Source organism: Microbacterium sp. 10M-3C3, from assembly GCF_003931875.1.
Taxonomy (GTDB): domain Bacteria; phylum Actinomycetota; class Actinomycetes; order Actinomycetales; family Microbacteriaceae; genus Microbacterium.
Window position 1 is genome coordinate 3,281,032 of record NZ_CP034245.1, and the last position, 55,725, is coordinate 3,336,756.

The window sequence follows — 55,725 nt, forward strand, 5'->3', positions numbered from 1 at the left end:
CAATCCGCTCATCGCCGCCGGTGCGATGGCGCTCTCCTCCGTCCTTGTGGTCTACAACAGCCTCCGGTTGCAGAACTTCCGCCGCACCACCACCCCGCGGAGCGACCGTCGCTGACCCCCGCAAGTCCCCCCATATCTACAAGTTGTAGTAGTCTTTGGGTGTGATCGCTGCTCCGTGGAACATCATCCTGACCGTCGCCTTCGTGTTCACCGGTCTGGTCTGCCTGATCGACCTCACGCCCCGGTTGAGGAGGACGCGTCGGAACGGGAAGCCGTTCGACGGGGAGATCCTGATCGACATCAACCACATCCTGATGTCGGCGGCGATGATCTGGATGTCCTGGTCAATGGAGTCCGCGCTCGCGCTATGGGTGCAGGTCGGGGTGTTCGCGATGCTCACCATCGTCCTCGTGCCGTTGCTGGTCCGCGCCCGTGCCGCCACGGCGCGCGTCGACGTGGCGGGGCACCTCGTTCTGAACGCCGCGATGATCTGGATGCTCGCCGCGATGCCGCTGCTGATGGCCGACATGCCCATGGACATGGGTGACGGCTCCGAGATGGGTATGGACGGGCAGATGCCGATGGGCGATGCCGCCCCGATGATGATGGCAACTCCGATATGGGTTGACGTCGTCAACGTGGCCTTCATCGTGCTTAGCGCCGCGACCATGCTGTGGTGGCTCTCCCGGCTGATCCGCAGCGGCCACCATCGCCTGCATGCCGCCTGCCACGCCGTGATGGCCGCCGGCATGGGCGTGATGCTCGTCTTGATGAACGGCTGACACCGCCTCGGCGCCGTTTGCTCCGGAGGGATCGGAACCGAACGTTAGGGGCGGTGCGCATCGTCTCGCGGGATGGACCGCCCCGATGACGTCGAGCGACGGGCGGGCAGGTGGGTCATCGCCCGCTCGAGCGGTCCACGCCCGATCAGTAGCGCCCAGACGGTGCAGCCTGTAATGGTTGCGATGGTCAGAGGCCAGAACGGGGCCGTGTCACGGAACGCGCCGAGGTCGCCGGTGGTGCCAAGGCCGATGCTGGCGAGCACCGCCCACAGGAGGAGCTGTGTGACATAGGCGGTGAGCGGCATGCTGCCGGTGGCCCGCAGCGGCAGGGTGATCCAAATCAGTGGTGTGCGGCAGGCGAGCAGGCACACACTGATCGCGGCGATGGCGAACCCACCGGAGCCGATCACCTCGAGAAGCCCGCTGGAGTGTGGTTCGGCAGTCCACAGCACGTCCCAGAACGCCCCATCGTCGGGGACGTCCCGCGTGCCGGAGACGGCGTCGAGGCCGTACCCGAGGACCGCGAGGGCAATGCCAGCACCGAGCATCGCCAGCTGGGTGCGCAACCGGCGAATGTCGGTGCGGGCGAGTCCGAGGCCGGCGAGCACGAACGCGATCCAGACCGGGAACGGGTAGTGCCACCCGAGCAGCCACGCCGCCATGCGACCGCTGCCGGTCTCCCACCACGGGAGGGCGTCGACCCATGCCTGCAGGAAAGGGGCGAGAAGCCCGATCCCTCCCGCAACGATCAGCACCTGCCGCGGGCGGAGGGGCAAGAATGGCAGCGCGAGGAGGAACAGGATCGCGTAGGCGGGCAGGATGATGTAGACCGGGATACCGAGGCCGAGGAGGACGACGCCCAGTAGCCAGAGCAGCAGGGACCGGTAGACCAGTCGTGCCCGTAGCGCCGGCAGTTCCGCGGGGCTGGGCCGCCGGGCCCCGCCAGCCATCACCCCCAGGGAGACTCCGGCGAGTGTGGCGAACAGGATCGAGGAGCGGCCCTGCACGATGCCCGTCCAGGTTCCCGGGTCGCTCCAGACCAGCGGCGTAATCCACAGCAGGTGCGCGGCGAACATCCCCACCACGGCCATGCCTCGCGCGAGGTCGATGCCGGGGATGCGGTCTTCCGCGTGCAGGCGCGCCCAGTTCACAGCAAAGCGCTCGCGGAGCGGAGTCCGTGCGTCTTGGGAGCCGGGACTGCGCGGTCGGTCGGTGTGAGGCATAGGGGTCTCTTCGCAGGTCGAGCGGACGCAGGGTTTCCGGACTGGTGCGCGGGGGTGGGTCCTAGACCGTTCCGGTCCCCAGCAGGGTGCCGATTCCGTATGTCGCGGCTAGGGCGATGGTGCCGCCGACGACGACACGCACGGCCGCCCGTCCCGGTCGGGCGTTGCCGAGTCGGGCGCCGAGTGCGCCGGTGACGGCGAGGGCGAAGAGCACCAGCACGAAGGTGGCCGGGATGCGGATACCTGTGGGCAGCAGGAGGATCGCGAGGAAGGGCACGACGCCGCCGACGAGGAAGGCGATCGCGGACGCGGTCGCTGCACCCCATGCGCTGACGACCTCATCCTCGGCCAGGCGGTGCTCGATGTCGATGTGGGCGGCCAGCGCGTCGTGAGCGGAGAGCTCGTCGGCGACCCTCCGGGCCGTGGCTTCGGTGAGACCGCGAGCCTGATACGACGCGATCAGTTCCTGGAACTCGGCATCGGGGTCGGCGGCGAGGTGTCCGCGTTCCTCGTCGATCGCGGAGCGTTGGCTGTCACGCTGGCTGCTGACGGAGACGTATTCGCCCAGGGCCATCGAGATGGCGCCGCCGACGAGAGCGGCAACGCCAGCGGAGAGAAGGGCGGGTTCCCCTGCAGCGGCGCTGGCGACGCCGACGACGACAGTCGCGACGGACACGATCCCGTCGTTGGCGCCGAGGACTCCGGCACGCAGCCTGTTGAGACGCTGGACGCGGGCAGCGGAGGACGTGGGAGTGGTCATGGGTCCTTCTTCCAAATCGTATGCGTCGCTAGCGCGATCAAGTGGAGACCGCGTCGTCGACGGGCTGTGCAGAGACCGAGATCTGCGCAGCCCATCGACGGCGTGGGCGCTGTCGTGCATGCTGGCTAGTCGCGCCGCAATGGCTCAAGAGCAGTGTCCGGACCGGTCTTGATGCGGACGCTGAGCAGCTTGGTGGAGTTCAAGAACACGAGAATGTCGGGACCGAGGTGGATGATAGCGGCCTGGATCGGGCCGATCCAGCCCAACAGGGCAGCGGTGATGCCGAGCACATGCACGACGCCGACGCCGACGAACAAGTTCTCCTGGATCGTGCGGTAGGCCCGGCGGGCGATCGCGCGCACGCCGACGATCTTGCTGAGATCGTCGGTCATGAGGGCGACATCGGCGGCCTCGATCGCGGCCTGAGTGCCGCCTGCACCCATCGCGATCCCGGTCTCGGCGAGGGCAAGAGCGGGGGCATCGTTGATGCCGTCGCCGACCATCGCGACCCGCTCACCACGGGCTTGCATCTGTGAGATGACGTCGACCTTGTCCTCCGGGAGCAGATCGGCGTAGACCTCGTCGATGCCGAGGTTCTCTGCGACACGACCGGCGACGGCGGCATTGTCACCGGTGAGCATCGCGATCCGCTTGACACCGTTCACACGGAGCCCGGCGATGGCTTCTTTCGCGCCGGGCCGGATCTGGTCCTCGAGTTCGAAGCTGCCGATCAGACGTCCGTCCGCGGCAACGTGGATGACCGTCGTCGCCTCCGCAGTGGATGGCACGTCGATCCCCGCCTCGGCGAGCAGGGCAGCGTTGCCGACAAGCAGGGCACGTCCTTCGACCGTTCCGGTGACGCCTCGGCCGGGGACGACCTGGAAATCGGTCGGCTCGGGGATCTCTACGCCGGCCTCGCGCACATAGGTGACGATGGCTTCGGCGAGGGGGTGGCTGGAGCGGCGGTCCAGGCCCGCGGTGAGCCGGAGCAGCTCATCACGTTCGACGGAGGCGTCAGCGATGCGGACGGCGCTGACCTTCGGGCTACCGACGGTCAGGGTTCCGGTCTTGTCGAATACGACGGTGGTCGCCCGGGCGAGGCTTTCCAAGTAGATTCCGCCCTTGATCAGGATGCCGCTGCGTGCGGCGCGCGCGATGGCGGCGATGATCACCATCGGGGTCGCCAGCGCCAGTTCCGCGGGCGATGTGAAGATCATGAGTGTAACGATCATGCTCACATCCCGCGTGACGAGGAACACAACCACAAGGAACACGATGATCAACGGGATGAGCCAGGCAGCGACCTTGTCCGCGAGTTTTTGCACGGGGGCGCGGGAATCCTCAGCGTCCTCGACGAGGGCCACGATCCGCGCGAACGTGGTCTGCTCCCCGACCGCTTCGGTGCGCACGTCCAGTGCCCCGGACTTGAGGATCGTGCCGGCGAACACGCGCGAGCCAGCGGACTTGTCCTTCGGGACGCTTTCGCCCGTGACGGACGCCTCATCCGCCGCCCCATCTCCGGCGACGACCGTGCCGTCGACGGGGATGCTGTCACCCGCGCGGACCAGGACAACGTCATCGACGTGCAGCTCCGCGATCGGGACCACGCGCTCCTGCCCGTTGTCACGGACCCGCGCAATAGTAGGGACCGCGCCGATCAGTCCCTGGATGGACGCACGCGCGCGGTCGGTGTTGAGGTCGGCGATGAACTCAGCGATGAGGATGATCACCATGAGCACACTTCCCGCGACCTCTTCGCCTCCGACCAGCGCGAAAATCGTCGCGACGGTGACGAACAACTCGGTTCCGATCTTCCGTTCGGTGAACAGATCGATCAGGCCCGTCTTCACCAGCGGATACAGACCGACGGCGACGGCCACCCACAGCACGGGAACCGGGATGAGCTGCTGCCAGTATAGGAAGGCCACCAACCCGGTCAGAAGGATACGAGCGACCTCGATCCAGCGCTCGCGCGTCATCAAGGACATGAACGTTGTGCGGTTTCCCGCGGGGCGGGCCGCGGTGTCCGCGGCAATGGGGTCGGTCATGGGCGGGTTCCTATCTCTCAGCAGGATGATCGGAGGTCTATCGGGTCTGTGCGTGATGCGTCGGCCGATCCTCCAGATGCACCGCCGCGTAGTGCAGTGCGGTGTTGGCGAGGTCTGCGGCGTGTTCATCGACGAGGTGATAGAGCATGCGTTGACCATCTCGCCGACGGCGGACCATCCCGCTCCGCTGCAGCCGGTTCAGATGCTGGGAAACCGCCGGCGCGGGCCGACCCACTCGGCTCGCGAGCTGGCCAACTGAACTCTCGGGGTGTTGCGCGAGTGCAAGGATGATCCGGATCCGTGTCCCCTCGGCGAGAGTACGGAAAACATCCACGGCTCCCGCGATCGCGCGATCCTCACTTTCCGCCGTCATCTGAACCATCGACACGTCAGCCTTGCTGGATGTTCGTCCGGGAGTGGGCAAAGCGGGCCTCCAAGGCCGCGCCGTGCGCGGGGAGATCCTCCGCGGCGCTGAGCACGCGCACCGTCTCCCGCACGTGGCTGAGGGCAGCGGCCGGGTAGCGCACGGTCTGCACCGCCCGTAGGAACGTGTGCACCGTGAGTCCGGAGGAGAACGTGGCCGTGCCTCCGGTGGGCAGTACATGGTTGGAGCCGGCGCAGTAGTCCCCAAGACTCACCGGCGTGGACGCGCCGATGAAGATCGCGCCAGCGTTACGCACATGCCCGGCCACCCCGTCAGCGTCGTCGCAATGGATCTCGAGATGCTCAGGGGCGTATGCATCGCAGACCTCGATGCCGTGCTCGATGTCGTCGACGATCACGATCGCCGACTGCTGACCCGTCAGAGCAGCCCGCACCCGATCCGCATGGGGCGTGAAGGCGACCTGTCGATCCAGTTCCGTCTGCACGGCAAGGGCCAGGGAGGTGGAATCGGTGACCAAGACGGCGGCGGCGTACTCGTCGTGCTCGGCCTGGCAGATCATGTCGGCAGCAATCAGCATCGGGTCGGCGAGCGAGTCCGCCAGGATCATCACCTCTGTCGCGCCGGCCTCCATGTCCACCGCGACCGTGTCGCGGACCAGACGCTTCGCGGCCGCGACGTACACATTCCCAGGCCCCGTGATCAGATCCACCGGCTGGACGCGACGTTCTTGCGCCGGGTCCTCGATGCCGTACGCGAGAGCAGCGACCGCCTGGGCGCCCCCGATGGCATAGACCTCGTCGATGCCCAGCATCGCCGCCGTCGCGAGGATCGTCGGGTGTGGCAAACCGCCGTGTTCGACCTGCGGGGGGCTCGCCAACGCGATCGAGCGCACACCGGCGACTTGAGCGGGAACCACGTTCATCACCACGGACGACGGGTACACCGCCTTCCCTCCAGGAACGTATACACCAGCCCGCTCGATGGGGAACCAGTTCAACGACACTTGGGCGTCCCCTTCGAAGCCCACCACGACCGGGGCGGGTAACTGTGAGCTCGCGAACCGACGGGTCCGCTCGATCACCTCCTCCAACGCACCACGAAGCTCCGGCGCAAGCGCGGAGGATGCTTCCGCCAAAGCCTCCGCCGGCACCCGCAGCATCTGTTGCTCAACCCGATCGAATCGGGCAGCGAGCTCCGCAACTGCAGGAAACCCGTCGCGTCGCACGTCAGCAATGGTCGAAGACGCCGCAGGAATCGCCCCCGCCAAATCCACGACCGCGCGCGGCACGGCACGGCGCACCTCATCCCGGGTGGCAGAGCTTCCACGAAAACCGATCACGCGCACAGCAACACTTCCGAACGCGTGAGTCATCGCCCGATCCCCCGAGCCACAGGCCCTGCGGGGGCGACACGCAAAGTTGCAGAAGCCATGATCGGCTCGAAGGTGATGGAGATGATGGAGATGATCGTTCCTCTCATAACGAGAACCACGCCGATCCGGGCGAGGCAGTGCAGACCCGACGGCCTGTGGCATGTTCCTCGTCGAAGGAAGTGCCACACCTCATGGTAGCATGATACCTACGCAGTTACGCAGATAATGGGAGATGCGATCGGTTTCACGATCCTCTATCGCCGCACTCGTGATATCTCCGTTGACTGCGCCCCTTTGATTCATCGGAAGCGGAACATCGAGCATCCCCTCAGCCGGCTGAAGACGCGTCGCACGGCTGCTGTTCTCCGCCCGCTTCACAGTGAGCTTGGCCCGATTGGCCACTGGCAGTGATGATCGCCGACACGAGCTACTCCGTCGACGAAGAGCACACACACTGTTGGCACCAAGGGTGCGAGCGGGCGCGCTGCGCGCACCTTGCCGCTGAGGCGGCCCCCTCCTGAGACCGGCTCGGGAGGGGCGCGCCGTGGTGATGACGATCCGCGTGATGTCGTCCGGTCGCGGCTACGAGTATCTCCTCAAGTCGGTCGTCGCGGGCGACGGAGACCGCGACATGGGCACCGCCCTGACCCGCTATTACACCGAGACGGGTAGCCCGCCGGGCCTTTGGCTCGGCGCCGGGCTCACGAGTCTGGACACTGGACAGGGCCCAGCTCTCGCAGATGGTGATCAGGTGACCGAGGAACAGCTCGCACGCCTCCTGGGTGACGGCGTTCATCCGGTGACCGGCGCGCCGCTGGGGTTGCGGTATCCGCGGCTGCAACCCCCGCGCGAGCGCATCGCAACCCGGGTTGCGAAGCTCGACGCATCGCTCACTGGCGGGCACCGAGACGAAGCGATCGACCGCATCCGCGCGGAGGAGCTGGCGAAGAAGCCTCGCACCGCGGTTGCGGGGTTCGATCTGACGTTCTCGCCGCCGAAGTCGCTGAGCGCGATCTGGGGTGTCGCCGACGCGGGCACGCAGTCGCTGATCGCCCAGGCTCATCATGCCGCGATGCGCGACACGCTCGCGCATCTCGAGCAGCGGGTCGCCGCGACTCGGGTCGGGCATGGCGGGATCGCCCGCATGCCGGTGGTCGGCGTCATCGCGACGGCATTCGATCACTACGACTCCCGCGCCGCCGACCCACAGCTGCACACGCACCTGGTCGTGTCGAACAAGGTGCAGGGCGAGGACGGGCACTGGCGGTCGCTGGACTCCCGGACACTGCACCGAGCCACGGTGGCGCTGTCGGCGTCGTACAACGCGTTCCTCACCGATCACACCGCCCGGCTACTGGACGTGGTGTGGGTGCCGGTGGACCGCGGGAAGGACCGCAACACCGGCTGGGAGATCGAGGGCGTCCCGGCCGGGTTGCTCGCAGAGTTCTCCCGCCGCACAACCGGCGGCGGCGATGACGGCGCGGGGATCGCGGAGGCCACGCAACGGCTGATCGACGATTTCGTCGCCGAGTACGGGCGCACCCCGTCGCGCACGACGGTGGCGAAGCTGCGGCAGCAAGCGACGCTGGAGACACGGCCGGAGAAGGATCCGCACTCGCTCGCCGAGCTGACCGCGCAGTGGCGCGAGCGGGCGACCGCCGTGCTCGGCGAAGACGCCACCACCTGGGCTGCACATCTCCTCGCCCGCGGGGCCGGACAGGTGCGCCTGCGGGCCGATGATCTGAATGCTGGGCAGGTGGAGAGCATCGCGGCGGTAGTGCTCATGGAGGTCGCGAACCGGCGGGCGACCTGGGGACGCTGGAACCTGCACGCCGAAGCGATGCGGCAGCTGATGGGTCTGCGCTTCGTCTCTACCCGCGATCGGATCACCGCTCTCGACCAGATCGTGCAGCACGCCGAGGCGCATTCCCTGCGACTCACCCCCGACTACGACCGACCCGTGCCCGACACGTACATGCGCACGGACGGGACGAACCGGTTCCAGCCGGCCGATCAGATCGCGTACTCGAGTCAGGACATCCTCGACGCCGAGACACGGCTCCTCCAGCACGCTGAGGCCGAGGACGCGCCGCGGCTCACGGCGCGTCTCGTCTCCCGGCACGTGACCCGCAAGATCGGCGGAGTGGCCCTTGCCCCGGATCAGGCGGCGGCGATCACGGCGATCGCGGGCTCCGGTCTCACTCTCGATCTGCTCGTCGGACCGGCCGGCGCGGGGAAGACGACTGCGCTGCGCGCACTGCACAGGGCGTGGACGGCCGCGCACGGTAGGGACTCCGTGATCGGGCTGGCGCCTTCGGCCGCTGCTGCCGAGGTTCTCGGCGACAGCTTGGGGGTGCGGGCAGAGAACACGGCGAAGTTCCTCTGGGAGCACGGCATAGGCCGTTGGAGCCTTCAGGCCGGGCAGCTCGTGCTGATCGACGAGGCGTCCCTCGCGGGCACGCTGGCGCTGGATCGCATCACCGCGCACGCGGCAGAGGTCGGGGCGAAGGTCGTGCTGATCGGCGACTGGGCGCAGCTGTCAGCGATCGAGACCGGTGGCGCGTTCGGGATGCTCGTACGCCACCGCCACGGCGTGCCCGAGCTGACCGATGTGCGCCGTTTCACCAACGAGTGGGAGAAGACCGCCAGCCTCGCGCTGCGCCGTGGCGAGCCCGGCGTGCTGGACGTCTACGACGAGCAGGGCCGGCTGCACGGCGGCGGGCTCGACCAGATGCTCGACGTCCTCTACGCCGCGTGGCAGGAAGACCGCGCGGCGGGCCTGTCCACGCTGATGATCGCCGGGAACGGTGAAGCCGTCGCGGAACTGAACCAGCGCGCCCGCGCCGACCTCATAGACGCCGGTCACGTCGACGCCGAGGGAGTGCTCCTTCACGATGGGACGACAGCGGGAGTCGGGGATCTCGTCGTCACCCGCCTCAACGACCGCACTCTCTCTACAGGGCGGTCATGGGTGAAGAACGGCGACAGATGGCACGTCGCCCACCGCTACGACGATGGCTCATTGGCCGTCCGCCGCGTCGGGAAAGGCGATGGCCCCCACGGAAAAGCGCTCGTACTGCCGGCCGGGTACGTCGCCGACGAGGTGGAGCTCGGATACGCGGCGACCGCGCATCGGGCGCAGGGCTCCACCGTGGACACCGCGCACGCGCTCATCGACCCCGAGAAGGCATCCCGAGAACTGTTCTACGTCGCGATGACCCGCGGCCGAGCACGCAACGAGGCGTATGTGATCCAGCCCGACCCGCATGAGGTCGAGCCACACCTTGACCCGCCGGAGGAGAAGACCGTCACCGGACACCTCGCGCGGGTGCTGGCACGCAGCGACGCTGACCCGTCCGCCACCGAGACTCTCGCCCGCGAAGTCGACCGGCACGCATCCCTCGCGACGCTGCTGGACGAATTCGACCTCCTGGCCCGCGAAGCACGCGCCGAACGCTGGGCCGTGCTTCTCGATGTCGCGCCGTTCCCGGAGGACGTCGCTGACGACGTGTTCACCAGCCCCTACTACGAGCACCTTGAAGGGGCCCTTGCCCGGCATGAGGCCGCGGGCCACGATGTGAACGCCACCCTGACGTCCCTCGCACCGACGATCAGCCTCGGAGAAGAGCAAGCCGACCCGGCAGCACGCCTCGCCACAGCACTGGACTCAGCGACGATGAACCTCGCCGCAGGGCGAGGCAAGCGGCCCCGTCGCGTCGCCGGGCTCATCCCCATCCCCGATGCCCCGGCGCCGGACGATGTGCAGGCAGCGCTCGACGCGCGCCGCGTCCTCATCGAAATCGCCGCACGGCGAAGCGCGCAGCATGCGCTGCGCTCCGCCGAGGCGTGGACGAGCAAGCTCCGGCCGCCCAGCGATCAGCGTGCCCAGAACGCATGGCTCGAACGGGTCGCGACCGTGGCGCTCTACCGGAGCCGATACGAGATCGCCGGGTCCGCGCCATTGGGGAACCCGAAGGACATCACCAAGGCCCAACAGGCCGCCGAGTACCGGATCGCATACGCCGCGCTGCGCCGTGCACAGTCTCGCTCCGAACGCGCAACTCACACGATGCCGCACCGGCAGCAACCACAGGCCAGCCCATCGCGGAGCCTGTGATGATCCACTTCAACTGGAGCGTCAATGCAACTGGGGAGCGTGGCACACGGAACAACCCCACGCCGCGTTGCCTGCAGTCGGCTCTGGCTCTCGACCGCGCTGGTCTCTGCCATTCGCAGCCTGGTGCCGCGCGATGTGGTCTTCGAGTGCGCCTAACCCTCCCGCTGCACCGATCGCCGCAGGTTGACGTAGCGCCGCGGGCACAGGGCAAGATGGTCCCGAGCAGCCTGAGCAGTGTCGCTTGCGCTTGCTGACTCGACCTAAGTCTTCACACTGAGGAAAGAACCGAGGCACATCGATGGTGAAGAACGTCATACCCGCAGCTGATGATCACCATGGCGCCCGCTGGATTCGCGCAGCCCTCCAGGTGAACCCCTTCGGTTACGTCGGCAACCCATCCCCCTCCAAGACCTACGCGGATGAAGCAACGTACAACGCCGCCTTGATCGCCGAGTTTCAGGCGCAGAAGATTGAGTTGATAGCGGTCACCGATCACTGGAATGCCAGCAGCGCGTCCCAGCTGATTGCCGACGCGGAAGCTGCCGGCATCGCGGCGCTCCCGGGCTTCGAGGCAAACACGTCTGAGGGCATCCACCTGCTGGTTATGTTCGAGCGCGGCACCTCAACTGAGCAGGTCACTGCCGCGATCGGTGCATGCGGTTTGACGCCCGGAGCCGCGAAGGGCACGACGACGAAGTCGTACGGCGATATCCTGACCGACATGTGTGCCCGCGGCGCGTTGGTGATCCCGGCGCACGCCAACGTCGCCAACGCTGGACTGCTGAGTCGAGCGAAGGGTGACTCGCTCGCCGAGATGATCAAGCACCGCGAACTGCTGGCTATTGGCATCACGCCATCTGTCGCTGAACTGGGTGACCAGGCCAAGATCCTCAAAGGGACCAAGCCCTACGATCGCCGCCATCCGCTGGTGGCGATCCATGCCGACGACATCTGCGACCCGGCGACGCTCGCCTCTCCCGGTGCGAGCACCTGGTTCAAGATGAGTACCCCCAGCCTGTTGGGGCTCCGTCATGCAGTTAAGACGCCGGAGACCCGAGTGAGCACGACCGATCCATCATCGACTTCTCGTGTTCTGCTTCGCGAGATCGCTTGGGACGGCGGCTACCTCGACGGTCAGAAGCTCCACCTTGCGGAGGATCTCACGGCCCTCATCGGCGGACGTGGAACCGGAAAATCCACCGCTATCGAGAGTCTCCGGTACGTGCTGGAGATCCCGCCCATCGGCGAAGCATCCAGCAAAGACCACAAGGAGATGGTCAAGAACGTGCTTGGCGCGGGAACGGTCATCTCGCTCGTCGTCGACGTGGTGTCACCTAGCCCGGCGCGTTTTACTATCGAACGCACAACGAACAGCCCGGCGATCGTTCGTGACTCCAGCGGCACGCAGACGAACCAGCGCCCACGCGACATCGTCGGTAACCTCGAGATCTTCGGTCAGCACGAATTGGCCGAGCTCGCTCAGGACAAAGACCTGATGGCTGAGCTTGTCGCACGCGTCGCCGGCAGGCCAGCGTCGCCTGCCGAGCGAGACGACGTCCTAAAGGATCTGGCGGATAACCGTGATGCACTCGCCAAGCACGAACGAGACCGGGAGGCGCTTGAGACCGAACTCGCGGACATCCCCCGCCTCTCCGAAAGCATGGAAGCGTTCGACAAGACCGATCTTGCGGCGAAGCTTGACCAGAAGACTCGATTGGACAAGGATGGCGCCGTCCTGACTGATGCCTCCGAACGGGTGCAAACCGTTGAGAATCTGGTGAGCGAGTGGGGTATCGAAGCGGTTGTCGAGGAGCTTCGCGCCGAGCTGGCCGACGTCAAGGACTCCCCCCGCAAGACGACTCTGGAGCAACTCGCTCCGGTACTCGGGCAACTCGCCACTGCTCTTGAGCAGGCAACCTCATCCGTGCAGGCCGCCATTGCTGACACCAAGACGCAGATCGAGGCGACCAGGCAGTCGTGGGAGTCTACGACAAAGACCGTGAGCAACGGTGTCTCTGCGGTGCTGCGCGAACTGGTCGAGCAAGGACACAAGCCAGATGAGTACCTGACTCTGCAGGCCAACCTCAATCGGCTCACAAAACGTGCCGAGAAGCGAACCGTCTTCGAGAAGGCGTACAAGAAGCTGACCGGCGAGAGAACGAAGTTGCTTCGCTCGCTGGCTGACATTGACAAGCAGATCGCGAACCAACTCAAGGACGCCATCAAGGCATCCAACGCCGCTACGACGGGAGCTGTGATTGTTAAGCCGATCGCATCACCCGATCGCAGCCATATCAAGGCCGTGATCTCCCACCACTTCACAACCCAGCGCGGCCAGGTGTTCGCCGCCATCGATCGCGATGACTTCAATGTGGCGACGTTCGTAACTGCCGCGCGGTCGGGGTTGGACGCGCTAACGGGGCTGAGCATCACTGGCGCACAAGCGAAGGCCATCGTGGACACCGGAGAACCGTTGTTCAGAGAACTGGAAGAGCAGTCAGTCGGCCTCGCTGTCGAGGTGCAACTCAACGTTGCCTCCAAGGGTGCGCCGGTGGAGTGGCGCCGCCTTGAGGATCTCTCAAAAGGCCAGCGAGCGACTGCACTGTTGCTGCTCTTACTCGGCGCATCAATGAGTCCGCTTGTCATCGACCAACCAGAAGATGACCTCGACAACCGATTCGTATACGACGGCGTCGTTCAAAAGCTGCGATCCCTCAAAGGCACCCGACAGCTAATTGTGAGCACGCACAACGCGAACGTGCCCGTCCTGGGCGACGCCGAGTTGGTCGTAACTCTCGAAGCTGACGGTCAGCACGGCCGCACAGCGACCGACGGCGTCGGATCGCTCGACAACCCGAAGGTGCGAAAGTACGCCGAAGACCTGTTGGAAGGTGGACGCACGGCATTCGATGCCCGTAAGCGCCTGTACGACTTCTAGCTAGATCGCTGACATCTGAGTGGTAGACGAGCCCGGTGACGTCATGACCGATGGCGTGATCCTCGACGGTCGTGCACTTAGCTCCGCCTCTCCGATCGGTGAGCGCGGTCGCGCGAACTGCCTGTCGTTGGTCGTGGTTGCGAGAAAGTCGGGTCTGCTCAGGCGCATCGGCGCCGAGCGTCCGGACCTGATCCGGTGACCCCGGCCGTCGCCATCGCCGGAGACGTGACACCACCGCTAGACGCGACGGCAGTTATCGCTCCTGCGGTCAACGGAGAAACGACGGAGAAACGTACAAACCGACCCGATTCCGCCGCAGATCCGTGCAGATCGACGACGTTGTAGACTGACGGAAGCACCGCCGCAAAGCAGCGAAGTTGCCCGGAATTACGGGGCGGCAGAGCCGCAGAGCGAGGTGGCCTAGATCAGGAGCCTGTGGTGCATTTGGGAACTTCTGCTTCCCAAGCAGACAGCGCGGGTTCGATTCCCGTCAGCCCCTCCGATGGTCCGGAGTGCCGCCGAAGGCGGCGCGCCGGACCTTTCGCGTCGCCGCGGGAATCGAACAGCCGGCCCAGCCGGCGTCGTTGGTTGGGCCCCCGCGGAGGCTCCGCGCGGCGCGCAGCGACGCGTGGAGTGCGGGGACCGTCAGCCCCTCCACGAGTCATCGCCGGGGCACCATCGCGCCGTCCAGACAGCACGCTGCACGCGGGGCCGCGGTGGTGTTTCGGCGGGTGGATGGTGACTCGGCGCATGGCCGCGCCCACGTCGGCTACGCGAGCAGCTCGGACGACGGCACGACGCGCGCGTAGGCGCTGCCGAGCGCGGCGAGGAACGCGGCGTGCACGGATGCGCCGGGCACGCGCACGCCGCCGAACTCGAGGTCGGGGGCCGCGCAGGCGTCGGCGACCACCGTCACGTCGTACCCGAGGTCGGCCGCCGCGCGGACGGTCGCGTCCACGCACATGCTCGTCATCATCCCCGCCACGACGAGCCGCGTGCCGCCGACCGAGCGCAGCAGCTCGTCCAGCCCGGTGTCCACGAAGGCGTTCGGCGCGCGCTTGACGACGACCGCCTCGCCCTCGGAGGGCGCGACGCGCGCGTCGATCTCGGCGCCGGGCGTGCCCGCCTCGAGGAACCCGCGCTCGCTCTCGTGCCGCACGTGCACCACCGCGCCGCCGCGCTGCCGGTGCGCGGCGAGGACGGATGCAGCGGCGCCGGCCGCCGCATCCGGGTCCACGAGCGGATGGCGTCCCCCCGGGAAGTAGTCGCGCTGCAGGTCGATCAGCAGCAGCGTGGGCTCGCTCGTCGTCGGCTCGATCACGCCTCATTCTCGCTGGCCGCGGCCCCTCCCACGGCGGTGGCAGAATTGTCTGACAAACTGCCTGGCGGCGCGGAGAGGAGCGGCATGGACTGGTCGAGCCTGCGCCGCTCGACGGGGCTGTCGGTGCCCGATCGCCTCGCGCTCGACCTCGAGCGGGCGATCCTCGACGGGGAGCTCCGCCCCGGCGACCGCCTCCCGAACGAGCACGCCCTGTCGGCGGAGCTCGGCGTCTCCCGCGTCTCGGTGCGCCAGGCGCTCCACGAGCTCGAGCAGCGCGGGCTGCTCGATCGACGCCCCGGTCGCGGCACCGTCGTGCAGGATCCCGCCGGCCGTGCCGGCGACGCCGGCGCCTCGCTCTCCGCGCTCCTCGAGCCCACGCCGGACGGCGACCTCGCCCGCATCATGGAGCTGCGCGCGGTCGTCGAGCCTCCGATCGCCGCGCTGGCCGCCGTCCGTGTGCGTCCGCGCGACGTCGCGCAGCTCCGGGCGCTCGTCGCCGACATGGAGGCCGAGACCGACCTCGCGCGCTACGGCGAGCTCGACCGCGCGTTCCATCAGGCGATCGCGCAGTACACGCACAATCCGCTGCTCGCGCAGCTGACCGCGCTCATCGCCGACCACATCGCCCCCGCGCGCCGCAGCGACCTGCAGACACCCGAGCGGCGCCGCACCTCGACCGCAGCGCACCGGCTCATCGTCGACGCGGTCGCCGTGCACGACGGGCCCGCCGCCGAGGCCGCGGCGCGCGCGCACGTGCACACCGTCCGCGAACACGTGCTGCACGCCGCCGACACCCCTCACCGCCGCACCGACGGCGTCGCCCCCGACCAGGAGACCCGATGACCTCACCCACCCCGGATGCGCCGGCCCTGCCGCGCGCGTCGCTGCTCGCCCTGATCCTCCTCGGCCTGGTCGCGGGCTATCTGTCGGGGCTGTTCGGCGTCGGCGGCGGCATCATCGTCGTGCCCGCGCTCCTCATCCTCGGCTACGACCAGCGGCGGGCGGCCGGCACCTCGGTGGCGGCCATCCTGCCCACCTCGGTCGTCGGCACGATCAGCTACGCGCTGACCGGGCACATCGACTGGATCGCCGGCATCGCGCTCGCGGTCGGCGCCATCGCGGGCGCGCAGATCGGCACGTTCCTGCTCGCACGACTGTCGCGACGGGCGCTCTTCTGGTCGTTCCTCGTCTTCCTCGTGTTCTCGGCGGTGAGCCTGTGGTTCAGCGTCCCCGAGCGTGACGACACGATCGCGCTCACCGTGTGGACCGTGCTGGCGCTGGTCGGAGCAGGTATCGTCACGGGCATCCTCTCGGGCGTGCTCGGGGTCGGCGGCGGGATCATCGTCGTCCCCGCTCTCATGTTCTTCTTCGGCGCGAGCGACCTCGTCGCGAAGGGCACGTCGCTGTTCATGATGATCCCCGGCTCGATCTCGGCGACGATCGGCAACGCCCGGCGCGGCAACGTCGACCTGCGCGGGGGCCTCGCGATCGGCATCGCCGCGTGCTGCGCGTCGCCGCTCGGCCTCCTCACCGCCACCGCGATCACCCCGCTGTGGTCCAACATCGCGTTCTCGGTGCTCATCGCTGCGATCACGGTGCAGCTGGTGGTCCGGAACATCCGCCGGCGGGCCTGACTTCTGAGCGGGGGTCGCTCGGGGCCTGGCAGCCGGCGGCAACCGCGCGGAGAATCTCCGGGAGATCCACGGCTGTGACGAGGCGGGGCGCACGAGGAAGCGGGCAAGACATGAGCGTGTTCCGACAGGACGCACTGCACTCCCGAGTCGCCGTCGTCACGGGCGCTGCGCGCGGCATCGGCCGCGCGGCCGCGGCCGCCCTGGCGCATGCCGGAGCGGACGTCGTCGGCATCGACATCTGCGCCGTGGCCTCGGCGCGCAACACGTACCCTCCGGCCACGCGTGAGGATCTCGAGGAGACCGGACGGATGGTCGCCGCGGCCGGCGTGCGGTGGACGGGCATCGTCGCGGATCAGCGGGACATCGGGGCCCTTCGCGACGCGCGCGACACGATCCTCGAGCAATTCGGTCGGATCGACATCCTCTTCGCCAACGCCGGGATCCAGGCCTTCGTCCCCTTGCTCGAGATGGAGGACGCCGACTGGCACGACACGATCGATGTGAACCTCACGGGCACCGCGAACGCCCTGCGTGCGTTCGCGCCCGCCCTCGTCTCCGCCGGGGGCGGCAGCATCATCGTGACCTCGTCCACGCAGGGCCAGCATGGCACCCTCGACGGCTCCGCATACTCGGCGTCGAAGTGGGGGATCATCGGGCTGATGAAGTCCGCCGCGCTCGAGCTCGGACCGCACGGGGTGAGGGTCAACGCGCTCATCCCGGGGCTCATCGACACGGCGCTGACCCGCCACGAAGGCCGCTACGCGCAGGCGCTCCGCGTGGGCGGCACGGAGCCCACCGGCGACGAGGCGACCGACGAGCGGAGCGCTGAGAAGGCGCTGTCCGGCAAGCTCCCGCTTCGCCGGCCCTGGCTGGAGCCGGAGTCGGTGGCGCCCGCGGTGGTCTTCCTGGCGTCGGATGCCGCGGCCCTCGTCTCCGGCACGAGCTTCGCCGTCACCGGGGGCGACAGCGCGAACGTGACCGCCTGACGTGCTCGGCGTCGCGCGAACCGCGATCGGATGTCAGGTCGACGTGACCCCGGCGGATGCGGCGAGCGCATCGAGCACGTGCGCGGTGCGGGAGCCCGGCTCGGCGCCGTAGATCGTGACGGTGTAGCCGCTGAGATCGGGAAGGAAGAAGTTCTGGATGCGCAGGGTCAGGGTGCCGATCCCCGGCGCCTCCGCCGTGACCGCGCGGTCCATGAGCACCCGCACCTCGTGACGTGCCCAGATGCGGACGAAGTCGGGATCCGCGGACAGCTGCCGCACGACCTCCTGGTAGCGCGGTGACCTGTCGTCGCCGAGGTAGCGCAGCGCTCCCGCCGTCTCCCGCGCCATGTACTCCCAGTCGTCCAGCTGCGCGCGCGTCTCGGGCGTGAAGGCCAGCAGGGCGGCGTTCGCCCCGACATCGATCGCGCCGTGGGAGACGGCGGCCATCGACCGGTTCGCCGCGACGATGTCGAGGTTGGAGTCGGCGACGTACGCGGGCGTCGAGCCCCAGTGACCCAGCACCCCGTCGAGACGGCCGCGGTCCACGTCGGTCGGGACCGACCGCGTGCCGACGCCCGTCAGCCGGTACATGTAGTCGATGCCGACGCCGGTGAGGCGGAGTGCGCGGCCGAGGGCGTCGATGATCTGCGGCGAGGGCGTGCCCGCGCGGCCTTGCTCCAGACGCATGTAGTAGTCGACGCTCATGCCCGCCCGCTGCGCGACCTCGTCGCGCCGCAGTCCAGCGACGCGGCGTCCGGACGCGCATGCGATGCCGACGTCCTCCGGCCGGCAGTCCTCCCGCCGGGCGCGCAGGAACGCTCCGAGAGTCGAGCCGCGGGTGTTCATCTTCCTCCAGGACATGAACTCTATGTCGCCCGGAGCGGCGCTTCCGACACGGCCGGGCGCAGCGCGGAGCGGGGTCGCCATCCGCCGCTGCATCCGTGACGAAGATGGAGCATGCGCCGCCTCCCCCTCGCCTCGTCCCTCATCGGTCTCGTCGCGGTCGCCCTCGGGGTGACGGCGTGCGCGGCTCCCGCGGCCGCCCCCGGTCCGCCCACGGGCGGCGGCCCGGTTGTGGCGTTCTACGGCGACTCGTACACGCTCGGCACGGGCGCCTCGGCACCCGAGAAGCGCTGGTCGTCGATCATCTGCGCCGGGCGCGGCTGGCGCGAGTTCAATCCGAGCGTGAACGGGCTGGGATTCGTCAACAACCGCACGACCGTCGGCGACGGCGATCTGCCCGACCGGATCATCGCGGAGCGGCCCGACATCGTCTTCGTCACGATGGGCCTCAACGACAACTTCAGCTACGACCGTGCCGCGGGCCGCATCCGCACCGCGATCCACGACGACCTCGAGCGTCTGCGCGACGCGCTGCCCGACGCGCGCTTCGTCGTGGTCGAGCCGTTCTGGTACACCGCCCAGCGCCCCGCATCCGTGGCGGCGATCATCGGCTGGGTGCGCGAGGAGGCCGAGGCGATCGGCGCCGACTGGATCCCCGGTGCCAGCCGCTGGCTCGACGGGCACTACGCCGACGACGCCGACAGCTGGATGGCCGCCGACGGCCTGCACCCCGACGACACCGGCTATGCGCGCATGGCGGAGCGCATGGATGCGGCGCTGCGCGCGCTGGATCCGCCGCTCTGACGCGCGTGCGGCAGGTCAGCCGAGCGGCTCGGCCAGCGGCGGCTCCTCGCTCGCCGGGCCGGACCCGCCGGATTCTCCCGAGGAGGCGGATGCCGCGGGCCGCGCCCGCGCGGCGGTCAGCACCGCGCCGATCGAGGCGGCGATGACGAGCGCGATGCCGACGACCTCGAGCCACGACAGGTGCTGGCCGAGGAGGACGAACCCGGCTAGGGAAGCGGTCGCCGGGCCCAGGCTCATGAGGATCGCGAAGGCCGCCGCCGGCAGGCGCCGCAGCGCGATGAGCTCGAGCGCGTAGGGGATCGTCGAGGAGAGGACGGCCACGGCCGCGCCGACGGCCAGCAGGTCGACGCGCAGCAGCGCGCCGCCGGCCTGGACGATCCCGAAGGGCAGTGCGAGCAGCGCACCGAAGGCCATCGCGAGCGCGAGCCCGTCGAGCTTGGGGAACTCGGCGCCGACGCGCGCGGACGCGAGGATGTACAGCGCCCAGCTCGCCGCGGCGCCCAGCGCGAACACGACGCCCAGCGGGTCGAGTCGGTCCCATCCGCCACCGCCCAGCGCGGCGACGCCGACGAGTGCGAGCCCTGCCCACACGAGGGCCGACGCGCGTCGGCTCGCGATGATCGACAGCGCGAGCGGGCCCAGCACCTCGATCGTGACCGTGACCCCCAGCGGCAGCCGCTCCAGCGCGAGGTAGAAGAGCCCGTTCATCGTGGCGAGGACGAGGCCGAAGGCGAGCACCGACGTCCAGCCGCGGCGGGAGTGCCCGCGCAGGCTCGGCCGCGCGATGAGCAGCAGCAGCACGGCGGAGAACACCAGGCGCAGCATGACCATGCCGAGCGGGCCGACGTCGTCGAAGAGCAGCACGGCCAGCGACGCGCCGACCTCCTGGCACAGCAGCCCCGCGACGACGAGCGTGACCGCGAGACCCGAGCCGCGTCGTGGGGCTCCGGATGCGGCGGCGCCGCTCATGGCGCGCCGATCCGCGGCGAGCGGCCGGCGGCGCTCTGGTAACGGCTCACGCCGCGGGCGGCGGGCAGATGGCGTTGCCGAGGATCGCGTCGTGCCACTGCTGGGCGCTCCACGGCAGCCCCGCCTCGGGCGCGGTCTGGCCCGACGCGGCCGGCGCCTTCGAGGCGATCGCGGCGAGCTCCCACGCGAGCCATCCGCTGATCGCGGGGTTCGCACCCGAGTTGTTGAGCACCACCGCGACCGTCAGGCCGGTCGTCGGGTCGGCGAACGCTGCCGTCATGTACCCCGGGATCGAGCCGAACTGGCCGATGAGAGAGCCCGCCTGGTAGGCGCCGCCGGCCGCGGTGAACCACGTCGGCTGGTCGGGCGCGACGGCCGTCGGCGACGCGAAGCGCTCGGAGGCGTCGGGCGTGAGCGCACGCGTCGCGAGCGCCTGCGCGTAGCGGCCGAGGTCGGTGATGTCGGTGACCGCGCCGGCGTCGGCGCCGCCGATGCTCGCCGAGATGTCGGTGAACTCCGCCGGCTCCGCGCAGTTCCACGCGCCCGCTGCATCCGTCACCGACCAGTGTCCGTCGAGCACCGGGCCGGGTCCGGGGGGTGCCGGCACGCGCGACGGCAGGCTCGTCGCCTGCAGTCCCAGCGGCTCGGCGATGCGCTCCTGGATGAGATCGCTCAGGTCTTCGCCGGCGGCGCGCTCGAGCGCGGCACCGAGGAGGAGATAGCCGGCGTCGGAATCGCGGTAGGCCGTGCCCGGCTCGGTGCGATCCTGGCCGAGCCCGTAGCCGGCGAGTTCTCGCGGGTCCCACTGACGCTCGGGGTTGGAGAACACGAGGCCCTGCAGCTGCGGCATGTAGGACCCGATGCCCGACGTGCCGTCGCACAGCTGTTCGAGCGTCACGTTGCCCAGGTCGGGGAAGCCGCTGACCCACTTCGTCACCGGGTCGTCGAGCTTGACGGTGCCCTCGGCGGCCAGCTCGTAGAACACGTCGCACGTCATGCCGCGCGTGACGTCGGCGGCACGGAAGGCCATGTCGGTCGTGACCTCGGCGCCGCCGGTGGTCGTGGTGCCCAGGCCCGCCACCCAGCTGCCGCTCCACGGCGCCCACACGCCCACGATCGCGCCGGTCGACCCCGTCGCGCCCATCGCGCTCGTGACCGCCGCCTCGAGCTGCGCCCGGGTGTCGTCGGGGAGGGCGCCGTCGCTCTGCGCCGGCAGGTCGATCGAGACGGTCTGGGGCGCCGAGCACCCGGTCAGCACGGTAAGGAGCGAGATCGCGCCGACGGTCGTAGCCGCGATGCCACGCAGGACGCGGTTGCGCATCGCCACCCCCGGAAAGTGAAGCCGTGCGCCGGACGCGGCGCACACAGAATTCAAACACACGCACCCGCGCGACTCCTGCGAACGTCACGGACCTGCGCGGCGCGGGGCGGACGCACCCGTCGCACGCGCGAAGCGAAACTCTGACTTAGGGTCACCTAACCTGTGCCGTAGGATGGCGTCATGGTCGAGCCGGCGCCCCTCTCCCTCGCACTGCGCGAGCAGCCGAGCGCGGTCTTCGCGGCCGATGCGTGCACGGGCTTCGTCGACGACCTCGTCGCGGGGCGCTGCGCGCGCGCCGACTACATCGCGCTCGTCGCCCAGCACTGGTACGTCTACGCGGAGCTGGAGGCGGCGGCCGAGCGGATGCGGCGCGACCCCGTCGCATCCGTGTTCATCAGCGACCGCCTCACGCGGCTGCCCGCGATCGAGGCCGACCTCGCGTTCCTCGTCGGTGCGGACTGGCGCGAGCGCATCACCGCGCTCCCCGGGACACGGCGCTACGTCCAGCGCATCCGCACCGTCGGCACGGCGTGGGCGGGCGGCTTCGTCGCCCACCACTACACGCGCTACCTCGGCGATCTCTCCGGGGGTCCGACGCTCGGCCGGCTGCTGCAGCGCCCTCTGGGCTTCGACACGAACGGCATCGGGTTCTACCTGTTCGGCGACATCGCCGACCCCGCGGCCTTCAAGGCCGTGTACCGCGAGCAGCTCGATGCGGCACCGTGGGACGACGCCGAGCGAGAGCGCGTCATCGCCGAGGTGCTCGTCGCCTACCGCTGCAACCTCGACCTGTTCGCCGCGCTCGGCGGCGGAGCCGCCGCATCCGTCGTGGCCTGACACCGCCGCGTGACACCGCCGCGTGTCGGCGCGGTCACGCCCGGGCCGCCGCCCGGCGCTCGGCCATGAAGCGCTGCACGTCGGGGTCGACCCGGATGTCGCTCGGCCGCAGCGGTCGCGTGAGGTACAGGCCGTCGAGCGATGTCAGGCGGCTGAGCGCGACATAGGTCTGCCCGGGCGCGAAGGCGCCGGAGCCGAGGTCGATGACCGCGCGGTCGTAGGTCTTGCCCTGCGACTTGTGGATCGTCACCGCCCATGCCAGGCGCAGCGGGAACTGCGTGAACTCCGCGACGATCTCGCGCGAGAGGTTCTTCGTGCCCGGGTCGTAGGCGTAGCGGAACCTCTCCCACACCGCGGGCTCGACATCGTGCTCGTCGCCGTCGACGTCGACCCGCACGGTGCCGCCGGCGATCCGCGTGACCGTGCCGATCGTGCCGTTGACCCACCGCGGCGCCTCGCCGAACCCGGCGCTGTCGTTGCGGAGGAACATCACCTGCGCGCCGACCTTGAGCTTCAGCTCCATGTCGGCCGGGTAGTTCGCCTCGCCGCGTCCGAAGTCGCCGCTGACCTCGGCGTTGGCCGTCTGCACGCGGCCGACGAGCGCGTCGAGGTGGCGGCGGTTGATCGCGTTGACGATGTCGTTGCGGGTGGCCAGAGTGATGATCGGGTGCTCGCCGTCGGCCGGGTCGGGGGGAGTTCGCGCACCCGCGCCGTTGAGCACGCCCGCCATCTCGGCGGTGACGCGCCCATACCGTACGGCGTTCAGGAGCGCCTTGAAGCCGGGATCGGACTGCCGGTGGATCTCGGCCAGCTCCTTCACGTGCAGCCCCGCGCCGTGGGCGCCGATGTCGAGGATGCCGTCGGTGGCCTCGCCGCCGGTCCACACCTTCGCGTCGAAGAACCAGAACGAGCGGTAGTGGTCGCTGATGTAGCGCGCCTCGTCGCCGCGGGGCGGCACCGGCGCGAGCTGGTAGGGGTCGCCGAACATCACGACCTGCACGCCCCCGAACGGCTCGGCGCGGCGGCCGCGCGCCTGCCGCAGCGACCGGTCGATCGCGTCCATGAGATCGGCGTTGACCATCGAGATCTCGTCGATCACGAGCGTGTCGATCGCGTTGAGGATCTTGCGTGTCGCATCCGTCTGTGTGATCTCGCCGTTCGCGATGAGTCCGATCGGCAGACGGAAGAGCGAGTGGATCGTCTGGCCCTCGACGTTGAGCGCCGCGACTCCGGTCGGGGCGCACACCGCGATCTGTTTCTGCGTGTTCCACGCGAGGTGCTGCAGCAGCGTCGACTTGCCCGTGCCCGCGCGCCCGGTGACGAAGACGTGCTCGCGCGTGTCTTCGATGAGCCGGAACAGCGCCTCCTGCTCGGCGGAGAGGGCGGGCGTGGTCACCGACTCATCGTAGGCGCGGCGTCCTCGCCGTGGCGGGCGCTCCACACCGTCGCGCCCTCGAGCACGTCTGCCACGTGGCTGCGGAAGCGCGGGCACGCGGTGATGTCGTGCGCCCGGCAGCGCAGCGCGTGCTCGGTCATGGCACGGGCCTGCGCGATCTCGAGCTGCCGGCGGTCGAGTGCGGCGAGGTGCTCCTCGAGCACGCGGTGCCGGTCGCGCGCGTCGCGGTCGAGCAGCACGGCGATCTGGTCGAGGCTCATGCCGGCAGCCTTGTTGCGCAGGATCACCGCGATGCGCACGAGGTCGTCGTCCCCGTACCGGCGGCGGCCGCCGGCGTCCCGCTCCGGATGCAGCAGGCCGGCGTCCTCCCAGTGCCGCAGCACGTGCGTCTCCAGGCCGAATCGGGCCGCCGCGTCGCCGATCGACTCGTCGCTTGACTTCATGTCGACATGAAGTCACACGATGGATGGCACCGCAACCCTGGGAGGACGACATGTACGACGCGACCGTGATCGGCGGGGGCGTGGCGGGGCTGCAGGCGGCCCTCACGCTCGGCCGGATGCACCGCACCACCCTGCTGATCGATTCGGGCGAGCACCGCAACGGCACGGTGCCCCACGCGCACAACCTCGTGACGAACGACGGCCGCGATCCCGCCGAGATCCGCCGCCTCGCGCACGCCGAGCTCGCGGCGTACGCGACCGTGGCCGTGCGGGCAGGTCCGCCACTTGCCTGACCTGGGATGCCCAGGTCCGCACTTCTCTCGTGTCGGCCGCGCCCGCACGAGGTTGAGGTGCTGATAATGATCCGGAAAAAACCGGACGAGAAGGCGCACTCCTCGGCAGGGGCTTGGGTGCGGTTGGGAATTTACTTCCTGATCAAGCTCGGCTTCCAGCTCTGGGAGACGTGGGGACCCTAAGGTCCCGAGGCCGACCCCGAGAGGGGTCGGCCTTTCCTGTGCTCGGTCTGAACCGCGACCGCGGAGTCGGGCGGCCTCTGGCTGTCAGCTAGTGGCGAGTGTCCTTCCGCGGCGCTCGAGACTCCTCGGAAGTTGGCCAGCCATGATCTTCGTGGGAACCATTTTGAGGGTGCTGGACATTATCTAGTTATGAGCATCCAAGACGCGGCTGATTGGGGATCGGCGAGGGCCGGCGATGAACAAGCCCTGGCTCGTCTGTTCAACCGTCACTCCGACAGACTGTTCCGTCATGCATCGCGCCTTCTAAGCCAGCGAGAAGACGCGAAGGAAGCAGTCGTGATCGCGTTCTTCGAGTTGTGGAGAAAACGAGCGTCAGTAAGAGACGTGGATGGCTCACCCATCCCGTGGCTACTCAATACGGTCACCAACACTGCGCGTAACCTGCATCGATCATCACGTCGATACGAGCAACTGCTCACGCAGCTTCGAAATGAGGCTCGTGAGGAGGCCGAACTGGCAGGACCGGATGAGTCCGGTGCGCTGGCAGCAATAAGAGGGCTACCGCCGAGAGAGCAAGACGTAGTGGTTCTGTCCATCTTGGAGGGCTATCCTGTCGGCGGCGCTGCAGAACTGGTCGATTCCGGCGCTTGAAAAGTGAACGGTTGCGGGCAGTCTAGTCAGGGGCTTCGGCGGTGGTGGTGCGGATGCTGGGGAGGCTGTCGATGCCGCGTCCGCGGAGTCGGTAGCTGGCGCCTTTGAGGGTGAGCACGTCGGCGTGATGGACGATCCGGTCGATCATCGCGGCTGCGACGGCTTGGTCCCCGAAGACCCCGCCCCAGCCGCTGAATGGCAGGTTCGAGGTGAGGATCAGCGACGCGTGTTCGTAGCGGGACGACACGAGCTGGAAGAACAGATTCGCGGCGTCTTGCTCGAACGGCAGGTAGCCGACCTCGTCGACGATGATCAGCCCATAGCGGCGCAGCCGGGCGAGCTCGCGGGGCAGGTTCCCTTGTCGGTGCGCGTCGGTGAGTCGGGTGACCCAGTCGGTCGCGGTGGCGAACAGCACCCGGTGCCCGTGGCGGGCGGCAACGATCCCCAACGCAGTCGCCAAGTGTGTCTTCCCGGTGCCCGGAGGACCGAGCAACACCACGTTCTGCGCCTCGATGAGGAACCCGCCGGAGGCCAAAGCGGCGACCTGCTGGCGGACGGCCGGTTGCGCGTCCCAGTCGAAGTCTTCCAGCGTCTTGCGCGCGGGGAACCCGGCGGCTTTGATCCGCAGCTCCGCGCCTGACGCGTTGCGGGCGGAGACCTCGCGTTCGAGTACGGCGGCGAGGTAGTCCTCGAACGACCAGCCCGCATCCCGCGCCTGGTCCGCCAGCCGTGACGCGGCCTCGGTGATTCGAGGTGCTTTCAGCGCGCCGGCCAGATACGTGATCTGCTTCGCGGCGTCGGTTGTCTTCATGACCATCAGCTCAGCCCGCCATCGATGATCCCGAACGCCCGGTCATAGTCCGCCAGGTCCCGGGAGAGATCGTCGCCGGCAGCGACCGCTCGAGGCTGCTGGAACTCGCGGCGCAGCACCGCCGCCGTCTCCACATGGACGGGATCGGTGACCACTCGGCCGCGCGCCCAGAGCCTCGGATGGTCGGCGACGATCCTCCCGTCGCAGCGCACCCGGACCCGGTCCAGGTCCGCCGCGATGTCGACGATCCGGCCGATCACGTGCGGGTCGACGGAGTAGTCGTTGGTGTCGATGCGGACGTAGTAGTCCCGGCCCAGCCGGAGCCGGTTGCGCCACCCGAGATGCAACGGGATCGGCGGCAACGGCAGCATGCCCGCCCGATCCGCGTCGAGTCTGTCGACCGGGGCGGCGCCGGTGGTGCGCACCACCCGGGCGTTCGCACGGCCCAGCCAGTCGGTGAACTGGGCGTTGAAGTCCGCCGGCGAGGTGAAGGAGCGGCCCGGCATGAACGAGGTCTCGAACCAGCCGTTGCGCCGCTCCACCACGCCCTTCGATTCCGGATCCCGCGGCGGCAGCAGCACCAGCTTCGTCGCCAGCGTTCCCATGAACGCGGCGACCCCGTCCGCGTGGCGCTGCCCGCGGCCGATGCCGGGCTCGTTGTCCCAGAGCAACCGGCGCGGCACCCGCCCCAGCTGCTGGATCAACTCCCAGGACCCCAGCAGCAGGTCCTCGGTCTTGCGGGTCGGGATCATTCGGCCGGTCACGAACCTGGAGTGCGCGGCAGTGATCACCAGCACCGGCAGCAGCTTCGCAGTCCCGTCCTCAAGGGGGATCTTCCGCGGCGGGAACCACAGATCGCACTGCGCCGCATCGCCCGGCTCCCACACCAGCCGGTCCGCCGGATCGATCCGCTGCTGCTCCGGGCGCAGCCGTTTCACGTTGTCGCGGAACCACCGGATCGACCCCGACCAGCCGACCCGCTCCGCGAGCACCGTCGCCGGCATGTCCGGCGTCTCGGCCAGCAGCTCCCGCACCCGCGGCTCGAACGCGGTGAACGACGTCGGCCCCGGTGTTCGCTCATACCTGGGCGGCGAGTCGGAGTTCACCGCCTTGATCACCGTCGTCCGCGAGATCCCCAACCGCTCCGCGATACGCGCCTTCGGAACGCCCTCCGCAGCCAACCTGCGGATCAGTGCCCAGTCCTCCAAAGTGATCACTCTCCAATCGTTGAGTGTTCACTTTTCACCGCCGCAAGTGTTCAGTTTTCGAGCGCCGCCGACATATCCGCACGCAGAGATCGCGCGAGCTTTGGGAATCTCCGTGGGGACAGTGAAGTCACGACTATCCCGAGCCAAGAGCCGACTTCGGGACGATCTCACGTCCGGAATCAACGATGGAGGTGGCATTCATGTCGCAACTGACTAGCCGCGAGACGCGCCTGATGACCGAGGTCATTCTCGCCGGGGCCAAGCAGATTCGCCCGAGCCGCGGTCGAAGGAGTAAGACGATCCTCGGTGGGGTGAGCCTGGTGCTGGCGGGTGCCTTCGCTGGCGGGGCTGTCTCTACAGCCGTTGCAAACACGCTGTCGCCGGGTGTGGTGGCTCCGACGCCGATCAAGTACGAGCTGAGCGAGATCCGGGCCTTCGATCGCCCCCTCACGTCCGAGGACACCTTGCCGCCGGGTCTGCCGAGCTACGCCGCTGAGGTACTACGCCCGGACACGAGCCGCTTCGTCGGGGAATACGACTCCGTCCGCTACTTCGTCGTCCAAAGCACCGGCGCGGAGCCGTTCTGCCTTCTGGCCTACCCCACGTCGAGCCAGGACTCTTGGGTGATCTCTTGCAGTCAGGGACTCCCAATCACGGGATCCAAGCCGGGATTGTTTGAGGCGACACTTGCGCCGACGGGTGACACACCGCAGGGCTGGATCGCGCTCGATGAAAACGTGAGCGTGAACCCTCAGCCCTGAACAGGGACCAACAGACTCACCGTGACGGACTCCGCGATCCGTCCGCCTCATACGGGCGGACCGCGGAGCACTCGGACCGTCAGGTGTGGGCGCGGCAGTAGATCGATTGTGTGGTTCCCGCCGCCGGAGCGGGGTTTGACTCCCAGCGACACCGGCTCGTGCCCGTCACCCGCGGATGAACCATCGTCCACCGTTCGCGTCGTGCGGTGCCAGGCCCCGCGCGATCGGCCACGTCGTGCCGCTCGCGGCCGACTGATACGAATCGAGCCAGTCGAGCCGCTCGATGCCTAAGTGGGTCTCGCGCACTTCGCCGAATCGGCGGGTGGCGCGCGCAAGTTCTTCGCGGCTGGCTGCCGTGATCGTGATGAAGCCAACCCAGTTCACGCCGTGGTGGTGGGAGCCAGCGGCGAGGTCGCTACGGCGGCGCTGCGCCGCGGTGACTCGGGTGCTGGTCTCGTCGCTGCCGATCTTTCCGTTCGCGGTCTCGGACAGGTGATCGGCCATGTCGCGCACGACGTCGACCTTCGCGGCGTGCTTGGCCTCGGCGGCGGGCACCAGCTCGATGTGAAACGCGAGGGTGCGCACGACGTCGAGCTCGCGGCCCACGAGGGCGTCGACGAGCCACAGCGGGGTGCGTGGGGCTACGGCCATGTTCTCGGCCCGGATCGCTGCGGTGCGGTGCCACCACTGCACGGGGGCGCCGGTCTCAGGGTCGACGCCCTCGACGACGTGCGCCGAGAACTCGTCGTGGCTGGCCTCTCCGAGCGCGACGAGCTGCCGCCGATCCCGGGGCTCGCCGGGCACTGGGGCGATCGCGTCGCGAACTGTCCGTTCTGCCACGGGCACGAGTTCGCCGCGAGACCCGTCGCCGTGCTCAACGCGAGCGACCACGCGCACATGCTCGCCGCGATGCTCGCCCCGATCGCGTCGGACGTGCACGTGCTGGATCCGGCGGACGTCGAAGCCGTGCGTGCCGACGGGGACGAGCTGGTGCTGCAGCTCCGGGACGGCGGCGCGCGGCGCGTGGCCGGCGCGTTCGTGGTGCCGGTGTCGTCGCAGCGCGCCCCGTTCGCCGCGCAGCTCGGGCTCGCGCTGCAGCCGTCGGGCTCGGTGCGCATCGATGGCTTCGGCCGCACGAGCCTCGACGGGGTGTACGCAGCGGGCGACCTCGCCCACTCCGACGCGATGCCGGGGCCGACGTGGTCGCTCGCCGGGGCCATCGCCGCCGGCCAGCTCGCCGCCGTCGCGATCGTGCAGCGGCTGGCCGCCGCATCCGTCGAGGCGCACGCGTCCCGCCCGTGACGTCGCGCGTCGCCCGGCGATAGGTGCGGGTGCGGCGCCTTTCTAGACTGGACGTATGGACGCGTCGGTCACGCACGCGCCCGCCGGTGGCCCCGGCGGCGCACCGGTGCCCGCCCGCGGCCGGGCTCGGCTGGCCGTCGAGCTGACGCTCCTCGGGATCGTCGGGGTACTGCTCGCAGCCGCCTTCGGCGCCGGCGGGTCGGCCCTGTACCGCGAGCTCTACAGCCCCACCGCATTCGTCCTGCGGTACCTCGACCTCCTCGCCGACGGGCGTGCGGGCGACGCGCACGCCGTACCGGGGGTCGAGATGGATGCGGCGGCGCTACAGGCGGCGGGGCTGCCGCCCGGTGCGTCCGACGCGCTGCTGCGCTCCGCCGTGCTCGCGCCGCTCGACGACGTCGAGGCGGTGTCGGAGGTCGCCGACGGCGACGTGAGCCGCGTGACCGTCCGGTACACGGCCGGCGGCGCGGGCGGGTCCACGGTGTTCTCGGTGACCCAGGACGGGTGGACGGGTGTGCTCCCGCGCTGGCGGTTCGCGACGAGCCCGCTCGCCGTGGTCGACCTCACGGTCCGCGGATCGATGCGGTTCACGGTGAACGGCTTCGACCTCGACAAGCGTCAGATCGCCGGCATTGACGTCGACCCGCTCGCGCCGGTGCCGCTGCTCGTCTTCTCCCCCGGGCTGTACTCCGTGTCGGTCGACACCGCGATCGCCGCGACCCCCGGGGTCGCCGTGCTCGCCGACGCGCCGCGGGCCGACATCCCCGTCGACGTGCAGGCGGAGCCGACCGACGAGTTCGTCTCGGTCGTGCAGCAGCGCGTGGACGAGTTCCTCGCCGCCTGCGCGACGCAGGAGGTGCTGCAGCCGACGGGATGCCCGTTCGGCTATCAGGTGCGCAACCGGATCGTGAACCCGCCCGAGTGGTCCATCGTGGAGGCGCCCGAGGTGAAGGTCGTGCCCGACGGCGCGAACTGGCGCATCGCGCCCGCGCAGGCCGTCGCGCACATCGAGGTGTCGATCCGCTCGCTGTTCGACGGGTCGGTGCGCGCCGTGTCGGAGGACGTCCCCTTCTCCGTGTCCGGCACGATCACCGTGCTCCCCGACGGCACGGCTTCGATCCAGGTCGGCGGCGGCGAGCTCGACTGACGCCCTCGGGGCGCGGGCTACCGCCGGGCCGAGGTGCCGCGCGGGGACCCGTCGCCGGGGGTGCCGAGCGAACGGGAAGGGGCCGGCAGGTTCAGCTGCGGGCGCGCTCCTGCTCGCGGGCGTCGCGCGCCGCGAGGGCCGCCAGCTTGGCGTTGTACTCGTCGAGCTCGGCATCGCCCACGCGATCGATGTGCCGGTCGCGGCGACGCTGCATCCGATCGTCCGACCGGCTCCACTGGATCGCGACGACGATCGCGAGGATGAGCGTCGGGATCTCGCCGATCGACCACGCGACGCCGCCGCCGGTGTACTGATCCTGCAGGGGGCTCGGCCCCCACGTGCGGCCCATCGATCCGAACCACTCCGCGACGAACAGGCCCGACTGCATCATGATCGCGATGCCGAAGAAGGCGTGCATCGCCATCACCGCGATGAGCACGAGCAGCCGCATCGGGTACGGCAGGCGGTACGGCACCGGGTCGACCCCGACGAGCGACAGCACGAAGAGGTATCCGGTGATGAGGAAGTGCGCGACCATCCACTCGTGGCCGAGATGGTCGTACAGCGACCAGCGGAAGAGGTCGGTGTAGTAGAAGGCCCACAGCGACCCGATGAACAGGGCGGCCGCGACGTAGGGGTTCGTCAGCACCTTGGCGACCGGGCTGTGCACGGCCCAGAGGATCCACTCGCGACCGCCGCGCGTGCCGTCCTCGCGCTTGCGGATCGCGCGGGCGGCGAGGGTGACCGGCGCACCCGACACGAGCAGCAGCGGGATCGCCATCGTCAGCAGCATGTGGCCGAGCATGTGCTGGCTGAACAGATAGTCCTGGTACGCGTTGATGGGCCCGCTCGTCACCCAGAAGAGCAGCAGCATCCCGAGCGTCCACAGCAGCGTGCGGTGCACGGGCCACGTGTCGCCGCGCTGGCGCAGCCGCCACACTCCGGCGAGGTAGAAGAACAGCCCGAACGCGACGGCGAACAGCCACAGCAGGTCGACGTCCCACGCCGTGAACCAGCGCTCGAGGGTCAGCTCGGGCGGCAACGGGGATCCGGTGAGGATCTGGGCCGGACTCCCGAGCGCGGGCGGCGTCGTCGAGCCCGGCGTGGGCGTGCGGGCCAGCGCGGCGGCGGCTCCGCTCGCGATGCCCATGAACGCGAGCTCGACGGTCACGAGCGCCCAGAAGCGGCGGGATGCACCGTCCTCGCGCGTGCGGCGGATGAGGCGCACCCGGTACCACGCACCGAGCGCGCCCATCGCGAGGAGCGCGACGACCTTCACGAGCACGAGCACGCCGTAGGGCGACCACAGCGCCGCCCAGCCGCCGAGGCCGATCGACGCGCGGACGGTGCCGGAGACGGCGACGACCACGAACGCGGCGAACGCGATGCTCGAGTAGCGCAGGAGCACGTCGGCCATGCGGTCTCGGTCGAGCAGCGGCCGCACGACCACGAGGAGCACGAGACCGCCGAGCCACACGGCGGCGGCGAGGATGTGGAGCACGAGCGCGACGACGGCGGCGTCGTGGTTCGCCTCCTCGCCGGAGTGGCCCTGCGTGCCCATCGGCACGAGCGTCGCGACGGCCAAGAGGGCGACGAGGAGCGTCGGTGTCCACGACCGCACGGCGAAGGTGAGGACGGTCAGCAGGGCACCGGCGATCGTGGTGATGAGCCACGTGCGGCCGAGCTCGGTCTCGACGAGGAACCGGCCGAGCTGCTGGCCGAACACGGCGTCGGGGCTCGGCGCGGCGTTGAAGGAGTTGACGAACGTGAAGTAGCCGGTGACGGCGGAGGCGACCGTGAAGAGGGCAGCGCTCACCGAGGCGATGTCGAGGGCCGCGTCGAACGGGCGCTCGCCGGCGCGGAGCGCGAACAGCGCCAAGACGAGGGAGCCGAGGATGCCGGCGGCGGTGAGGTTGACCGCGAGCGTCGCCGCCGGAAGCCCCCAGCGCACGACGGGTCCGGGATCGCCCAGCACGAGCGGAGCCGCGCCGCCGCCGTACGCGAGCCCCCAGACGAGCGCCGCCGCGGCGACGACGGCCAGCAGCGCGGGGCCGGCCAGGCGCAGGGCTCGGGGGTTCATGCCTCCAGCCTAGGCGCGGGTCGCTGGGCGCGAGGCGAGTGCGCCGGGCCGGGGGCGGCCGCAAGTGCGGCCGGAAACGGCGAGAGGGGGATGCGCCGCATCCCCCTCTCGCTGAGGGCGCCGTGACGGCGCCGTCGTGGACTGCCTTACTTGACGGCGGCCTTCAGCTTGGAGCCGGCCGTGACCTTGACGCGCTTGCCGGCGGGGATGGCGATCTCCTCGCCCGTCTGCGGGTTGCGGCCGGTGCGGGCCGAGGTCTCGACCTGCTCGAACGCGATCCAGCCGGGGATCGAGACCTTGCTGCCCTTGGCGACGGCCTCGGAGACCGTGGAGAAGAGGGAGTCGAGCACGCCCGAGACGGCGGACTGGCTCTGGCCCGTGGCGCTGGCGATGCTCGCGACGAGTTCGGTCTTGGTGATGGACTTGTCAGCCATTCGGTTGTCCTCCAGGCGGCAGAGCCGCCTCTTGCTACATCGGACGGAGGGAAAGTCCTCCGGTGGTCGGATCGACCGCCTCGAACATACCAACGCACCCCGGAATTCCGCGGATTTTGGGGCCTTTCCGTCCGCTTTGCCCGGCGTGTCGCGGTGCCGGTGGGGTTTGTGTGACCCGTGGGGCGCACCGCGCTCCGTTCGCAGAGGATGCGGGGGCGGGGGCGGACATGCGGGAGGGCGGGGGCTCCGGAGAACCCCCGCCCTTCCGCGGATGCGTTGCTGGCTTACCAGGACGACTTGGTCACGCCGGGCAGCTCGCCACGGTGCGCCATGTCGCGGAAGCGGACACGCGAGATGCCGAACTTGCTCAGCACACCGCGGGGGCGACCGTCGATCGCGTCGCGGCTGCGCAGGCGCACGGGCGACGCGTTGCGCGGCAGCTTCTGCAGGCCGACGCGGGCGGCCTCGCGCTGCTCGTCGGTCGAGTTGGGGTCGACCAGGGCCTTCTTCAGTTCGAGGCGCTTCGCGGCGTAACGGTCGACGACCTCCTGGCGCTGCTTGTTGCGCGCGATCTTGCTCTTCTTGGCCATGAGATCAGCGCTCCTCTCGGAAGTCCACGTGCTTGCGCACGACGGGGTCGTACTTCTTGAGCACGATGCGGTCGGGGTTGTTGCGGCGGTTCTTGCGCGTCACGTAGGTGTACCCCGTGCCGGCCGTCGAACGCAGCTTGATGATGGGACGGACGTCCTGAGCCTTCTTGGCCATCAGAGCTTCACCCCCCGGGCGATCATGTCCTTGACGACCGACTCGATGCCGCGGGCGTCAATGACCTTCATGCCCTTGGCCGACACGTTGATCGTGATCTTCCGGCCGAGCGAGGGGACGAAGTAGGTCTTCTTCTGCACGTTCGGGTCGAAGCGGCGCTTCGTCCGGCGGTGCGAGTGCGAGATGTTGTGACCGAAGCCGGGAACCGCTCCGGTCACCTGGCACACTGCTGCCATGGTGATGTCTCCTTAGTACCGTGACACCGGACGGTGCCACCCAAGATCCCTTGTCTGCCCTTCGACAGGCTCAGGGACCGGTGCGACCCGGCTCGAGCATGAAGGAGGACGAACTGCGTGCTGGAGTGCGCGCAGACAAGAGATCAGCTTAGCAGACGCCGCGCTGTACCCCGATCCCGCTCAGCCGACCGGTTGCGACACGCGGATGAGTCCGTCGGGATCGGCCTCGGCGACCACACCCCGCAGCCGCTCGATCGTCTCCTCGGGGTAGAACGCGGATGCGGCGGTCTGCTCCTCCACGAAGTTCTTCACCGCGAACGGCGCGGCGTGCGGTCGCAGGGCGTCGACGATGTCGGCTGCGGCGGAGCGCACACGCCCGCAGCGGCGCGATCAGGGCGGCCGCGGCATCCGGATCGTCCTGGATCGCCACCTCGATCGCGGCGAACGCCCGGCCGCGCAGCGGCTCCGGAACCATCGGCAGCGGCGGGAAGCGCATCGCGCGCACGAGCGAGCCGACGCCGTCGGGGACAGTCCCGACCCACTCGCGCCACGCCGCGGCCACCTCGGGGAGGCGCTCGAGCGGCCACAGCATGCCGCCCGCCACGAGTTGCGTGAGGGGGTGGAGGCGCAGCTCCGCAGCCGTGACGACGACCGGGGCCGACCCGCCGCGCGCCGCCCAGAAGAGGTCGGCGCCGTTGTCGCCGTCGAGGCGCACCACCCGGCCCTGGGCGTCGACTCCCTCGAGGGCGACGATGCCGTTGGCCGCGAGTCCGTGCGACCGCGAGAGCCATCCGAGTCCGCCGCCGAGGGAGAACCCGACGATGCCGACGGTGGGTGCGAATCCGGCGATCACCGCGAGCCCGTGCTCGGCGGCGGCGACCGCCGCGGCCCGGGCCTGCACTCCGGCGCCGACCCGGATGGTGCGCGCGTCGGCGTCGACCGAGATGTCCGTGAGCCGCGAGGTGCGCAGGAGGATCGTGTCGTCCAGTCCGCCGACGGCGCGGGCGTTGTGCCCGGTGGCCTGCGGCGCGACCCGCAGTCCCAGCCGGCGGGCGTGCGCGATCGTGGTGACGACGTCGTCGACGTCGGCGGCGACCACCACCGCGACGGGCCGCTGATCGACGAGCACCTGCCACGACCGGCGGGCGTCGTCCCATCCCGGCTCCCCGGGCACGAACAGCTCGCCGTGCAGGGCGGCTCTCAGGGCGCGCAGGTGCTCTCCGGGCAGGACGGACGCGTTCGTGGACATCAAGGCTCCGATCCGGGGATGCTGTCGCGCGGCGCCCCGCGACGGCCTCAGTGTTGTCCGCGCCGCCCGGCAGGTCAAGAGTCGCGCGCGCCGCGGCCCCACCGGAACGGCGACACCGTCGAATTGCCGTCGATCCAGAATCGCCACGGGAAAGCGTCGGTCCCGGCGACGCCCGCGACGCCGACGCGCGGCCCGGACACGACGGCCGCGACGGGCTCGACGGGCAGGGCGAGGCGCGCCACAGCACCGGCCTGCGGGGCGCCGGTCACCGCGTCGATGCCGTCATGCACGGGGTGGCGGAGGCCGACGGCGTCGCCGAGGCGCCCGGGTCCGCGAGCGAGGTCGCGCGGTGCGCGCACGACGCCGCGACGCGCGAGCCGGCGCCGGGTCGCCGCATCCGCCCCCTCGACGATCTCGCCGGCGCGCAGCAGCACTCCGCCGGCGACGCCCTCGGGGCCGCACACGACGTTCACGCACGAGTGGATGCCGTGGCTGAGGTACACGTACAGGTGCCCCGGCTCGCCCCACATCGTGGCGTTACGCGCGGTGGGCCCCATCCGTGCGTGGGATCCGGGGTCGGGCACGTCACCCGTGCCGCGCCCGTGGTACGCCTCGACCTCCGTGAGCCGCACCACGACCGTCTCGCCGTCGACGACCGTCTCCAAGCGCGCGCCGAGCAGCCGCGGCGCGACCTCGAGCGGCAGTCCGGCGAGATCGGCGCGACGCGCGGGCCGGGTCGCGCTCATCCCGCGGGCACCTGGCACCACGACAGCGCGAAGCCGCCGAACCCGACGACCTCCTCGCCCGTCGCGATCTCGACGATGCGGGTCTCGACGCGTTCGGGCAGCGGCAGCCGGTACCGGTCGTACGGGTTGGCCGCCGCATCCGGGGCGAGGGTGATGCCGTCCCGGGCGCGGGTGGGGAGGGCCTCGCCGAACACCGCCGGGGCGAAGGCGTCGATCGCGAACAGCACGAGCACGGCGGCCAGCCCCGCGACGAGCCACAGCGGTCCGCGCCCGCGCGTGCGGGGGCGGAGAGGAGCGGTGCGGGTCTGGGTCACGCTTTCTCGGCGGCGGCCGCGGTGCACGACGCGCACAGGCCGAAGATGTCGACGATGTGGGCGGCGTCGGTGAAGCCGTGCTGGGCCGCTGTGGCGCGCGCCCACTGCTCGACATCGGTCGCCTCGATCTCCACCGTCAGCCCGCACGAGCGGCAGATGAGGTGGTGGTGGTGGCCGCTGGACGTGCACGCGCGGAAGAGGTTCTCGCCTTCGGGGCTCTGCAGCGAATCCGCCTCACCCTGCGCGGCCATGCCGGCGAGGGTGCGGTACACCGTGGCCAGCCCGATGCCCGTGTTCTCCTCACGCAGGGTGGCGTGCAGCGACTGGGCGCTGACGAACCCGCGGGCATCCGACAGCGCCTCGCGCACGCGTTCGCGCTGCCACGTGTTGCGCTGAGCCATGTCCAGGATTCTACCGGCGGGCGCTGTGGATCGGCCGGGGGCCGCCGCGCGGGATCCGCCGCCCTCCTCGCCCCCGGCGCCTGAGAGACGAACGATCTAGGCCGCGGTGGCCGGCGTCAGGCGGCGGTAGTCCGCGTCAGGAGCGACGGTAGGCCGATCCATCCGGCGCTCGGGCGACGAGCCCGGCGTCGACGAGGCGACGACGCAGGAGGGCCACGTCGGGGGTGAGCGCGGCGAGGCGCTCACCGAGCTCGCGCTCGGACAGCACCTCGTCGGGCGCGAGGACCCGGTCGGTGACCAGGCCGAGCAGGGCGGCGCGGTCGGCCGCCCGCGACGGGTACTGGCGGATGCGGCCGTCGGAGCCGAGGAACCGCTCGGGGCCGGTCGCGCGCGCCGGGCGGTCGGCGCCGAGGACGGCACGCAGGCCCGCGGTCGTCGTGACCGGCACCCCGTCCGCGTCATCCACGAGCCCTGCCGCCCGCAGCGCCTCGAGCACGTGCCGGCGGCGCGAGGGGGACAGGCCCGCGAACGCCTCCTCGGCCGACTGCCCGAGCACGAGCCTCGCGTAGGCCGTGCGAGCGGCGTCGTTGACGAGGGCCGCGACGATCGGCCGCCACGCCGGCTCGGCCGGACGCTCCGGCGCGGTCACGCGCGTGCCCGCGTCACGCGGCCGCGGCGTGCGCCGACGAGCCGGCACACGAGGTAGATCGCGAACGAGATCGTGGTGATGTACGGGCTCACGGGCAGCGTGCCGGCCACGGCGAGCAGGATGCCGCCCACCGCCGAGACGAAGCCGAACAGCGCCGACAGCAGCGGCACAGAGAGCGGACCGGTCGCCACACGCATCGCGGCGGCGGCCGGGGTCACCAGCAGCGCCATGACGAGCAGCGCGCCGATGATGTGCACGGCGACGGCGACGACGAGGCCGAGCAGCAGCATGAACCCGAGCGACACGGCGGTCGTCGGGACCCCGCGGGCGGCCGCCGATTCGGGGTCGAGCGAGTCGAAGCGAAGCGGCCGCCACATCAGCACCAGGGCCGCCAGGGCGACGAGGCAGATCACGGCCAGCACGCCCAGCTGTCCCGACTGAACCGACACGATCTGCCCGGTGAGCAGGCTGAAGCGGTTGGCGCTGCGGCCGTTGTAGAGCGACAGGAACAGGATGCCCAGGCCCAGCCCGAAGGGCATGAGCACGCCGATGATCGAATTGCGGTCGCGCGCACGCGCGCCGAGCCATCCGATGATCCCGGCCGCGAGGATCGATCCGACGATCGATCCCGTGACGACGTCGAACCCGAACAGCAGCGCGGCCGACGCGCCTGCGAACGAGAGCTCGCTGATCCCGTGCACCGCGAAGGCCATGTCGCGCTGCATCACGAACACGCCGATGAGCCCGCCGACCACGCCGAGGAGCGCGCCGGCCCACACCGAGTTCTGCACGAGGCCGAGGATCGCCCCATACTGCGCGACCCCACCGAAGAGGGCGTTCGCGATGTCGTCGCCGTTCACGCGTCGCCCTCCTCGTCGTGGTGGTGGTGCGCGGCGTCGGCATCCGGCGCTCCGACCACGACGAGGCGTCCGCCCGCGCGCAGCACGTACACCGGCGCGCCGTACAGCGCGGACAGGGTCTCGGAGTTGAGCACCTCGTCGGGGCGGCCCAGCATGAAGCGTCCGCCCGCGAGGTACAGAATGCGGTCGACCGTGTCGAGGATCGGGTTGATGTCGTGCGTCACGAGCAGCACGGCCGCACCGGATTCGCGCCGGTGGCGGTCGATGAGCCGGATGACCGCCTGCTGGTTGGCGAGGTCGAGGCTCGTGAGGGGCTCGTCGCACAGCAGCAGCTTCGGGTCGTCGGCGAGCGCCTGCCCCACGCGCAGCCGCTGCTGCTCGCCCCCCGAGAGGAGGCCGACCGGGCGCGAGGCGAACTCCTCCGCCCCGACCGCCGCGACGAGCGCGTCGACACGGTCGCGGTCGCGGCGGCGCGGCAGCGGGAGTCCGAAGCGGTGCCCGTTGACGCCGAGGCCGAGCACGTCGCGCCCGCGCATCGCGGTGTCGCGCGGCAGCGGACGCTGCTGCGGGATGTACCCGATGCGGCGGTTGCCGCTGCGCGTCACCGGCTCGCCGAGCGCTTCCATCCGTCCGGAGCTGAGCTTCTCGAGCCCGAGGATCGCGCGCAGCAGCGTCGTCTTGCCGGCCCCGCTCGGCCCGAGCACCGCGACGAGCTCGCCCGCCTCGAGCACGAGATCCAGCCCGCTCCACAGCTCTCGCCCGCCGCGTCGGAGCGCGGCGGACGAGATGCGGAGCGGGCCCTGCCCGTCGGTCACTTCTGCAGCGCCGCGGCGAGGTCTTCGATGTTCTGCGTCATCCACTGGAGGTAAGTCTTACCGTCCGGGATGGTCTCCGAGAACTCCAGCACCGGAATCCCCTGCTTCTCGGCCAGATCGATCACCTGCGTCGTCTCGGCGCCACCGGCCTGCGCGTTGACGATCAGCACCGACACGTCGCCCGAGTCGAGCAGATTCGTCGCATCCAGGAGCGTCGCAGGAGGCACGTCCTGACCCTCCTCGACCGCCTCGCTGAACTCCGGCGGCGTGACGTTCTCGAGACCTGCCGCAGCGATGAGGTAGCCCGGCACCGGCTCCGTGACGAACACCTTCGCGTCGGCGTGGGCGGCGCCGATCCCGTCGAGCTGCGACTCGAGGTCCGACACCTGCCCCTCGAACGCGGCGAGGTTCGCGTCGATCTCGTCTCCGCGCTCGGGCTGCAGCGTCTTCAACTCCTGGGCGATCGCCTCGGCGACATACGCGACCGTGTGCGGGTCGTACCAGACGTGCTCGTTGAAGCCCTCGATGTGCTCGTGGCCGTCGGCGTCCTCCGCGTGGTCGTGCTCCTCCTCGGCGTGCGGCGAGGCGGAGAGCTCGTCGCTCGTGTGCGCGTCGGCCTCGGTGCCCGGCCACGCGTCGGAGTACTCCGCGGCCACGATCACCGGCGCGCTCGATCCGCTCGCCTCGATGAGGGAGTCCATGAAGCCGTCGTATCCGCCGCCGTTCTCGATGATGAGCGACGCCTGCTGCACGGTCAGCTGGTCGGCGGCGGTCGCCTCGTAGTCGTGCGGGTCCTGCGCCGCCGACGCGATCACGGCGTCGACTCTCACCCCGTCGCCCGCGATCTCCTGCGCGATCTGGGCATAGACGTTCGTGGAGGCGACGATCGTCAGCTCGTCGCCGGTCGCGGAGTCGCTGCCGGCGGACGTGCCGGCGCATCCGGCGAGTGCGAGGGCGGATGCGGCGGCGAGCGCGGCGATCGGGAGGAGGCGTCCGGTCATACCCCCAGCGTATGCGTACTGAGAATCATTCTCAAACTGGTCGAGGAGCAGAGCGCCGTCAGTCGAGCAGGAGGGCGGGCTCCTCGAGCACGGAGGCCACGTCGGCGACGAAGCGCGACATGCCGTCGCCGTCGACGACGCGGTGATCGAAGGAGCCGGCGACGGTCGTGACCCAGCGCGGCCGCACCTCGCCGTCGACGACCCACGGCTTCTGGCGGATCGCGCCGAGGGCGATGATGCCCGCCTCGCCGGGGTTGATGATCGGCGTGCCGGCGTCGACGCCGAAGACGCCGATGTTCGTGATCGTGAACGTGCCGCCCTGCTGGTCGGCCGGCGGCGTCTTGCCCTCGCGCGCGGTCAGGGTCAGCTTCTCCAGCGCCCGGGCGAGCTCACGCGTGTTGAGGTCCTGCGCGTCCTTGATGTTCGGGACGAGAAGGCCCCGCGGGGTGGCGGCGGCGATGCCGAGGTTCACGTACCGGCGCACCCGGATCTGCGCGCCCTCGTCGGTCTCGACCCACGCGGCGTTGACCATGGGCGTGCGGCGCACCGCCCAGATGACCGCGCGCGCCATGATCAGCAGCGGCGAGACCTTCACGTCGGCGAAGTCGGGCGACGCCTTGAGCCGCTTGACGAGCTCCATCGTGCGTGTCGCGTCGACGTCGACCCACACCGACACGTGCGGCGCGGTGTAGGCGCTGCTGGTCATGGCGGTCGCGGTCGCCTTGCGGACGCCGCGCACGGGGATCGACTCCTCGCGCGACGGGTCGACGGATGCGGCGGGCGCGGCCGCGGGCGCCGGAACCGGGATCGTCTCCTCACGCACCTCGCCCCACTCGGGCGTCTCGATGTTGCGGAACACGCTCGCCTGCTGCGCGTGGTTGACGACGTCCTCGCGCGTGACCTCGCCCGCGGCGCCCGACGGCGTGACGGTGGCGAGGTCGACGCCGAGGTCGCGCGCCAGCTTGCGGATCGGGGGCTTCGCGACGACGCCCACCGACGACGCGACCGGGCGTTCGGCCGGCTTGCGACGCCGCGAGTTCACGTGGCCGCCGGTGCCGTAGCCGACGAGCACGGCCCCGCCCGGATCGGTGGGCTCGGGAACGGTCGCGGGGGCCTTCGGCGCGGATGCGACGGCCGCTGCATCCGCGATCGTGATGATGGGCGCCCCCACCTCGACGGTGTCACCCTCGGCCGCGAGCAGCTCGCCGACGGTGCCCTCGAAGGGCGACGGCAGCTCCACGAGCGACTTGGCGGTCTCGATCTCGACGATGACGTCGTTGACCGCGACCGTGTCGCCCGGCGCGACTCGCCATGTGACGATCTCGGCCTCGGTCAGTCCTTCGCCGACGTCCGGCAGCCGGAAGGTCTGGTCGCTCATGGTCGTCCCTTCGGTCCGCGAGAACCCACGCGCGGCGCGAGAACACCGCGGTCTGCGGTGTTCTGGCTGTGCGGTTGGGTTCTCGCGGTCATGGTCGTGGGTCAGTAGGCCAGCGCGCGGTCGACGGCCTCGAGGACGCGGTCGGCGTCGGGAAGGTAGGCCGCCTCGTACTTGGCCGGCGGGAACGGGATGTCGAAGCCCGACACCCGCATGACGGGCGCCTCGAGCGAGAAGAACGCACGCTCGGTGACGGTCGCGGCCACCTCGCTGCCGATGCTCGCGAAGCCCGGCGCCTCCTGCGCGTAGACCATGCGGCCGGTGCGCCGCACGGAGTCGACCACGGGGCCGTAGTCGACGGGCGAGAGCGAGCGCAGGTCGATGACCTCGCAGCTCGTGCCCTCCCCCTCGGCGAGGGCGGCGGCCTGCAGCAGCACCGACACCATGGCGCCGTGGCCGACGAGGGTCACATCCGTCCCCCGGCGCACGACGCGGCTCGCGTGCAGTGCGATGCCCGGGTCGTCGGTGTCGACCTCGCCCTTCTGCCAATAGCGGCTCTTGGGCTCGAGGAAGATCACGGGGTCGGGCGAGGCGATCGCCTCCTGGATCATCCAGTACCCGTCATGCGGGGTGGAAGGGCTGACGACGCGCAGACCCGCGGTGTGCGCGAAATACGCCTCGGGGCTCTCCTGGTGGTGCTCGACCGCGCCGATGTGGCCGCCGTAGGGGATGCGGATGACCACGGGCATCTGCAGCGCGCCCTCGTGCCGGTACGTGATCTTCGCCAGCTGGGTCGTGATCTGGTCGAAGGCGGGGAAGACGAACCCGTCGAACTGGATCTCGAGCACGGGCTTGAAGCCGCCCATCGCGAGACCGATCGCGGTGCCCACGATCCCCGATTCGGCGAGCGGGGTGTCGATGACGCGGCGCGGCCCGAACTCGGCCTGCAGGCCCTCGGTCACGCGGAAGACGCCGCCGAGCGGCCCGATGTCCTCGCCGAGGAGCAGCACGCGATCGTCCTCGGCGAGCGCGCGGCGCATGCCGGCGTTGAGCGCGCGGCTGAACGGCATCGTCTGGCTCATCGCGCCCCCTCCTCGAACGAGGCCTCGTAGGCGGTGAACCAGCGCTCCTGCTCGGCGATCTCGCCGAGCTCGCTGCTGTAGACGTTCGCGAACATCGACCGCGGGTCGGGTACGCCGAGCTCCACGGTGCGCCGGCGCACGTCCGCGGCGACGTCGGCGGCCTCGGCCTCGACGTCGGCGAAGAACGCGTCGGATGCGCCGCGCCCGCGCAGGTGCGTCCGCATCCGCTCGATCGGGTCGCGGCGCCGCCACGCCTCCTCTTCGGCCGACGTGCGGTACTTCGTGGGGTCGTCGCTCGTGGTGTGGGCGCCGAGGCGGTACGTGACGGCCTCGATCGCGCGCGGGCCCAGGGCGGCTCGCGCTTCGTCGAGCGCGACGCGCGACACGGCGTAGCTGGCGAGCACGTCGTTGCCGTCGACCTGCACGCTCGGGATGCCGTACCCCTCGGCACGGCGGTACAGCGGCGCACGCGACTGCGTGGCCACCGGCACCGAGATGGCCCACTGATTGTTCTGCAGGAAGAAGACCTCGGGGGTGTTGTAGCTCGCGGCGAACACCATCGACTCGTGCACGTCGCCCTGGCTCGACGCGCCGTCGCCGTAGTAGACGATGACGGCCCGGTCGCGCTCGGGGTCGCCCGTGCCGCACAGCCCGTCGAACGCGAACGCCATCGCCAGCCCGGTCGCATGCAGGGTCTGGGCGCCCAGCACGAGCGTGTACAGGTGCGTGTTGCCGTTCTTCGGGTCGGTCGGGTCCCACCCGCCGTGGGTCAGGCCGCGCATGAGGCGCACGATGTCGACGGGGTCGACGCCGCGGATGCGCGCGACGACGTGCTCGCGGTAGGACGGGAAGATGTGGTCCTGCGGACGCGCCGCCCGCGCGGAGCCGACCTGCGCCGCCTCCTGACCGTAGGACGGCGGCCACAGCGCGAGCTGCCCCTGCCGCTGCAGGTTGGTCGCCTCGCGGTCGAACGCGCGGATGACCGCCATGTCGCGGAAGAGCTGCTCGCGCTCGGCGTCGGTCAGCGCCTCGACGAGGGCGACGTAGCGCTCCGCCGCCGGCGTGGGCGCGAACGCGCCGTCGGCGTCGAGGAACCGGACGAGGTCGGGCCCGTCGGGCGGAACGAGCTGGTCGGAGGCCGTAAGGGGTTCCGTCACGGGTTCTACGCTAACCCTCGTCCGGGATGCCCCTGTGGGAGGGTCTCGACAACGGATGCAGCGATCCGTAGGACTCTGTCGACAGACTCCTCTTCGCCCACCGACACGCGGATGCCGTCGCCCGGGAACGGGCGGACCATGATGCCCTCCTCCTCGAACGCGGTGGCGAACGCCTCGGTGTGCTCGCCGGCCGCGAGCCACACGAAGTTGCCCTGCGCGTCGGGGATGCGCCATCCCGCGTCGCGCAGGCCCGCCGCGAGCCGGTCGCGACGCTCGGCGATGACGCGCACGCGCTCGAGCAGCGCGCTCTCGTGGTCGAGGCTCGCGAGGGCCGCGGCCTGGGCCTGCGCGGTCACCGAGAGGGGGATCATGGTCGCGCGCGCCGCATCCAGCACCCGCGGATGACCGATCGCGTACCCCACGCGCAGCGCCGCCAGCCCGTAGGCCTTGGAGAACGTCCGCAGCGCCACGACGTTGGGGCGGTCGAGCAGGCCGAGCACCCGCAGCCCGTCGACGGCGTCGGGCGCCGTCACGAACTCGGCGTACGCCTCGTCGAGGATGACCATGACATCGGCCGGCACGGCGTCGAGGAAGGCGGCGAACTCGTCGTGGGTCACGACGGGTCCGGTCGGGTTGTTCGGGCTGCACACGAGGATGACGCGCGTGCGGTCGGTGACGGCGGCGGCCATCGCGGGCAGGTCGTGGCGTGCGTCGTCGGTGAGCGGCACCGGCACCGCCGTCGCGCCGGCGACGCGGATGAGCCCGGGATACGCCTCGAACGAGCGCCACGCGAACACGACCTCGTCGCCGGGGCCCGCGGCCGCGAGGATCAGCTGCGCGATGAGCGACACGCTGCCGGCGCCCACGTGCACGGCGTCGACGGCCACGCCGAAGCGGGCGGCGAGGCGCTCCCGCAGCCGCGTCGCGAGGGCGTCGGGGTAGCGGTTGAGCTCGGACGCGGCGTGCACCGCCTCGAGCACGCCCGTGAGCGGCTCGAACGGGTTCTCGTTGCTGGAGAGCTTGAACGCGTCCTCGCCGGCCTGGCGCCCCTGCCGGTACACGGGCAGGGAGGCGATCTCGGGCCGGATACGCGGGAGGATCGGCGCGTCGTCGTCGGCGGTCACCCGACGAGCCTAGCCGCGCGCCTGCCGCATGGGCGGGCGCGCCGCAAGTCCCGCGACGCCACGCGCGGTGCGTGCCATAGTGACGGCATGCGCTTCATCGTCCGTGTCGCCATCAACGCCTTCGCGATCTGGGTGGTCTCGTTGATCACGGTGCTGCAGGTGCGGCTGATCGCCTTCGCGCCGGGCGAGTGGCTGCAAGTGGCCCTCACGGCTCTGCTCGTCGGACTCATCTTCGCGCTGGTGAACTCGATCATCGGCACGGTGCTGAAAGTGCTCGCCTTCCCGCTGTACATCCTCACGCTCGGACTCATCTCGCTCGTGATCAACGGCTTCCTGCTGTGGCTGACGGCGTGGATCACGTCGTTCTGGAGCTTCGGGCTGCGGGTCGAGGACTTCTGGTGGGGCGTCGTCGCCGCGCTGATCATCACGATCATCAACTGGATCCTCGGCATCATCCTGCGCCCGCGTCGCCGCGAGGACTGACGCGCACCGCCGCGTACTCGGTCGCCATCCCCGCGGGCGCGACCGCGAGGCCGTCGAACGCACGGCGCATCGCGGCCACGCGCGGGTCGGCGGATGCATCCACGAGCCGCGCAGTCTCGACGTATCCCGTCATCGCGTGGGCGGGCAGGGCCAGATCGGTCCACGCCGGCGCCGGATCGGCCGTGCGCTCGACGAGGAAGCTGCCGGCTGCGCCGCCCGCGCCGGCCAGTCCGCCGTTCTGCAGCGCGGCCACGGGGTCGTCGGTGTGGCGCACGCGCACCGCGAGCGTGTCGGCGCCGAGGTCCGCCTCGATGGGGCTTCCGAACGACACCACCATGGGTGTCTCGAAGCCGCCCTCCAACGCGAGCCGCTCGCCGATCATCGCGCCCTGTGAGTGCCCGAAGATCATGACGCTCGCCCCGTCGCCCGCGCCGGCTTGTGCGAGCGCGTCGACGACCGCCTCGTACGACGCCGAGCGCCCGCCCGTGTACAGGGCGAGGTTGGAGTCCATGTCGAACGGCTCGTCGCCGCCTCCGGCCTGCGTCCCGGCGATGTAGACGGCGAACTGCGCGGTGCCGTCGGCGCGCGCGTACTTCTCGACGCGCACCCGCGCGGCGCCTCCCCCGGGGATCCGCGCGGCGGCGTCGGCGAGGCTCGCGGGCGGCGCGACGGGCACCGATCGCGTCGGCGTCACCGCCACGGGTGGCGCGACGCCGCCGAGCCGCGCAGACGCGGGCACGGCACCGCGATCCAGTCGGTCGAGCATGACCCGCGCCGCGAGGAGCGTCGCCCCCGCGAGCGACAGGGCGGCGCCTCCGAGCGTGCCCGCGAGGGCGAGCACCTGCCGGGACAGCTCCCCGGGCCGGCGCGGGTCGCGGAAGGCGGCGACGGCGCGGGCGAAGCCGAGCGGGTCGGCGTGCCGCAGCTCGTCCAGGCGCGCGCGGGCGGCCCGCTCCGCTGCCGGGTCACACGCGGCGCGCGCGAGCTCGGCCGCGACGAGCAGCTCGACGGTCTCGTAGCGGATCGCGGCGCGCTCCACGCGGGCGGCGAGGTCGTCCGCCCCGGCCGCGACGCCCGCGATCACCTGCGCCGCCCAGCCGAGGTGTCCGCCGAGGTCGACGCCGGCGTCGCCCACGGCGCGCGCCGCCGCGAGCACGGTGCGCGCGTCGTCCGCCGCATCCGCCCCCAGCCTGCGCAGCCGCACCGCCGCAGCGACCAGCGAGGCCGAGTCGACGGCGATCGCGCCGCCCGAGCGGATGTCGATGCCGCTCACGGCATCGTCGGCCCGCCCGCGACCACCGGATGCAGCCGCGCGGCCGCGTCCGCGACGAGCCGCTCGGCGCGGACGAGGCTGTCGTGCAGCGCGGCGGCGTCCTCGTGGAACGCGCGAGCCGACGGCGCCTCCCAATGGACCGCGTCCGCCAGGCGGCCCGTGCGGCCGACCAGTGCGTCGAGGCTCGCCTGCACGGCACGCAGTCGCGCAAGCGCGTCGGCGAGGACCCGCAGGTCGGCGGCGGAGAGCGGGATCATGAACACCCCGCCAGCGTGGTCGCCCCGCCCGCGCCCCCAGGCGCTGCGAGGAGGGTGCGGGGAGAACCCCCGGTACCGGGGGTCTGTGCAGGAACGGCCGCCGACGCCAGAATGAAGGGATGACCGCGAGCGCACCGGAGCCGTTCCGCGTCGTCTTCGTCTGCAGCGGGAACATCTGCCGCTCGCCGATGGCCGACGTCGTGTTCCGCTCGTTCGCCGATGCCGCGGGGCTCTCGGGGCACATCGCCTCGACGTCGGCGGGCACCGGTGACTGGCACGTCGGCGAGCGCGCCGACCAGCGCACTCTCGAGGCGCTCGCGCGGCGCGGCTACGACGGGTCGCGGCACCGCGCGCGCCAGTTCACGCGCGCGGACTTCGACCGCAGCGACCTCGTCGTCGCGCTCGACCACAGCCACGAGCGCGTCCTGCGCGGGTGGGCGCGCGACGACACCGATGCCGACAAGATCGCGCTGCTCATGTCCTTCGACGCCGGCGCGAAGGTGCTCGACGTGCCCGACCCGTACTACGGCTCGCCGGAGATGTTCGACGAGGTGCTCGCTATGATCGAGGGCGCGAGCCGCGCGCTGTTCCGACAGCTCGAGCCGGCCATCCGATCCGCGGTCTGATCCACGACCGCGCGAGACCCGGGAGTCCCGTGACCTCTCTGCCCCCGCAGCCGCTCAGCCCCCTGGACGGCCGGTATCGCGCCGCCGTCGCGCCGCTGGCCGACTACCTCTCCGAAGCGGGTCTGAACCGCGCGCGCGTCGAGGTCGAGGTCGAGTGGCTGCTGACCCTCACCGACCGCTCGCTGTTCGGCACCTCGCCGCTGGCCGACGCCGACCGTGAGCGCCTGCGCGCGCTGTACCGCGACTTCGGCCAGGCCGAGATCGACTGGCTCGCCGAGCGCGAGGCGATCACGCGCCACGACGTGAAGGCCGTCGAGTACCTCGTGCGCGACCGGCTCGAGACGCTCGGCCTCGGCGCCATCGCCGAGCTCACGCACTTCGCCCTGACCAGCGAGGACGTCAACTCCGTCTCGTACGCCCTGACGGTGCAGCGAGCCGTCGAGCGCGTGTGGCTGCCCCGGCTCGACGCCGTGATCGACGCGCTCGCGGCGATGGCCGCCCAGCACCGCGACGCCGCGATGCTCTCGCGCACGCACGGGCAGCCCGCGACCCCCACGACGATGGGCAAGGAGATCGGCGTGTTCGCGTGGCGGCTGCGTCGCGTGCGCGCGCAGATCGCCGCATCCGAGTACCTTGCGAAGTTCTCCGGGGCGACGGGCACGTGGTCGGCGCACATCGTCGCCGACCCGGACATCGACTGGCCCGAGGTGTCGCGGGCGCTCGTCGAGGGGCTCGGGCTGGGCTTCAACCCGGTGACGACGCAGATCGAGTCGCACGACTGGCAGGTCGAGCTGTACGACCGCGTGCGGCACGCGGGCGGCATCCTTCACAACCTCGCCACCGACATCTGGACCTACATCTCGCTCGGGTACTTCACGCAGATCCCCGTGGCGGGGGCGACCGGATCGTCGACGATGCCGCACAAGATCAACCCGATCCGGTTCGAGAACGCCGAGGCGAACCTCGAGATCTCCGGCGCCCTGTTCTCGACGCTCGCGCAGACCCTCGTGACCTCGCGGCTGCAGCGCGACCTCACCGACTCCACGACCCAGCGCAACATCGGCGTCGCGTTCGGGCATTCGCTGCTCGCGCTCGACAACCTGCTGCGCGGCCTCGGCGAGATCTCGCTCGCGCAGCCCGTGCTCGACGCCGACCTCGACGGCAACTGGGAGGTGCTCGCCGAGGCGATCCAGACCGTCGTGCGCGCCGAGATCGCCGCGGGCCGCTCGTCGATCACCGACCCGTACGCCCGGCTCAAGGACCTCACGCGGGGTCGCCGGGTCGGCGCGTCGGAGCTCGCCGAGTTCGTGCACGGCCTCGACATCCCGGATGCGGCGAAGGAGCGGCTGCTCGCGCTCTCGCCCGCGCGCTACATCGGCCTCGCCGCCGCCGTCGCCGACCGCGTCTGACACGCGGCTCTTCGCCCGGGCGTGCGGCGCGTGGCGGCGCTGAGGCGGCGCTGAGGCGGCGCGTCGCCGGCAGCGCGTCGCCGTCAGCGCGCAGAATTCAGGCTGTGCCACAGGTTCGGCCCCGGAAACAGCCCGAAACGACGCCTCAGCCTGAATTCCGCACGGCCGCCGGTGACCGGACGCGCGCAGGCCGCGGCGAGCGGGCTGAGTCCCTTAGCGTGGTGTCACTTCCCGCGGGGTTCTCGTCGTCGTAGGCGATGAAGGGCCACCGTGGGATGACCAGTTGTTTCCGCCAAGAAGCAAAGAAGAGATCCCACGATGACCCACCACCAGTCTGCCTTGACGACTCTGATCGGCGAAGTCCTTGCCGACCCCGACCTGGCTCACTCGGACGTGTTCCGTCGGATGCTGCAGGCGGGCCTGCAGGACCTGATCAACGCGGAAGCGACCGTGAAGATCGGCGCGGCCCCGCATGAGCGCACCCCTGAGCGCACCACACGCCGCAACGGCACCCGACCCAAGACGCTGGCGACCCCGGCCGGGGAGGTGGACCTGCAGATCCCGAAGCTGCGGGAGGGGTCGTTCTTCCCGAGCCTGCTGCACCCGCGTCGCCGGGTCGATAAGGCCCTCTACGCCGTGATCTGCCAGGCATGGATCGACGGGGTCTCCACCCGCAAGGTCGACCAGCTGATCCGCGCGCTGGGCAACGACACCGGCATCTCCCGGTCGACGGTCTCTCGGATCTGCTCAGAGATCGACGAAACCGTGCACGAGTTCCTGCACCGCCGACTCGATCACACCTGGTTCCCGTACCTGTTCCTCGACGCCACCTACCTCGACGTCCGCCACCGCGGCCGCGTCGTCTCCCAAGCCCTCGTGGTCGCCACCGGCGTCAGCGGCGACGGGCGCCGCGAGATCCTCGGCATGAGCCTCGGGGATGCGGAGACCACCGACTTCTGGACCGAGTTCCTCCGCAGCCTGCGCGACCGGGGACTGAAGGTCGCCACCGACGCCGATCCGCTCGGCGTCGCCCTGGTCACCTCCGATGCCCACGCCGGCCTGAAAGCCGCGATCAAGGCGATCCTGCCCGGATCCGGGTGGCAGAGATGCCGAGTCCATTTCGCCCGCAACGTCACCCAGAAGCTCGGCTCGGCCCGCTCCAAGCCCGTCAACGCGCTGATCTCGACGATCTTCGCGCAGACCACCTCCGAGGCGGTGCTTGCCCAATACAAAGCCGTCGCGGACAGCCTGCGCAGCTCCTTCCCGGAGGTCGCCGAGATGCTCGAGGCCGCCGAACCCGACCTCACCGCGTTCGCACCACTACCCCGCGAGCACTGGCAGAAAGTCTGGTCCAACAACCCCATCGAACGCCTCAACCGCGAGATCAAACGCCGCGCCGACGTCGTCCAGATCTTCCCCGACCAAGGCTCCGTGACCCGCCTGATCGGCGCCGTCATCCAAGAGCAGCACGAGGAATGGTCCTACGGCGAACGCCGCTACTTCTCCGACATCTCCATGCGCAAACTCGTCCACACCCTCCACGACCACGCAGAGCCGGCACGCCCCGAGCTCTACCTCACCGCCTGACCACCACCCACCACAGGGAACAACTGGAGTGACACCACGCAAAGGGACTTGACCGGCGAGCGGCCGACGGGGGTGCGCCCGGCCGGCGCTGCGGCGGCGCTGCGGCGGCGCATCGCCGTCAGCGCGCAGAATTCAGGCTGCGCCGCAGGTTCGGCCCCGGAAACAGCCCGAAACGACGCCTCAGCCTGAATTCCGCACGGCCGCCGGCCGACGCCCGAGCGGCCGGCGGCCGCCGGTGACCGGACGCGCGCAGGCCGCGGCGAGCGGCCGACGGGGGTGCGCCCGGCCGGCGCTGCGTCGGCGCTGCGGCGGCGCATCGCCGTCAGCGCGCAGAATTCAGGCTGTGCCGCAGGTTCGGCCCGGAGGACAGCCCGAAACGACGCCTCAGCCTGAATTCCGCCGCCGACCGACGCCCGAGCGGCCGGCGGCCGCGTGTCGCCGCGACGCGCGTGTCAGCGCTGCGGAGGGGTGTCGCCCGAGGTCGGAGCGGCGGGCGGGGTCGTCCCGGCCGCATCCGCCGACTCCTCGCGCGGCAGCAGCACGGGGCGATCGACCGTCTTCGAGACCTGCGCCGGATCGACGGCGAGGAGCAGCAGCGACACGATCACGAGTACGGCGATGAATGTGATGCCGGCCGCGATCCCGCCGATCACGAGCGCGTGCGCCGACTGGCCCGGGACGCGCGCCTGGAAGAAGCCCATCGTCACGAGGGTCACGACACCGGCGAAGACCGCCGACGCGAAGGCGAGTCCGAGCAGCTGGACGGGGCGCATGAGCTCCCGTCGCGAGGGCTTGTCGCTCATGCGTCCACCTCCGTGCGGTCGTTCGCGACGACCGCGTCCTTGCGCGGCGAGAAGCCGGCGATCCCGAGGAACACCGCGACGATCGCGGCGTAGCCGCCGAAGATGCCGACGGCGATGACCGTGCCGGTCAGCGTGAAGGTGCCGGCGCCCTCGACCGAGTAATTGAGCGCGTATCCCGCCGGCACGACCGCGGTGCCCGCGGCCAGCACGAGCGTCAGCACGCCGATCGTCATGGCGTCGCGCGGCGACTCCGCGCCCAGGGCGGCACGGCGTGCGCGGATGCCCGCGAGCAGCTCGACGAGGCCCGTGACCGCCGCCCACGTGATCACGAGCGCGAAGAACAGCGCCGTCGACCGCCACGGCGTGACGCCCGCGACCATGCCGGCGGCCAGGTCGAGCGCGCCGAGGAGGATCGGCACGGCGCGGCGGCCAGCCGGGAACGCCAGCCACGCCGCCAGCACGAATACGAGGCCGGTCGCGATCGAGAAACCACTGAAGATCGCGAGGCCGACCGCCGCGGAGTGGTCGGGCGAGAACGTGACCATGACGGCGGCCAGCGCCGCGAAGAGCGCACGGGCGAGCTGCAGGTGGCGCGGCTCGAAGGCGCGAGGAGGTGTGGTGGTCACGGCAGGTTCCGATGGAGCGTCAGGCGGACACCCCAGTCTACGTCCGCGCCCGTGCGGGCTCTCTCGACGCCGAGCGACACCGCCCGATCGAGGGCGCGGCGGCGCGCAGCATCGGGATGCGGCAGCAGCCGCCCCGCGGACCCTCAGCGGCGCGGGTCGATCATCGTCATGCCGGTCGGCGACGCGGCGCCGACGCCGGGCAGGAGCGCCGCGGCCTCCTCGAGGCCCACGACGCGGTCGACGAGCTCGTCCGGGCGCAGCGTGCCCGCGGCGATGAGCGCGAGCATGCCGGGGTAGTCGGCCGCGGACATGCCGTGGCTCCCGAGCAGGTCGAGTTCCCACGCGATCGCGCGCGCCATCGGCATCGGGGTCAGTCCGTCGTCGGACGGCAGCAGGCCGACCTGCACGTGCCGTCCGCGGCGGCGGAGGCTCAGGACCGCGTCCGCCGCGGTCTGCGGATGCCCGACGGCGTCGACCGCGACGTGCGCGCCGCCGGTGAGTTCGTGGACCCGGGCCGCCACGTCCGACCCGTCCGACAGCAGTCCGTGCTCCGCACCGAGGCGCTCGGCGAGCCCGAGCGCCGCCGGCGTGCGGTCGATCGCGATCGGGCGCGCGCCGAGGGCGGCCGCGATCATCACGGCGCTGAGTCCGACCCCGCCGGCGCCCACGACGGCGACCCATTCGCCCGGCTGCACCTCCGCCCGGGCGGTGAGAGCGCGGTAGGCGGTGGCGAAGCGGCATCCGAGAGCCGCCGCGGCCTCGTACGACACGTCGTCGGGAATCGCAACGAGGTTCGTGTCGGCGGCGTGGAGCGCGACGAGCTCGGCGAACGAGCCGTCGTGCGTGAACCCGGGCTGCTGCTGGTTCGGGCACACCTGCGCGTCGCCGGCGCGGCACCACTCGCACGCGCCGCATCCGCATACGAACGGCACCGTCACCCGATCGCCGACCCCCCACCGCTCGACGCCCGCGCCGACCGCGTGGACGACGCCCGCCAGCTCGTGCCCGGGGATGTGCGGCACGGTGATGTCGTCGTCGTGTCCGGCCCACGCGTGCCAGTCACTGCGGCACAGACCGGTCGCCATGACGCGCACGACCACTCCGCCGTCGGGCGCCGCAGGGTCGGCGACCTCCCGCACCTCGAGCGGTCCGCCGATCGTGTTCATGATCATCGCGCGCACCCGCCCACGGTACGCGGTCCTCGCCGGCGGTCGTCGGCCCGCCGCCCGTTGCTTCCTCAGGAGATTCGGGACGGACGCGGGCTCGATCCGCGTGATTCCGTGCGACGGCGCGCCGCCGCATCCGGAATCTCCTGAGAAACGAACCAGCGAGGCGGGGTCAGACCGGCGGCGGCGCGCCACCGACGCCGGCGGGCGTCGGCCGGGTGGATGCGGCCCCGGGAGGCCGCACCGGTCCGGCGGCCGGCCGGGTCAGCCGAGCGGGACGGCGAGCAACCGATCGTCGCCGGGGGCGGGCTGCCCGCGTCCGTCGGTGTTGTTCGTGAGCATCCACAAGGCGCGGTCGGGCCCGACGGCGACGTCGCGCAGACGCCCGGACTCGCCCGCGAAGTACTCCGCCGAGGTCGTGGGATCGGCCACCGGGATGCTGCGCAGCACCCGCCCGCGCAGGTTCGCGACGAAGATCGTCCCGCCGGCGATCGCGATGCCACTCGGGCTCGCCTCGTCCGGATTCCACTGCTGCACCGGGTCGATGTACGCGGGATCGCCCGCCGAGCCCTCGACCTCGGGCCAGCCGTAGTTGCCGCCCGCGGTGATGATGTTGAGCTCGTCCCACGTGTCCTGCCCCAACTCGGCGGCGAACATCGTCCCGTCGGCGGCCCACGCGATGCCCTGCGGGTTGCGGTGCCCGAGGCTGTAGACGAGCGATCCGGGGATCGGGTTGTCGGCCGGCACGTCGCCGTCGGGCGTCATCCGCAGGATCTTGCCCGACAGGCTCGCGGGATCCTGCGCGGCGGCCCGGTTCTGCGCGTCGCCGACCGTCGCGTAGAGCATCCCGTCGGGGCCGAACGCGATCCGACCGCCGTTGTGCGTGGCGTTGGCCGGGATGCCGTCGAGGATCGTCTCGGGCTGTCCGAGCACCCGTGCGCCGTTGTCGAAGCGCAGCGGGAAGCGCTGGATGCGATTCCCGTCCGCACTCGTCGAGTAGGCGTACAGCGCGTCCGCGCCGTCCTCCTCGCGCGCGGCGAGACCGAGCAGGCCCGACTCGCCGCGGTGCACGACGCCCTCGACGGTGCCGACGACCCGCGTGCCACCGCCCACGAGCTCGAGGATCTCCCCCGAGTCGCGGCTGCTCACGAAAACGGCGTCGCCCGCGAACGCGATCGACCATGGCGCGGCGAGATCCCGCGCCAGCTCGACGGGCTCACCGGCGGGGAGCACGGGGGCGGCGGACGTCGGCGAGGCGGATGCGGCGGCGTCGGGCGTGTACGTCGCGGTCTGCCGCGGCATGGCCGGCGCCGCGCTGCATCCGGCCACGAGCGCCACCGCGGCGAGTCCGCCGAGAAGCGGGGCGAGGCGGCGCGTGCGGACCGGCACCGTCACACCTCGAGGAGGACCTTCGTCGCCCGACGCTCGTCCATCGCCCGGTAGCCCTCCGCGGCGTCGGCGAGCGGCAGCGCGAGGTCGAACACGGCGCCGGGGTCGATCGTGCGCTCTTCGATGAGGCGGATGAGCTCGGGCAGGTACTGCCGCACCGGCGCGGGGCCGCCATGGAGGTGGACGCCCGAGCGGAACAGCTGCGTGCCGTCGATCGTGACGTCGTGCGAGACGCCGACGAAGCCGACATGACCACCCGCGCGGGTGGAGCGCAGCGCCTGGTCCATCGACCCCTGGGTGCCGACGGCCTCGATGACCGAGTGGGCGCCGAGGCCGTCGGTGAGGTCCTTGACGCGCGCCACGCCCTCGTCGCCGCGCTCGGCGACGATGTCGGTCGCCCCGAAGCGGCGAGCGAGCTCCTGCCGGTCGGCGTGCCGCGACATCGCGATGATGCGCTCCGCGCCGAGCTGCTTCGCGGCGAGCACGCCGAGGAGCCCGACCGCGCCGTCGCCGACGACCGCGACGGTCTTGCCCGGACCCGCCTCGGCGGCCACCGCGGCGAACCACCCCGTGCCGAGCACGTCGGATGCGGCCAGCAGCGCCGGAACGAGGTCGGCGGCGGGCCGTCCGGAGGTCGCGACGAGCGTGCCGTCGGCCAGCGGAATGCGGGCGTACTCGGCCTGCGTGCCGATCGTGCCCATCGGCACGCGGTGGATGCAGTGCGTCTGGTAGCCGGCGCGGCAGATCGCGCACGTGTTGTCGGAGGCGAAGAACGACCCGACGACGAAGTCCCCGACCCGCACGCTCGACACCTCGGACCCGACCTCGACGACCTCGCCGACGTACTCGTGCCCCATGGGGGCGTGGTCGACGCGATCGGCGCCGCGGTAGGGCCACAGGTCGCTGCCGCAGATGCACGTCGCAGCCAGGCGGATCACCGCATCCGTCGGCTGCTCGATGCGCGGGTCGGGGCGCTCCTCGACGCGCACGTCGCCAGGTCCGTACATGATCACTCCGCGCACCGCGCCGTCCTTCCCTCCGGGGTCGCTCGCCGACCCTCGTCAGTCTGCGCGCCCGCGCTCACCTCCGGAACCCCTTCCCCTGCCCCGTTCACTCGTCGTATATGCCCCGCCCGGACGCCCTTGCGGCGCCATATACGCCGAGCGAGCGGTCGACGGCGAGGCGGCCGGGCGCGGAGGGGGCGGGCGCGGAACGGCCGGCGCGGGGCGTGCGGCGGGCGGCGGGCGGCGGTGCGGCGGGCGTCAGCGGCCGGGGGCGAGTTG

The 55,725-nt window shown here is 70.8% G+C and carries 59 protein-coding genes (2 of these 59 cut by a window edge); 20 read left to right on the forward strand and 39 right to left on the reverse strand.

Features of this window, described 5'->3' with window-relative positions; all coding sequences use genetic code 11:
- Both EI169_RS15910 and EI169_RS15915 read left to right on the forward strand, forming a co-directional pair.
- Positions 1-115, forward strand: the 3' end of a protein-coding gene (locus EI169_RS15910) for a heavy metal translocating P-type ATPase (protein ID WP_036290857.1). It extends 2,162 nt beyond the left edge of the window; only the last 115 of its 2,277 coding nucleotides appear in the window; its start codon lies beyond the left edge, outside the window; its stop codon occupies positions 113-115.
- Positions 116-161: 46 nt separating this feature from the next.
- The gene (locus tag EI169_RS15915) at positions 162-782 is read left to right on the forward strand and encodes a DUF5134 domain-containing protein (RefSeq protein WP_036290856.1); all 621 of its coding nucleotides are present in this window, start codon (positions 162-164) and stop codon (positions 780-782) included.
- A gap of 44 nt (positions 783-826) precedes the next feature.
- Here EI169_RS15915 and EI169_RS15920 read toward each other — a convergent pair whose 3' ends face one another.
- The 5 genes from EI169_RS15920 to hisD form a co-directional block, all read right to left on the reverse strand.
- Positions 827-1,933, reverse strand: a complete 1,107-nt coding sequence (locus tag EI169_RS15920) for a heparan-alpha-glucosaminide N-acetyltransferase domain-containing protein (RefSeq protein ID WP_036290855.1) — start codon at positions 1,931-1,933, stop codon at positions 827-829.
- A 133-nt stretch (positions 1,934-2,066) separates the two neighbouring features.
- On the reverse strand, positions 2,067-2,765 hold the full coding sequence (locus EI169_RS15925) for a VIT family protein (protein ID WP_062765658.1): 699 nt from the start codon (positions 2,763-2,765) through the stop codon (positions 2,067-2,069).
- A 125-nt stretch (positions 2,766-2,890) separates the two neighbouring features.
- Positions 2,891-4,813, reverse strand: a complete 1,923-nt coding sequence (locus EI169_RS15930; RefSeq protein WP_051498774.1) for a cation-translocating P-type ATPase — start codon at positions 4,811-4,813, stop codon at positions 2,891-2,893.
- Between the two features lie 37 nt (positions 4,814-4,850).
- On the reverse strand, positions 4,851-5,195 hold the full coding sequence (locus tag EI169_RS15935) for a metalloregulator ArsR/SmtB family transcription factor (protein WP_081767985.1): 345 nt from the start codon (positions 5,193-5,195) through the stop codon (positions 4,851-4,853).
- A 7-nt stretch (positions 5,196-5,202) separates the two neighbouring features.
- Positions 5,203-6,570 carry a histidinol dehydrogenase gene (gene hisD / locus EI169_RS15940; RefSeq protein WP_036287078.1) on the reverse strand — a complete coding sequence of 456 codons (1,368 nt, stop codon included), beginning with the start codon at positions 6,568-6,570 and terminating at the stop codon, positions 5,203-5,205.
- Between the two features lie 550 nt (positions 6,571-7,120).
- Between hisD and mobF the strand changes: the two genes are divergently transcribed.
- From mobF to EI169_RS16660, 3 genes are all read left to right on the forward strand, one after another.
- Entirely contained in the window at positions 7,121-10,687 is a 3,567-nt protein-coding gene (gene mobF, locus EI169_RS15945; RefSeq protein WP_231729582.1) for a MobF family relaxase, read from the forward strand.
- Between the two features lie 298 nt (positions 10,688-10,985).
- Entirely contained in the window at positions 10,986-13,625 is a 2,640-nt protein-coding gene (locus EI169_RS15950; RefSeq protein ID WP_125133155.1) for a TrlF family AAA-like ATPase, read from the forward strand.
- Positions 13,626-13,668: 43 nt separating this feature from the next.
- Positions 13,669-13,824 (forward strand): hypothetical protein, encoded by a 156-nt coding sequence (locus EI169_RS16660; RefSeq protein WP_164515516.1) that lies wholly within the window; start codon positions 13,669-13,671, stop codon positions 13,822-13,824.
- 570 nt (positions 13,825-14,394) lie between these two features.
- Here the strand turns inward: EI169_RS16660 and EI169_RS15960 are convergent.
- Positions 14,395-14,946 carry a cysteine hydrolase family protein gene (locus EI169_RS15960; protein WP_240640500.1) on the reverse strand — a complete coding sequence of 184 codons (552 nt, stop codon included), beginning with the start codon at positions 14,944-14,946 and terminating at the stop codon, positions 14,395-14,397.
- Positions 14,947-15,030: 84 nt separating this feature from the next.
- Between EI169_RS15960 and EI169_RS15965 the strand changes: the two genes are divergently transcribed.
- The 3 genes from EI169_RS15965 (at position 15,031) to EI169_RS15975 (ending at position 17,566) form a co-directional block, all read left to right on the forward strand.
- On the forward strand, positions 15,031-15,789 hold the full coding sequence (locus tag EI169_RS15965) for a FadR/GntR family transcriptional regulator (protein WP_125133156.1): 759 nt from the start codon (positions 15,031-15,033) through the stop codon (positions 15,787-15,789).
- Positions 15,786-16,580: a sulfite exporter TauE/SafE family protein gene (locus EI169_RS15970; RefSeq protein ID WP_125133157.1), complete on the forward strand. Its 795-nt coding sequence runs from the start codon at positions 15,786-15,788 to the stop codon at positions 16,578-16,580. Before EI169_RS15965 ends, EI169_RS15970 begins: the two co-directional genes overlap by 4 nt.
- A 110-nt stretch (positions 16,581-16,690) precedes the next feature.
- A complete protein-coding gene (locus EI169_RS15975) occupies positions 16,691-17,566 on the forward strand; it encodes an SDR family NAD(P)-dependent oxidoreductase (protein ID WP_125133158.1) in 876 nt (291 codons plus the stop codon).
- 33 nt (positions 17,567-17,599) lie between these two features.
- On the opposite strand, the gene EI169_RS15980 is transcribed toward EI169_RS15975, so the two are convergent.
- Entirely contained in the window at positions 17,600-18,427 is an 828-nt protein-coding gene (locus EI169_RS15980; RefSeq protein ID WP_164515517.1) for a helix-turn-helix transcriptional regulator, read from the reverse strand.
- A 96-nt stretch (positions 18,428-18,523) separates the two neighbouring features.
- On the opposite strand from EI169_RS15980, the gene EI169_RS15985 reads away from it, so the two are divergent.
- Positions 18,524-19,213, forward strand: a complete 690-nt coding sequence (locus EI169_RS15985) for an SGNH/GDSL hydrolase family protein (RefSeq protein WP_125133160.1) — start codon at positions 18,524-18,526, stop codon at positions 19,211-19,213.
- A gap of 15 nt (positions 19,214-19,228) precedes the next feature.
- Here EI169_RS15985 and EI169_RS15990 read toward each other — a convergent pair whose 3' ends face one another.
- Together EI169_RS15990 and EI169_RS15995 are read right to left on the reverse strand one after the other, a co-directional pair.
- Positions 19,229-20,182, reverse strand: coding sequence for an EamA family transporter (locus EI169_RS15990; RefSeq protein WP_125133161.1), 954 nt, complete (start codon positions 20,180-20,182; stop codon positions 19,229-19,231).
- 46 nt (positions 20,183-20,228) lie between these two features.
- Positions 20,229-21,503 (reverse strand): serine hydrolase domain-containing protein, encoded by a 1,275-nt coding sequence (locus EI169_RS15995; protein WP_125133540.1) that lies wholly within the window; start codon positions 21,501-21,503, stop codon positions 20,229-20,231.
- A 180-nt stretch (positions 21,504-21,683) separates the two neighbouring features.
- Between EI169_RS15995 and EI169_RS16000 the strand changes: the two genes are divergently transcribed.
- Complete coding sequence (locus tag EI169_RS16000; RefSeq protein WP_125133162.1) at positions 21,684-22,340, forward strand: biliverdin-producing heme oxygenase; 657 nt, start codon at positions 21,684-21,686, stop codon at positions 22,338-22,340.
- A 34-nt stretch (positions 22,341-22,374) separates the two neighbouring features.
- Here EI169_RS16000 and EI169_RS16005 read toward each other — a convergent pair whose 3' ends face one another.
- Entirely contained in the window at positions 22,375-23,736 is a 1,362-nt protein-coding gene (locus EI169_RS16005; RefSeq protein WP_125133163.1) for an AAA family ATPase, read from the reverse strand.
- The gene (locus tag EI169_RS16010) at positions 23,733-24,179 is read right to left on the reverse strand and encodes a MerR family transcriptional regulator (RefSeq protein ID WP_125133164.1); all 447 of its coding nucleotides are present in this window, start codon (positions 24,177-24,179) and stop codon (positions 23,733-23,735) included. The genes EI169_RS16005 and EI169_RS16010 overlap by 4 nt, the downstream gene beginning before the upstream one ends.
- Before the next feature lie 23 nt (positions 24,180-24,202).
- On the opposite strand from EI169_RS16010, the gene EI169_RS16015 reads away from it, so the two are divergent.
- Positions 24,203-24,472 (forward strand): FAD-dependent oxidoreductase, encoded by a 270-nt coding sequence (locus EI169_RS16015; RefSeq protein ID WP_240640501.1) that lies wholly within the window; start codon positions 24,203-24,205, stop codon positions 24,470-24,472.
- A gap of 372 nt (positions 24,473-24,844) precedes the next feature.
- Positions 24,845-25,306, forward strand: coding sequence for a sigma-70 family RNA polymerase sigma factor (locus EI169_RS16020; protein WP_125133165.1), 462 nt, complete (start codon positions 24,845-24,847; stop codon positions 25,304-25,306).
- 22 nt (positions 25,307-25,328) lie between these two features.
- Here EI169_RS16020 and istB read toward each other — a convergent pair whose 3' ends face one another.
- Both istB and istA read right to left on the reverse strand, forming a co-directional pair.
- On the reverse strand, positions 25,329-26,123 hold the full coding sequence (gene istB, locus EI169_RS16025) for an IS21-like element helper ATPase IstB (protein ID WP_125133166.1): 795 nt from the start codon (positions 26,121-26,123) through the stop codon (positions 25,329-25,331).
- Positions 26,123-27,334 (reverse strand): IS21 family transposase, encoded by a 1,212-nt coding sequence (gene istA, locus EI169_RS16030; protein WP_125133167.1) that lies wholly within the window; start codon positions 27,332-27,334, stop codon positions 26,123-26,125. The genes istB and istA overlap by 1 nt, the downstream gene beginning before the upstream one ends.
- Positions 27,335-27,371: 37 nt before the next feature.
- Here istA and EI169_RS16950 point away from each other — a divergent pair, with 37 nt between their 5' ends.
- Both EI169_RS16950 and EI169_RS16040 read left to right on the forward strand, forming a co-directional pair.
- Complete coding sequence (locus tag EI169_RS16950; protein WP_276312950.1) at positions 27,372-27,542, forward strand: sigma-70 region 4 domain-containing protein; 171 nt, start codon at positions 27,372-27,374, stop codon at positions 27,540-27,542.
- Positions 27,526-28,086: a hypothetical protein gene (locus EI169_RS16040; protein WP_125133169.1), complete on the forward strand. Its 561-nt coding sequence runs from the start codon at positions 27,526-27,528 to the stop codon at positions 28,084-28,086. Before EI169_RS16950 ends, EI169_RS16040 begins: the two co-directional genes overlap by 17 nt.
- A gap of 165 nt (positions 28,087-28,251) precedes the next feature.
- Here the strand turns inward: EI169_RS16040 and EI169_RS16875 are convergent, their stop codons facing one another.
- Positions 28,252-28,890 (reverse strand): hypothetical protein, encoded by a 639-nt coding sequence (locus EI169_RS16875; protein ID WP_240640503.1) that lies wholly within the window; start codon positions 28,888-28,890, stop codon positions 28,252-28,254.
- Here EI169_RS16875 and EI169_RS16050 point away from each other — a divergent pair.
- Positions 28,834-29,388, forward strand: a complete 555-nt coding sequence (locus EI169_RS16050) for an FAD-dependent oxidoreductase (RefSeq protein ID WP_240640504.1) — start codon at positions 28,834-28,836, stop codon at positions 29,386-29,388. The two genes, EI169_RS16875 and EI169_RS16050, sit on opposite strands and share 57 nt — an antisense overlap.
- A gap of 55 nt (positions 29,389-29,443) precedes the next feature.
- A complete protein-coding gene (locus EI169_RS16055; protein WP_240640505.1) occupies positions 29,444-30,535 on the forward strand; it encodes a hypothetical protein in 1,092 nt (363 codons plus the stop codon).
- A 91-nt stretch (positions 30,536-30,626) separates the two neighbouring features.
- Here the strand turns inward: EI169_RS16055 and EI169_RS16060 are convergent, their stop codons facing one another.
- The 17 genes from EI169_RS16060 to EI169_RS16140 all read right to left on the reverse strand — a co-directional run bounded on the left by EI169_RS16060 (position 30,627) and on the right by EI169_RS16140 (position 44,823).
- Entirely contained in the window at positions 30,627-32,615 is a 1,989-nt protein-coding gene (locus tag EI169_RS16060) for a cytochrome c oxidase assembly protein (RefSeq protein ID WP_125133172.1), read from the reverse strand.
- A gap of 146 nt (positions 32,616-32,761) precedes the next feature.
- Positions 32,762-33,049 (reverse strand): HU family DNA-binding protein, encoded by a 288-nt coding sequence (locus tag EI169_RS16065; protein ID WP_125133173.1) that lies wholly within the window; start codon positions 33,047-33,049, stop codon positions 32,762-32,764.
- 284 nt (positions 33,050-33,333) lie between these two features.
- Positions 33,334-33,639 carry a 30S ribosomal protein S14 gene (gene rpsN / locus EI169_RS16070; protein WP_125133174.1) on the reverse strand — a complete coding sequence of 102 codons (306 nt, stop codon included), beginning with the start codon at positions 33,637-33,639 and terminating at the stop codon, positions 33,334-33,336.
- Positions 33,640-33,643: 4 nt separating this feature from the next.
- Positions 33,644-33,814, reverse strand: a complete 171-nt coding sequence (rpmG, locus tag EI169_RS16075) for a 50S ribosomal protein L33 (protein ID WP_013584775.1) — start codon at positions 33,812-33,814, stop codon at positions 33,644-33,646.
- Complete coding sequence (gene rpmB / locus EI169_RS16080) at positions 33,814-34,050, reverse strand: 50S ribosomal protein L28 (RefSeq protein ID WP_125133175.1); 237 nt, start codon at positions 34,048-34,050, stop codon at positions 33,814-33,816. The genes rpmG and rpmB overlap by 1 nt, the downstream gene beginning before the upstream one ends.
- Before the next feature lie 148 nt (positions 34,051-34,198).
- Positions 34,199-35,299, reverse strand: a complete 1,101-nt coding sequence (locus EI169_RS16085; RefSeq protein WP_125133176.1) for an FAD-binding protein — start codon at positions 35,297-35,299, stop codon at positions 34,199-34,201.
- Positions 35,300-35,373: 74 nt separating this feature from the next.
- On the reverse strand, positions 35,374-36,045 hold the full coding sequence (locus EI169_RS16090; protein WP_125133177.1) for a DNA-3-methyladenine glycosylase: 672 nt from the start codon (positions 36,043-36,045) through the stop codon (positions 35,374-35,376).
- Positions 36,042-36,359 carry a hypothetical protein gene (locus EI169_RS16095; protein ID WP_125133178.1) on the reverse strand — a complete coding sequence of 106 codons (318 nt, stop codon included), beginning with the start codon at positions 36,357-36,359 and terminating at the stop codon, positions 36,042-36,044. Before EI169_RS16095 ends, EI169_RS16090 begins: the two co-directional genes overlap by 4 nt.
- A complete protein-coding gene (locus tag EI169_RS16100; protein WP_125133179.1) occupies positions 36,356-36,760 on the reverse strand; it encodes a transcriptional repressor in 405 nt (134 codons plus the stop codon). Before EI169_RS16100 ends, EI169_RS16095 begins: the two co-directional genes overlap by 4 nt.
- A 136-nt stretch (positions 36,761-36,896) precedes the next feature.
- Positions 36,897-37,409 carry a DUF2087 domain-containing protein gene (locus tag EI169_RS16105; protein ID WP_125133180.1) on the reverse strand — a complete coding sequence of 171 codons (513 nt, stop codon included), beginning with the start codon at positions 37,407-37,409 and terminating at the stop codon, positions 36,897-36,899.
- Positions 37,406-38,269, reverse strand: coding sequence for a metal ABC transporter permease (locus tag EI169_RS16110; RefSeq protein ID WP_125133181.1), 864 nt, complete (start codon positions 38,267-38,269; stop codon positions 37,406-37,408). The genes EI169_RS16105 and EI169_RS16110 overlap by 4 nt, the downstream gene beginning before the upstream one ends.
- Complete coding sequence (locus tag EI169_RS16115) at positions 38,266-39,084, reverse strand: metal ABC transporter ATP-binding protein (RefSeq protein WP_125133182.1); 819 nt, start codon at positions 39,082-39,084, stop codon at positions 38,266-38,268. The genes EI169_RS16110 and EI169_RS16115 overlap by 4 nt, the downstream gene beginning before the upstream one ends.
- Positions 39,081-40,085, reverse strand: a complete 1,005-nt coding sequence (locus tag EI169_RS16120; RefSeq protein ID WP_125133183.1) for a zinc ABC transporter substrate-binding protein — start codon at positions 40,083-40,085, stop codon at positions 39,081-39,083. Before EI169_RS16120 ends, EI169_RS16115 begins: the two co-directional genes overlap by 4 nt.
- Before the next feature lie 58 nt (positions 40,086-40,143).
- The gene (locus EI169_RS16125) at positions 40,144-41,463 is read right to left on the reverse strand and encodes a dihydrolipoamide acetyltransferase family protein (protein ID WP_125133184.1); all 1,320 of its coding nucleotides are present in this window, start codon (positions 41,461-41,463) and stop codon (positions 40,144-40,146) included.
- 101 nt (positions 41,464-41,564) lie between these two features.
- Positions 41,565-42,542 (reverse strand): alpha-ketoacid dehydrogenase subunit beta, encoded by a 978-nt coding sequence (locus EI169_RS16130; protein WP_125133185.1) that lies wholly within the window; start codon positions 42,540-42,542, stop codon positions 41,565-41,567.
- Positions 42,539-43,699 (reverse strand): thiamine pyrophosphate-dependent enzyme, encoded by a 1,161-nt coding sequence (locus tag EI169_RS16135; protein WP_125133186.1) that lies wholly within the window; start codon positions 43,697-43,699, stop codon positions 42,539-42,541. The genes EI169_RS16130 and EI169_RS16135 overlap by 4 nt, the downstream gene beginning before the upstream one ends.
- A 5-nt stretch (positions 43,700-43,704) precedes the next feature.
- Positions 43,705-44,823 carry a histidinol-phosphate transaminase gene (locus tag EI169_RS16140; RefSeq protein WP_125133187.1) on the reverse strand — a complete coding sequence of 373 codons (1,119 nt, stop codon included), beginning with the start codon at positions 44,821-44,823 and terminating at the stop codon, positions 43,705-43,707.
- Positions 44,824-44,910: 87 nt separating this feature from the next.
- Here EI169_RS16140 and EI169_RS16145 point away from each other — a divergent pair, with 87 nt between their 5' ends.
- On the forward strand, positions 44,911-45,306 hold the full coding sequence (locus EI169_RS16145; protein ID WP_125133188.1) for a phage holin family protein: 396 nt from the start codon (positions 44,911-44,913) through the stop codon (positions 45,304-45,306).
- On the opposite strand, the gene EI169_RS16150 is transcribed toward EI169_RS16145, so the two are convergent.
- Positions 45,275-46,579 (reverse strand): hypothetical protein, encoded by a 1,305-nt coding sequence (locus EI169_RS16150; protein ID WP_125133189.1) that lies wholly within the window; start codon positions 46,577-46,579, stop codon positions 45,275-45,277. The two genes, EI169_RS16145 and EI169_RS16150, sit on opposite strands and share 32 nt — an antisense overlap.
- Positions 46,576-46,842, reverse strand: coding sequence for a hypothetical protein (locus EI169_RS16155; protein ID WP_125133190.1), 267 nt, complete (start codon positions 46,840-46,842; stop codon positions 46,576-46,578). The genes EI169_RS16150 and EI169_RS16155 overlap by 4 nt, the downstream gene beginning before the upstream one ends.
- A 113-nt stretch (positions 46,843-46,955) precedes the next feature.
- On the opposite strand from EI169_RS16155, the gene EI169_RS16160 reads away from it, so the two are divergent.
- The 3 genes from EI169_RS16160 (at position 46,956) to EI169_RS16170 (ending at position 50,458) form a co-directional block, all read left to right on the forward strand.
- Positions 46,956-47,462 carry a low molecular weight protein-tyrosine-phosphatase gene (locus EI169_RS16160; RefSeq protein WP_125133191.1) on the forward strand — a complete coding sequence of 169 codons (507 nt, stop codon included), beginning with the start codon at positions 46,956-46,958 and terminating at the stop codon, positions 47,460-47,462.
- Positions 47,463-47,491: 29 nt separating this feature from the next.
- Positions 47,492-48,871, forward strand: coding sequence for an adenylosuccinate lyase (gene purB, locus EI169_RS16165; protein WP_125133192.1), 1,380 nt, complete (start codon positions 47,492-47,494; stop codon positions 48,869-48,871).
- Between the two features lie 318 nt (positions 48,872-49,189).
- Positions 49,190-50,458 (forward strand): IS256 family transposase, encoded by a 1,269-nt coding sequence (locus EI169_RS16170; RefSeq protein WP_125129915.1) that lies wholly within the window; start codon positions 49,190-49,192, stop codon positions 50,456-50,458.
- 452 nt (positions 50,459-50,910) lie between these two features.
- Here EI169_RS16170 and EI169_RS16175 read toward each other — a convergent pair whose 3' ends face one another.
- The 6 genes from EI169_RS16175 to EI169_RS16200 form a co-directional block, all read right to left on the reverse strand.
- A complete protein-coding gene (locus EI169_RS16175; protein WP_125133193.1) occupies positions 50,911-51,261 on the reverse strand; it encodes an amino acid transporter in 351 nt (116 codons plus the stop codon).
- Positions 51,258-51,887, reverse strand: coding sequence for an acyl-CoA synthetase (locus tag EI169_RS16180; RefSeq protein ID WP_125133194.1), 630 nt, complete (start codon positions 51,885-51,887; stop codon positions 51,258-51,260). The genes EI169_RS16175 and EI169_RS16180 overlap by 4 nt, the downstream gene beginning before the upstream one ends.
- 143 nt (positions 51,888-52,030) lie before the next feature.
- Entirely contained in the window at positions 52,031-53,068 is a 1,038-nt protein-coding gene (locus EI169_RS16185) for an alcohol dehydrogenase catalytic domain-containing protein (RefSeq protein WP_125133195.1), read from the reverse strand.
- Between the two features lie 249 nt (positions 53,069-53,317).
- Positions 53,318-54,448, reverse strand: coding sequence for a PQQ-dependent sugar dehydrogenase (locus EI169_RS16190; protein ID WP_240640506.1), 1,131 nt, complete (start codon positions 54,446-54,448; stop codon positions 53,318-53,320).
- Entirely contained in the window at positions 54,445-55,464 is a 1,020-nt protein-coding gene (locus EI169_RS16195; RefSeq protein WP_125133196.1) for a zinc-dependent alcohol dehydrogenase family protein, read from the reverse strand. The genes EI169_RS16190 and EI169_RS16195 overlap by 4 nt, the downstream gene beginning before the upstream one ends.
- Before the next feature lie 240 nt (positions 55,465-55,704).
- On the reverse strand, positions 55,705-55,725 hold the 3' end of the coding sequence (locus EI169_RS16200; protein WP_125133197.1) for a helix-turn-helix transcriptional regulator. Its footprint extends 828 nt past the window's final position; the window shows 21 of its 849 coding nt (coding positions 829-849); the start codon falls outside the window, past its right edge — the gene reads right to left on this strand; it ends in the stop codon at positions 55,705-55,707.

Bases quoted from the DNA above. Each gene is read 5' to 3' on its own strand.
- EI169_RS16000 (WP_125133162.1), top strand. From the start codon at position 21,684: ATGGTCGAGCCGGCGCCCCTCTCCCTCGCACTGCGCGAGCAGCCGAGC.
- EI169_RS15980 (WP_164515517.1), bottom strand. From the start codon at position 18,427: ATGTCCTGGAGGAAGATGAACACCCGCGGCTCGACTCTCGGAGCGTTC.
- EI169_RS15995 (WP_125133540.1), bottom strand. From the start codon at position 21,503: ATGCGCAACCGCGTCCTGCGTGGCATCGCGGCTACGACCGTCGGCGCG.
- istB (WP_125133166.1), bottom strand. From the start codon at position 26,123: ATGGTCATGAAGACAACCGACGCCGCGAAGCAGATCACGTATCTGGCC.
- EI169_RS16065 (WP_125133173.1), bottom strand. From the start codon at position 33,049: ATGGCTGACAAGTCCATCACCAAGACCGAACTCGTCGCGAGCATCGCC.
- EI169_RS15930 (WP_051498774.1), bottom strand. From the start codon at position 4,813: ATGACCGACCCCATTGCCGCGGACACCGCGGCCCGCCCCGCGGGAAAC.
- EI169_RS16170 (WP_125129915.1), top strand. From the start codon at position 49,190: ATGACCCACCACCAGTCTGCCTTGACGACTCTGATCGGCGAAGTCCTT.
- EI169_RS16010 (WP_125133164.1), bottom strand. From the start codon at position 24,179: ATGAAGTCAAGCGACGAGTCGATCGGCGACGCGGCGGCCCGATTCGGC.
- EI169_RS15990 (WP_125133161.1), bottom strand. From the start codon at position 20,182: ATGAGCGGCGCCGCCGCATCCGGAGCCCCACGACGCGGCTCGGGTCTC.
- EI169_RS16040 (WP_125133169.1), top strand. From the start codon at position 27,526: ATGTCGCAACTGACTAGCCGCGAGACGCGCCTGATGACCGAGGTCATT.
- EI169_RS15985 (WP_125133160.1), top strand. From the start codon at position 18,524: ATGCGCCGCCTCCCCCTCGCCTCGTCCCTCATCGGTCTCGTCGCGGTC.
- EI169_RS16160 (WP_125133191.1), top strand. From the start codon at position 46,956: ATGACCGCGAGCGCACCGGAGCCGTTCCGCGTCGTCTTCGTCTGCAGC.
- EI169_RS16130 (WP_125133185.1), bottom strand. From the start codon at position 42,542: ATGAGCCAGACGATGCCGTTCAGCCGCGCGCTCAACGCCGGCATGCGC.
- EI169_RS15935 (WP_081767985.1), bottom strand. From the start codon at position 5,195: ATGGTTCAGATGACGGCGGAAAGTGAGGATCGCGCGATCGCGGGAGCC.
- rpmB (WP_125133175.1), bottom strand. From the start codon at position 34,050: ATGGCAGCAGTGTGCCAGGTGACCGGAGCGGTTCCCGGCTTCGGTCAC.
- EI169_RS16060 (WP_125133172.1), bottom strand. From the start codon at position 32,615: ATGAACCCCCGAGCCCTGCGCCTGGCCGGCCCCGCGCTGCTGGCCGTC.
- EI169_RS16175 (WP_125133193.1), bottom strand. From the start codon at position 51,261: ATGAGCGACAAGCCCTCGCGACGGGAGCTCATGCGCCCCGTCCAGCTG.
- EI169_RS15950 (WP_125133155.1), top strand. From the start codon at position 10,986: ATGGTGAAGAACGTCATACCCGCAGCTGATGATCACCATGGCGCCCGC.
- rpmG (WP_013584775.1), bottom strand. From the start codon at position 33,814: ATGGCCAAGAAGGCTCAGGACGTCCGTCCCATCATCAAGCTGCGTTCG.
- EI169_RS15975 (WP_125133158.1), top strand. From the start codon at position 16,691: ATGAGCGTGTTCCGACAGGACGCACTGCACTCCCGAGTCGCCGTCGTC.
- EI169_RS16145 (WP_125133188.1), top strand. From the start codon at position 44,911: ATGCGCTTCATCGTCCGTGTCGCCATCAACGCCTTCGCGATCTGGGTG.
- hisD (WP_036287078.1), bottom strand. From the start codon at position 6,570: ATGACTCACGCGTTCGGAAGTGTTGCTGTGCGCGTGATCGGTTTTCGT.
- rpsN (WP_125133174.1), bottom strand. From the start codon at position 33,639: ATGGCCAAGAAGAGCAAGATCGCGCGCAACAAGCAGCGCCAGGAGGTC.
- EI169_RS16015 (WP_240640501.1), top strand. From the start codon at position 24,203: ATGGCACCGCAACCCTGGGAGGACGACATGTACGACGCGACCGTGATC.
- EI169_RS16090 (WP_125133177.1), bottom strand. From the start codon at position 36,045: ATGAGCGCGACCCGGCCCGCGCGTCGCGCCGATCTCGCCGGACTGCCG.
- EI169_RS16085 (WP_125133176.1), bottom strand. From the start codon at position 35,299: ATGTCCACGAACGCGTCCGTCCTGCCCGGAGAGCACCTGCGCGCCCTG.
- EI169_RS15970 (WP_125133157.1), top strand. From the start codon at position 15,786: ATGACCTCACCCACCCCGGATGCGCCGGCCCTGCCGCGCGCGTCGCTG.
- EI169_RS16055 (WP_240640505.1), top strand. From the start codon at position 29,444: ATGGACGCGTCGGTCACGCACGCGCCCGCCGGTGGCCCCGGCGGCGCA.
- EI169_RS16100 (WP_125133179.1), bottom strand. From the start codon at position 36,760: ATGGCTCAGCGCAACACGTGGCAGCGCGAACGCGTGCGCGAGGCGCTG.
- EI169_RS16120 (WP_125133183.1), bottom strand. From the start codon at position 40,085: ATGACCGGACGCCTCCTCCCGATCGCCGCGCTCGCCGCCGCATCCGCC.
- EI169_RS16020 (WP_125133165.1), top strand. From the start codon at position 24,845: ATGAGCATCCAAGACGCGGCTGATTGGGGATCGGCGAGGGCCGGCGAT.
- EI169_RS15925 (WP_062765658.1), bottom strand. From the start codon at position 2,765: ATGACCACTCCCACGTCCTCCGCTGCCCGCGTCCAGCGTCTCAACAGG.
- mobF (WP_231729582.1), top strand. From the start codon at position 7,121: ATGACGATCCGCGTGATGTCGTCCGGTCGCGGCTACGAGTATCTCCTC.
- EI169_RS15965 (WP_125133156.1), top strand. From the start codon at position 15,031: ATGGACTGGTCGAGCCTGCGCCGCTCGACGGGGCTGTCGGTGCCCGAT.
- EI169_RS16125 (WP_125133184.1), bottom strand. From the start codon at position 41,463: ATGAGCGACCAGACCTTCCGGCTGCCGGACGTCGGCGAAGGACTGACC.
- EI169_RS16660 (WP_164515516.1), top strand. From the start codon at position 13,669: ATGACCGATGGCGTGATCCTCGACGGTCGTGCACTTAGCTCCGCCTCT.